Genomic DNA, 57,671 nt, shown 5'->3' with positions numbered 1-57,671 from the left:
GGCGAGAACGTCTACCCGGCGGAGATCGAGAACGTGCTGGAGGCGCACCCCGGCGTGGCCGAAGCGGTGGTCGTCGGCGCGCCGGACGACCGCTGGGGCGAGTACGTCCACGCCTTCGTCGTCCCCGCCGGCACCGACGCTCCGGCCCTCCGCCCCCGCGACCTGCACACCTTCCTCACCCCCCGGCTGGCCGCGTTCAAGCTGCCCGCCCGCTACGAGTTCATCGACCGCGCCCCCCGCAACCCCAGCGGGAAGATCCTGCGCCGCGAGCTGCGCGACCGGTTCTGGACCGGACCCGGCCGCAACGTCAACTGACCACCACCGTACGCAGCGTGACGAGAGAGGCCCCCATGCCCGCTGCCCTCACCTCCGACCGGTTCCGCGCGGACCTCGCGGAACTCCTCTACCAGCAGCCCGACGAGGTCGACCTCGACGAGCACCCCGCCGCCGCCGGGCTCGACTCCCTGCGTGTCATCACGCTCGTCGAACGCTGGCGGGCGCACGGCCTCGACGTCACCTTCATCGACCTGGCCGAACAGCCCTCCTTCCGGCACTGGTGGCGGCTTCTGGACGAACGACAGGAAGAAAGGAGACGTCATGACGACGCCTGACAGCCGCCGCCCGAACCATCCGCTGCTCGGCGCGCAGGAGGGCATCTGGACCGGCCACCGGCTCGACCCCGGCAGCCCCGCCTACAACACGGCCGAGTACGTGGTCATCGAGGGCCCGGTACACGAGGAGCTGTTCGAGGCCGCGCTGCGCCGGACGGTCGACGAGACCGAGGCCCTGCACTGCGTCTACGCGTCCGACGGCGAGGGACGCCCCTGGCAGGTGGACGTCCCCGTACCCGAATGGAGCCTCCACACCGCCGACGTCTCCGGGGACGGCGACCCGCGGGCGACCGCCCTCCGCTGGATCCACGCGGACATCGCCCGCCCCGTCGACCTCACCCGCGGCCCGCTGTTCGGGCACGCCCTGTTCCGGCTCGCCGCCGACCGCTTCCTCTGGTACCACCGCGTCCACCACATCGCGCTGGACGGCTTCGGCCTCGCCCTGTTCGCGCGGCGCGCGGCCGACGTCTACACCGCCCTCGCGGCGGGGACGGCCATCGGCCCGAGCGGCTTCGGAACCCTCGCGTCGGTACGCGAGGAGGAAGCCGCCTACCGGGCGTCGCACCACTTCTCCCGCGACCGGGAACACTGGAGCCGCCGGTACGCCGACCGGCCCGCGGTGGCCACACCGGCGGCCCGCACGGCCCTGCCCGCGGCCTCCTTCCACCGGGACGCCGAAGACCTGGACCCCGGCACGGCCGCGGCGGTCCGGGCCACCGCGCGGGCCCTGTCGGTGTCCTGGTCCGAAGTCCTGCTCGCGGCCACCGCCGCCCACCTCCACCGCGCCACCGGAGCACCCGAGATCGTGCTCAGCGTCCCGGCGATGGGCCGGTTCGGCTCCGTGTCCCTGCGCGTACCCGCCATGGTCCGCAACGTCCTGCCGCTGCGGCTGGCCGTCGGCCCGCGGGACAGCCTGCGCACCCTGGTCGGCGCGGTCTCCCGCGAGGTGCGCTCCGCACTGCCCCACCAGCGCTACCGCTACGAGCAGATCCGGCGCGACCTGCGGCTGGTGGGCGCGGGACGACGGCTCTCCGGCCCCGGGGTCAACATCATGCCGTTCGCCTACGACCTCCGGTTCGCCGGACACCGCAGCTCGGTGCGGAACATCTCGGCCGGACCCGTCGACGACCTCGCCTTCAACGTGTACGACCGCTCCGAAGGCTCCCCTCCGAGCTTCGCCGTGGACGGCAACCCCGAGCTCTACACCGCCGCCGAGGTCGCAGACCACCGACGGGCCCTCTTCGGCCTGCTGACGGAGACCGCCGCCGAGCCCGACCGCCCCATCGGCACGCCTCCCGCCACCCGCGCGGCGCGCTCCACCACCCCCGTCCGCGTGCTCGACGGAGACCCGCTCCCCTCGCCACCGCGCCCCGTACTCGCCCTGATCGCCGACCACGCGGCGCGGCGCGGCGGCACGGTGGCCGTGGAGGAGGGCGACCGGCGCGTCGGGTACGCCGCACTTCTCGGCGAGGCCCGCCGCATCGCCCGGCTGCTCGCCGCCCGCGGAGTGCGGCGCGGCGGCCTGGTCGCGGTGGCGCTTCCGCGCGGCATCGACGCGGTGTCCGTCCTGCTGGGCGTCCTGGCCGCGGGAGCCGTCCACTGCCCGCTCGACCCGACGGCCCCGGCGGGCCGGACCGCCGCCCTGCTGGCCTCCGCGCGACCCGACCTCGTCGTCACCACGTCGGCGTACGCCCCGCACTTCCCGGACCACGCCGTCCTGCTGCTCGACGGCGACGCACAGGAGACTCCGCCGGCGGGCCCCGCACCGGCCGCGCCCACGGCCGACGACGCGGCCTACGTCATCCACACCTCCGGTTCCACCGGACAGCCCAAGGGCGTCGAGGTGGGGCACGCGGCGCTGGCCCACTTCGTCGCGAGCGCCGGACCGCGCTACGGACCGGACCGGGCCGACCGCGTCCTGCAGTTCGCCCCCCTGCACGTCGACACCAGCATCGAGGAGATCTTCCTGACCCTGTGCTCCGGCGCCACCCTGGTCATCAGGCCGCCGGACCTGACGGACTCGATTCCGCACTTCCTGGCGGAGTGCGGTCGCCTGCGCATCAGCGTGCTCGACCTGCCGACCGCCTACTGGCACGAGCTCGCGCTCGCCGTGTCCACCGGAGCCGCCACCCTGCCGGACACCGTGCACACCGTCGTCATCGGCGGCGAGGCCGCACTGCCCGAACGAGCCGCCCGCTGGCGCGAGGCGGTCGGCGGCGGAGTCCGGCTCCTGAACACCTACGGCCCGACCGAGGCGACCGTCGTCGCCACCGTCGCCGACCTGCACGACGCGGCGCTGGCCCCGCACGACACACCGGTGGGCCGCCCCCTGCCGGGCTGCCGGGCGGCCGTCGTGGACGGGGAGCTCTACCTGCTGGGCCCCGCCCTCGCCAACGGCTACCGCGACCGGCCGGAGGAGACCGCCGAGCGCTTCGCCCCGCTGCACCGCCTGCCCGGCTCCCCACCCGCCTACCGCACCGGCGACCGCGTGGAGCTGGGCGGGGACGGGCTGCTGCGCTACCGGGGCCGGGTGGACGACGAGTTCAAGATCAGCGGTCACCGCGTCCAGCCGGCCGAAGTGGAGAGCGCGCTGCTCGCCCACCCCGGGATCAGGGACGCCGCCGTGGTCGGCCAGGTGCTGCCCGACGGTACGCGCCGGCTCACCGCCCACCTCGTACCCGCCGGACAGCGGCCCGGCGCGGCGGCGATCCGCGACCACCTCCGGGCCCGGCTGCCCGCGCCGATGGTCCCCGCCTCCATCACGTTCCTGCCGCGCCTGCCCCGTACCGGATCGGGCAAGACGGACCGGACCGCCCTCCTCGCCGCCCTGCCCCCGCACGCGCCCGGCCCCGGAGGCGTCGCCGGCGACCCCGCCCTGGAGGCCACCGTCACCGGCGTATGGCGCCAGGTGCTCGCGGCACCTGAACTTACCCCGCACGACGACGTGTTCGCCCGGGGAGCCCACTCCCTGCACGCCATCCAGGCCGCCAACCGCCTGGCCGCGGAGCTGAACAGAGAGGTGAAGGTCGCCTGGCTCTTCCAGTACGCGACCCCTGCCGGGCTCGCCGGCCTCCTCCGCGCCGGGACCCCCGCGCCGAGCCCCGTCCACCCCGTACTGCCGCCCGCCCTGGCTGCCGACACGGTCCTCGAACCGGAGATCCGTCCCGGTGACAAGAGCGCCCCCTGGCCTCCCCGGCGTATTCTCCTGACCGGTGCGACGGGATTCGTGGGCCCGCGCCTCCTCGCCGAACTCCTCCGCTCGACGGACGCGGAGATCGTCTGCGCCGTCAGGGGCAGGAGCGCCGAAGACGCCCTGGCACGCGTCCACACCGCCCTGACCACCGCGGGCGTGGCGTTGTCCCCGGCCGAGTGCCGACGGGTCACCGCGCTCGCGGCGGACCTGGCCCGGCCGGGGCTCGGACTGCGGCAGGAGGAGCTGGCCGGACTCGGGACCGCCGTCGACGCCATCGTCCACAACGGGGCGGCGGTCGGCGTCGTCCGCGACTACCCGGCCCTCCGCCCGGCCAACACCGAATCCACCCGCTGCCTGCTGCGCCTGGCCGCCGCGCGCCGCATCCCGGTGCACTACGTGTCCACGCTCTCGGTCGGCCCTCCGCGCGCTCTGCGGGCGGAGTTCCCCGAGGCGTTCCTCGAAGCCCACGAGGGTCTGCGCTACGGCTACCAGCAGTCGAAGTGGGCCTCCGAACGCCTCCTGGAGCAAGCCCGCGAACGCGGCCTGCCCGTCACGGTGCACCGGCTGGGCCGGGTGGTCGGCCCGCTCGCCACCGGAGCGGTGAACAGCCAGGACTTCCTCTGGACCGTCCTGCGGGCCGGCGTGCCGCAGGGGATCGTGCCCGACCTCTTCACGGAGGAGACCTGGATACCGGCCGACCGCGCCGCCGCCGAGATCGTGGCGCTCGGCCCCGGCGCACCCCGCGGCCCCGGCACACGCCGCCGCGACACCGTGGTCCACCACCACGCCGGGGCCCCCGTACGGCAGGAGGACCTGCACCGCTGGCTGCGCGAGTACGGCTACCCGGTCGAGGCCGTTCCGCTGGACACCTGGCGGGAGCGGATACCCCGGCACACGCCGGACGCCGCCGCGGTCCTCGCCTTCTTCGACGCGCTGCCCCCGGCCCCCGACCGGTCGGAGGCGGACCTGCGGCTCGCGACCGTACGCGCGGACAACGTCCGGGAGGGCCTGGCCTCGGCCCACGGCCTGCTGACCTCGGAGCAACCGGCCGTCGACCGGGCCGCCTTCTTCCGGCAGCTGGACCACTGCGTGGCCACCGGCGCACTGCCCGCCCCCAAAAGGCTGTCCGCGAAGCCACGGCAGAACCCGGGAACTGGCTCCGGCCACCGCCCGACTCTTGATACGAACCCCGGTCAACGGCCGGCTTTCCGCTAGGAGCACACATGTCCACCAACCGGCTCGTCGCCATCGGACTGACAGCCGCCGTCGCCCTCACGACCGCCGGATGCGCGGAATCACCGGTCGCGTCCAGGACGGAGGCCGAACCGCCGGCCGCCTCGGCCGCCGGCTACCCGGTGACGCTGGAGAACTGCGGGGTCAAGCAGACCTTCACGAAGGCCCCCAGCAGAGTGGTCGTCATGAACGGCGCTTCCGTCGCCGAGGTCTCCACCCTGCTCGCGCTGGGCCTCAAGGACCGGATCGTCGTCAACCAGCAGAGCTACGGCAGGTCCGAAGTGCCCGGCCGCGCCGACGCCATCAAGGCCCTGCCCAAGGGCGGCATAGAACTCAACGACGCCTTCGACATCCCCCGCGAGGCGATGCTCGGCCAGAGCCCCGACCTGGTCCTGTCCACCACCGCGTACGGATTCGACGCCAAGAACGGCTTCGCCACCCGCGACCAGCTGAAGGCCGTCGGAGCCAACACCTACATCTCCCCGCAGGGCTGCGACCAGGACACGTCCCGGATGACGATCGAGGACAGCCGTACCCTGTTGCGCGACCTCGGCAAGGTCTTCGGCGTCAGCGACCGCGCCGAGAAGCTGATCGCCGCGTCGGACAAGCGCATCGCGGAGATCTCGGCGAAGGTCGAGGGCGAGGAGAAGCCCGACGTCATGGTCCTCTTCTCCAACATGACCATGGGCGGCAACGACTTCAGCTCCGTCGTCGCCAAGGGGATCTACAACGACATCCTCGCCCGGGCCGGCGGCGCCAACGCCTTCGAGTCGGCCTCCACGACCTCCTTCGCGGACCTGAGCAAGGAGAAGGTGGCCGCCGGCGACGTCGACGCCCTCGTCGTCATCAGCTACAACGACCCCGACCCGACGGCGTACGCCGAGAAGCTGCTCAAGGAGTTCCCCCAGTGGTCGGCGGCGAAGAACGACGCGTACGTGGTGCTGTCCGACTCGATCTACCTCGGACCGAGCAACGACGTGGCCGTGGAGAAGATCGCCAGGACGCTCCACCCCGACGCGCTCTGACCGGACCGCGCCTCTCGCTCGGCGTCGCCGTCCTGCTCGCCGCGCTGCTCGCCGCCATGATCACGGCGATCAGCATCGGCGCGGTCACCGTACCGGTGGCGGACGTCTGGAGCATCGTGGCCCGTCACCTGACCGGCCGCGGTGCCGCCGCCGACCCCGCGCTGGACCAGATCGTATGGAGCTTCCGCACGCCCCGGGTACTCCTCGCGGCCCTCGCGGGAGCCGGCCTGGCAGTGGCCGGAGCCGTCCTCCAGACACTGGTCTCCAACCCCCTGGCCGACCCCACCGTGCTCGGCTTCTCCTACGGGTCCTCCCTCGGCGCGGTCCTGGTCATCACCCTCGGCGGGATCGGGATCGGCGGAGTGGGCGTCGCGGGGGCCGCGTTCCTCGGCGCTCTCGCCACCGGAGCGGTGGTCTTCGCCCTCGGACGCCGTCGCGGACGCCTGGCCCCGACGCGCCTGGTACTGGCCGGAGTCGCGGTCGGCTACGTCCTGCTCTCGGCGACGAGCTTCGTACAGCTCTGGGCGACACCCACCGAACTGCGGACGGTGATGTTCTGGATGCTGGGCAGCGTCGCCGGAGCCCAGTGGGACCAACTCCCCGTCGTCGCGACCGTGGTACTGACCTGCACCGCCCTGCTCGGCCTGTTCGGGCGGCAGTTGAACGCCGTCCTGGCCGGCGACGAGTCAGCGACCGCACTCGGCGTGGACGTCAACCGCCTGCGCGCCGTCCTGCTCGTCATCACCGCGCTGCTCACCGGCTCGGTCATCGCGGTGGCCGGCGGCATCGGCTTCGTCGGACTGATGATCCCCCACCTCGTACGCCTCACCACCGGCGCGGACCACCGACGCCTGCTGCCGCTCACCGCCCTGCTCGGAGCCCTCTACCTCGTGCTCGTCGACCTCCTCTCCCGCACCGTCATCCGCCCCAACGAACTGCCGCTGGGCATCCTCACCGCCCTGCTCGGCGCGCCGTTCTTCGTCTGGCTGCTGCGACGCGACAAGGGGTTGGACGCCGTATGAGGCTCACCGTCGACCAGGTGCACGTCGAGCTGGACGGTACGCCCGTCCTCCACGGGGTCGACCTCGATGTCTGGCCCGGAACGGTCGTCGGCCTCGTCGGCCCCAACGGCAGCGGCAAGTCCACCCTGCTCCGCGCCGTCTACCGGTCGCTCCGCCCCGCCCGGGGAGTCGTCCGGGTCGGCGGCGACGACGTCTGGAGCCTCGCGCCCCGCGCCGCCGCCCGCCGCACCGCGGCCGTCCTCCAGGACCCGGCGGGCCACACCGGGGGCCTGTCGGTGACCGAGATCGTGGCACTGGGCCGCACCCCCCACCACGGCCTGATCGGACGCGAGGGCCCGCGCGACCGCCACGCCGTCGCCGAGGCGATCGACCGCTGCGGGATACGCCGCCTCGCCGAGCGGGAGTACGCCTCACTGTCCGGAGGCGAGCGCCAACGCGTCCTGCTCGCCAGGGCGTTGGCCCAGGATCCGCACCTGCTGGTCCTGGACGAACTGACCAATCACCTCGACATCCGCGCCCGGTTCGAACTGCTTGACCTGATCCGCTCGACCGGTGTGAGCACCCTGGCGGTCCTGCACGACCTCGACCTGGCCGCCCGCCTCTGCGACCTGGTCGTCGTCCTCGACCACGGAACGGTGGTGGCGGCCGGACCGGTGCTCGACACCCTCACCACCGAGGTGATGCGCCAGGTCTTCGGCGTCGAAGCCCGCACGGAACGCCACGAGGACGGCGTCGTCCGCATCGCCTACGCGGCCCGGCCCCTCGCACACCGCGTTGAGCCATGCGGATGAACCGCCGCCCCTGCCCCGTCACGCACGCCGTCTCGGACCCGTACGCGTCTCTACGCTGCGTGCGCTGTCGCGCAACACACTCTCCGAGAAGGCAGGACACCCTGGTGGAAGCGTTTCGCATGCGCGGAATCCGGCTCGCGCTGCTCTGCCTCGCCGCCGCGGCGGCCACGGCCCCGAGCGCGGCCACGGCCCCGAGCGCGGCCACCGCCACTCCGGGACATGGGGTCAGCGCGGTCGAACTCGCGGCAGGCGTGTCCCGGCAGGGAATCCGGGCCTCGCTCGACGAGCGGGCCGAGGTCACCGTGCGAGAAGTCACCATCGCCCCCGGAGGCGCGACAGGATGGCACTACCACCGCGGGCCGCTCCTCGTCGTGGTGAAGTCCGGATTCCTGACCGAGTACGTCTACGACGCGAAGAGGAACCGCTGCCGCCTCGTGGCGAACTCCCGGGGACAGTCCTTCGTCGAACCGCACGGCCCCGAGAACGTGCACATCGGCCTCAACCGAGGGGCCCGGCCCGTCGTCCTGTACGCGTCCTACATCCTTCCCGTCGGCAGCGCGCTCGCCATCGACGCTCCCGCCCCACCCCGCACCGCCCGCGACTGCCCGCGGGTGTGAACCGGCGCGCGTCGCCCTCTGCGGCACATCCGGCTGACGGTTCAGCCCACCGCGCGACGAGGTCCCGAGCCGACTTCGGGGCCTCGTCGCTCGCCGACCGGACGACGCGTCGCGGATTCGGGGCGAGCACTCATCCCCTCGGCCCCGTCGCCACCGGCATCTCCGTGCGCAGGAGCTGGTCGACCAGGTGCGTGGCGGGCAGAGCGGAGTTGAGGTACACGTACTCGCGCTGGTGCTCGACGACCGCGAGCATGGTGCGCAGGGTGTCCATGGCGCCCTCCCGCTGTTCGGCATGGTGCTGCGCCTGGGCCAGCAGGCCCAGGTGGAGCGGGAGATGGATCTTCATTCGGGACAGCCGCATTTCGGACAGCGCTCTTCTCATCTCCGGTATCCCCTCCCGATGGCCGGCGTACGTCAGGGCCCAGCCCAACGGAACGTGGAGCAATGACGTCCAGTAGGACAGCCCGTATTTGACGGACAACTCGACGCCCTCCGCGCCGAAGGAGCGAGCTGCCTCCACATCGCCCTCCCAGGCGGCCACGATCGCGTTGACGTAGAGGGCCTGGAGCCGGTCCCAGGGCCGGTCATCGCATTGCGTCAGCCTCAGGAGGCGACGGCACTGCTCGGCCGCCGTGGCGCGTTCGTTCATCAGCCAGTGGGCGAAGACGTCGTAGCTGCGGAAGCAGACGCGCGGATCGGACCGGTACGTTCCCTCCGGCAGGCGGCCCTCGCGCGCGAGCCGGTCGGACAGGTCGACACCCTGCTCGAACGCTCCCAGCGCGTCCGGCAGGTCGTCGCGGAGGTACAGCGTCACGCCCTCGCCGTACGCCGCGCCGAGTCGAGCCGTGGGATTGCCGGTGCGCTCGGCGATGGTCCTCAGCCGGGCGGACAACTGCCTCGACTCGTCGTAGCAGCCGCGGACGAGGAGCGACACGCTCAGCATCGACAGTAACGCCGGGTCGTCGGAGCAACCGGGGGGCGTGTCCAGGACGTGTCCCCGGATGATCTCCGTCTCCGCCTCGGCGTGACCGAATCCGCGTACATGGCCCAGCAGATGGACCAGTTCCCAGTGGAGTCGGGGTTCGAGGTCGCGCGGGGTCGTGCCGTCGGGCATCGAGCCGACCAGGTCGATCGCGCGGCGCAGCCACGTCCGGCGTTCTTCGGAGGCCAGGCGCGAACCCGCGTTCTCGGCTGCCCTCAGGAACCAGGGCAGCGCCCGCTCCGCGGGCATGGCGCCCTTCGCCCGCCAGGCGTGGTGGGCGATGAGATCGGTCCTCGCCGGATCGCCCTCCTCGGGCAGGCGCGGAGAGAGGGCGTCCGCGTACTCGGCGTGCAGCCGTTGGCTCTCCTCGTCCGTCAGCTCGCCGGTGAGCACCTCCTGAGCATGGGGAGGGGTGAGGCGAAGCCGTCCGGTGCGCTCCTGATCGGGGGAGAGCAGGCCGTGCCGGACCGCGGACTCCACGATCGCCATGGCGGCACTGCCGCCGGTGGCACGGCACAGCGGCTCGACCTCGATGTCGGGCGCGGCGACCGCGCACAGCCGGAGAAGCCGCAGGACCGGTTTCGGCAGCTCGGCGAACTCCTGGCGCAGCACCGTGCGCGCGCACGGAGCGACGAGGCCGAGCAGCTCGCCCGTGGCGCCGGGGTCACGCAGGTCTCGGGACTCACCGAGAAGGGAGAGCATCTGGAGGACGAAGGACGGACTGCCCCCGGCCTGGCTGTGGAGCGCTTCCACGACCCGCTGGTCGACGCCCGGACCGGCGTGCGCGTGGACCAGCGCCGTGATGTCCGGGAGCGTCAGGGCTCCGAGTCGCAGGATCTTCGTGTTCGGATCCCTGAACATCTCCGTCATCACCGCATACCGTGACGTGTCGGGCCATGCTTCCAGGTCCCAGCCGGTCAGTACGATGCTGAGGGAGTGGCCCTGGCGGCGTGTGGTCAGCAGGCGGAGCAAGTCCAGCGACGCCGTATCCGCCCAGTGCACGTCCTCCAGCAGCAGCACCAGGGGTCGCTGCGCGGCCAGGGCGAGCAGGATCTCGCAGAGCGCGTCGTGCGTCCGGAAGGCGCTCTGCGAGCTGCTCGACTCGCGGTCCTCCTCGCCGCCCTGCCCTGCCTGCCACCCGGGCAGCAGCGGTGCGAGCAGCGCGCCGAACGGCGCGGCGGCGGCCTGGAAGGCATCCGGCCGCGTCACCGACAGCCGACGGAGTATCTGGGTCCACAACCAGTACGGCGGAACTCCGTCGCCGGAGAAGCAACTGCTCTGGACCGTTTCGATGGTCTCGTCCCGAGCCTGAAGGCGTTGGACGAGCTCCATCACGAGATGGGTTTTGCCGAGTCCGGAGTAACCGAGTACACAGGCGAGATGTCCACGACCGGCCACCGTACCCACCATGGCGGCGACCAGGATTCCTAACTCCCGTTCCCGGCCTATCGGCGGCGGCACCGCGGGCTCAACCGGAGCGGGACCGGAACCGACGGGCCGGACATGTGCCGTGCGGGCCGGACCGTTCGGCTTGTCCCCTCCGTGCACCGGCCGTTCGGCCGTGGCGGCGAACGATCCCCGCGACGCGTTTTCGCGGGACATCGTTGTCCGGACGGGCCGGGCCGATTCGTCGGGTGCGAGGCGCAGATGGTCACGCGGCGCGAAGTGCGCACGCTGGTTGTCCAGTTCCTGCCTGAGAAGGGCGGTGTGGAGCCGCTGGAGATCGGCGGTCGTGTCCACACCGAATTCCTCGACCAGATAACTCCGCGTCCACTCGTACATCTCCAGCGCCTCGGCCTGCCGGCCCGACCTGAACAACGCGGTCATCAGATGGCCCACCATGCGCTCGCGGGCCGGGTGTTGGCGGATCTCCCGTTCCAGTTCGGTGACCACCTCGGCGGTCCTCCCCAGGAGGAGCCCGGCCTCGGCGGACGTTTCGAGGGCGGTGAGCCGGACCTGCTCCAGCCGGGCGCTCTCGTCGGCGAGCGGCCGGTGGGTGACGAACTCCGCATACGGGGAACCGCGCCACAGGGTGAGCGCCCGGGTGAGGCGGTCCCGTGCGGCCAGGGGATCCTGGCAGGCGAGGAAACGACGCCCGGTGGAGATGAGCTGTTCGAACCGGTAGGCGTCCACCTGGTCCGGCGCGAGCTGGAGGACGTACCCCGGGGCCTGGTAGCGCAGTACCGCCGACCTGGCGGGGCCGGCCACGGGGGCCAGCGCCCGGCGCAGGTGGGAGATATGGCTCTGCAAGGTCGCGACGGCCTGCTGGGGCCGGGCGTCCTGCCAGAGCTCCTCGATGAGCACCGTGGTGGGGACGACGCGGCCCAGTCTGATGAGGAGGAGGGCCAGGAGAGCCCGTCGGCGTGGTGGTCCGAGCGGGACGTCGTGCGACCCGAGCCGAGCCGACATGGGCCCCAGCACCTGAAGCACCGGCCCGGAAGGGAGGAGCGGTGCGGGCAGCGGCGCACCCTCAGCCTGATGCACGGACATAACTTTTTGCCCCATTCCTTCTCACGCTTGAGACGTCACCAGGAAATGCATCTTAGATCAGCGTTCTCCATCCTCGGTGCTTCTCGATGACCGTGCACACCACTGGGCGTTATAGGACTCTGCTCGCGCAGGTGTCAACGGTGCGGCGGCGGCCGGAAGAGACAGAACCGGCCACACTGCGCGGTGAATTCCCGAGAGGCGGACGGAGAGCCTTCGGCATCGCGGGGAGACCGGCCGTCACTCGTGGAACATTCAACACTTCGCGCGTTGTCGAAAAACAACTCCTCAGTTCCTGGCGGGTTTTTGGCTCATAGGGTGTGGGTGCGGGGGGAGCGAATCCGGACAGGTGGAATGGCTGGAACGCCCCGGGCGTGGTGGCGTGCCCCGACTTCCGCACCCGAAGGCGCCGCGCCGCCCCGCGATCGCCCCTGTCCCGGGGACCGTGAAGGCACGTCGGAGCACCACGAGAGGACGCGAGGTCCGGGGCGCTGTGCCTGCGGGACAGCCTTGGGGAGAGCTGCAAGCGAACGGCAAGGAAACGGACAAGGGCTCGCGCCGGCGCGTCAGCAATCCGGCCAGCGTGCAGCAAGGAGGGTGGGCCAACATGATCGAAACCGGCATGTGCCGAGTGGACTGAGCCAGCCACCCGGCCCAGATCCTGGAGGCATCACGGTGTTTGCGATTCTCTTTCCTGGTCAGGGCTCGCAGTTTCGGGGCATGGGCGCGGACGTCTTCGGCCACTATCCGGGCATCACGCGATTCGCCTGCGATCTCCTGGGCTACGACCTCCCCGCGCGCTGCCGCGACAACCAGGACGACGTGCTCTCGCGGACGGAGTGCACGCAGCCGGCCCTCTTCACCGTCAACGCGCTGCACCTGTTCGAGCGCGAGCGCCGGGAGGGCCGGCCCGCCGACTGCTACCTCGGGCACAGCCTGGGGGAGTACAACGCGCTCCTGGCCGCCGGGGTCTTCGACTTCGAGACCGGCCTCCGGATCGTCAGGAAGCGCGGCGAACTCATGGCGGCGGCCTCGGGTGGCGGAATGACGGCTGTCCTGAACACCCCGGTCGCGCACCTGCTCAAGGTGTTGGGGGAGGACGGCGTCGAGGGGGTGGACGTGGCGGCCCACAACACCGACAGCCAGGTCGTGATCGCCGGCAGCGACGGCGCGCTGCGTGCCGCCCACGCCTCTCTTCAGGAGCGGAACATCCGCTTCGCCGCGCTGCGGGTGGGCGCGGCCTTCCACTCCCGTTACATGGCGTCCGCGCGCGCCGAATTCGAGCTGTTCCTCCGCGGATTCACGTTCGCGGAGCCCGCGGTGCCCGTGATCTCCAACGCGACGGGGCGCCCCTACGAAAGGGGCACGATTCCGGAGATGCTGAGCAGGCAGATCGTCGAACCGGTTCGATGGTCCGACAGCATTCGCTATCTGCTGGCTCTCGACGCCGATTTGGAGTGCGAGGAGATAGGCGGCGACGCCCTGCTCCGCATGGTGAAGAGTATCGCGAAATCCAGTCCCCAGGAAATGCTGATGAAAAGCGGAGTGTGATACATGGAGCGAACGCAGCGCATCCAGACCATGATCGAGGATCAATTCCTCGTGGAATTCGATGGCGAGCTGACGGCCGAGAGCGATCTCTTCAAGGCCGGGGTGATCGATTCCTTCGGATATGTTCAGCTCCTGAGTTCCATCGAGAAGGACTTCTCGATCCAGCTGAAGGACGAGGACTTCCTCAAGAACATCCTCACCTCGCTGGAATCCATCGACGCCTTCGTGGCGAAGAAGATCGCCGAGCGCGACGACCGCTGAAGCAAGGAGACCCCCGCATGTGCGGAATAGCAGGCTTCGTCTCGCCCTCGCTCGACGCCGGAGCCACGCCCGAGGTCATGGCTTCGATGCTGTCGCTCATTCGCCACCGCGGGCCGGACGAGGCGGGCTACTACCTGGACGACGGCATCGCCATGGGCACGGTGAGACTGTCGATCATCGACCTCTCCACGGGCGCTCAGCCGATGGCGGATCCGACGGAACGCCACTGGATCTGCTTCAACGGCGAGTTGTACAACCACGTCGAACTCCGTGAGGAGCTGCGAGGGCTCGGCCGGCGGTTCCGTACCCGCTCGGACACCGAGGTCTTCCTACAGGCGTGGGCCCAATGGGGGCCCGCATGCCTGACGCGTTGCAACGGCGCGTTCGCGGTCGCGATTCGGGACGTGGTGTCGGGAGAACTCTTCCTGGCGCGCGACAGGTACGGCAAGCGTCCGCTCTTCTACGTCGACCGCGAGCGCGGCGCCGGTCAGGACGGCCGGGGCGGGGACTTCCTCTTCGCTTCCGAGATGAAGGCGTTCCGCGCGTTCCCCGGGTTCCGTTTCGAGCTGGACCCCCGTGAACTGGCCTCCACCTTCGCCGTATGGACACCGCTGCCCGATCGGACCCCCTTCCGGCACATCCGCCAACTGCCCATGGGCAGTTACCTGACCGTCCGGGGCGGACGCGCGGTCCTGAAGGAGTACGCGGCGCTCGAACTCGACGCGGAACCGTTCGCCGGCACCGAACGGGAAGCGGCGGCATTCGTCCGCGACGCCCTGCGCGAGAGCGTCGAGATGAGGCTGAGGAGCGATGTCGAGGTCGGTGTCTACCTGAGCGGTGGCCTGGACTCCTCCATCGTGACCAGACTGGCGACGGAACTCTCCTCGCACGAGGTCCGCACCTTCTCCGTGGAGTTCGACGAAGCGGCCTTCGACGAGTCGAGCAGTCAGCAGGTCGTCGCCTCCCACCTCGGGACGCTCCACTCGTCCATCGCCGTGTCGAGCGCCGATATCGCCGCGAATTTCCCGTCCGCCGTCTACCACGCCGAAGTGCCCGCGTTCCGCACCGCGTTCGTGCCCATGTACCTCTTGTCCCGCCATGTGCGGGACGCCGGAATCAAGGTGATCCTCAGCGGCGAGGGCGCTGACGAGGCGTTCCTCGGGTACTCGCTCTTCCGCGAGACCCTGCTGCGCGCCGCGTGGAACGACCTGTCGGACGACGAGCGGATGACCAGGCTCGGCAGCCTCCACCCGGAGCTGAGCCACTTCGGTCCCGCGAACCGGGCGCGGCTGAAGGGCCTCTTCGAGCAGTTCGCCGTCGAACGGCTTCCCGGTCTCTTCTCGCACGAACTCCGTTACCAGAACGGCCGCTTCGCCGCACGTCTGCTGAAGGACCGGGGCGACCCGTTCGCGGACATCCTCGCTCTGACGGAGGCGACATCCGGATACGCCGCGCTGAGTCCGGTCCAGAAGGCCCAGTGGCTCGAATTCAAGACGCTGCTGCCCGGCTACCTCCTCTCGACCCAGGGGGAGCGTATGAGCCTCGCGCACGGTGTCGAGAACCGCTGCCCCTTCCTCGATCCCGCGGTCGTCCGCGCGGCGGCGTCGGTCAATCTGCGATTCGACGACGGTTCCGAGGAGAAGGCCATCCTCAAGAAGGCCTTCTGGGGCGAGCTGCCGGAGTCGAGCCTGACCCGGCGCAAGCAGCCTTACCGCGCCCCAGGCTCGGCCGTCTTCAAGGAGCAGCGGCCCGAGTACCTGGACCTGCTGCTCTCGGACACGGAACTGAAGAAGACCGACTGCGTCGACCCCGTGTTCGCGAGGAAACTCGTCACGAAGATCATGGCCACGCCCAGCGAAGGGATCAGCACGAAGGAGGACCAGGCCTTCGTCTACCTGCTCTCCACGGCTGTTCTCCACCAGCAGTTCGTACGAGGGCAGGAGACCGGCGAGGACGGCCACGTGGCTGCGGACCTCAAGGTGGCCACGATCGTCGATCACCGGAACGTCCGAGGACCGAAGCCGCCCGGTCACACCTTCCCCACGGCTGGAGGACTCCGATGAGCACGATCGAACCGGCGCGCGAGGCGGATGACGTCGCGATCATCGGAATCGCCTTGCGCTTCCCCGGCGCGGAAACACTGGAAGAACTCGGCGGGCACCTCATCGCGGGCCGGTCGCTCATCTCGGAGGTTCCGCCCGAACGCTGGTCCAAGGAACGGTACTTCGGAGATCCGAAACGCGGGGCGCAGAAGACGAACAGCATCTGGGGCGGATTCGTCGAGCACGCGGACCGCTTCGACGCCGAGTTCTTCAGGATCTCGCCGCGCGAGGCCGAGAGCATGGACCCGCAGCAGCGGATGGCCCTCGAACTCGCCTGGCGGGTCATCGAGAACGCGGGATACGCGGCGAGTGATCTGGCCGGCACGGAGACAGGCGTCTTCATGGGCGTCTGCCACGCGGACTACGCGGAAATGATGGAGCGTGAAGGGGCGAAGACCGACGCCTACTTCCCCACCGGCACGGCCTACTCGATCATCGCGAACCGCATCTCCTACCATTTCGACTTCCAGGGCCCGAGCATCACCAACGACACGGCGTGTTCGAGTTCGCTCGTGTCGGTGTACGAAGCGGTCCGCGCGCTGGACAACGGCGAATGCGGCCTCGCCCTGGCCGGCGGAGTCAACCTGATCTGGTCGCCGAAGCACTTCGTCGCCTTCAGCCAGGCGAGCATGTTGTCCCGCACCGGTCGTGCGAGCGCCTTCGACGAGAGCGCTGACGGCTACGTACGCGGTGAAGGCGGAGCGGTACTTCTCCTGAAGCCTCTCGCGCAGGCTGTCGCGGACGGCGATCCCATCCACGCGGTGATCAAGGGAGTCGCCACGAACCACGGTGGCCGGACGAATTCCCTGACCGTCACCAATCCGACAGCGCAGGCGAATCTGATCGAAAGGCTCTACACCCGCGCCGGAATCCGCCCGGAGACCGTCACCTACATCGAAGCGCACGGTCCGGGAACGCCCGTCGGCGACCCGATCGAGATCATGGCCCTCAAGAGTGCCTTTCGGAACCTGCACGCGGCTCAGGGCACCGTCGCTCAACCGTCGAGCTGCGGAATCGGTTCGATCAAGACCAACATCGGGCATCTGGAGGGGGCCGCCGGTGTCGCCGGAATCGTCAAGGTCATCGCCTCCCTGGCGCACCGGGTGCTGCCCGCGACCGTCAACTTCCGGAATCAGAACCGGCTCATCAGCTTCGAGGACAGCCCGTTCCACGTGGTCCGCCACACCCAGCCCTGGGCGGCCCCGCCCGCGGGGAAGGACGGAAGGATCCCGCCACGTCGAGCCGGGGTGAGCTCGTTCGGGTTCGGCGGGACGAACGCGCATGTCGTGCTGGAGGAACACCTCGCCGACGACGCGGTACGGGAGTCGCCCCACCGCGGCCCGCGACTCGTGCCCCTCTCCGCGAAGACGCCGGAACGGCTGCGCGCGGTCGCGGGCAACCTGCTCTCCCACCTGCGCGAGCACCCCTCGCAGGCGCTCGCCGACATCGCGTACACCTTGCAGACCGGCCGGGAACCGATGCCGGCCCGGGTCGCGTTCCTCGTCGCCGACCGTGCCGAACTCGACCACCTGATAGCCGAGTTCGCGGACGGGGCCGGTGCCGAGGGCGAGGTCCACCTGGGCGCGGCGGTACGCGGGAGCGATGAGGACGTCGCCGAGCTGAGGACGACGGGGACGGACTGGGTCCGGGGCGGAGCGGTGGACTGGTCGGAGCGGCTCGGGCACGGCGGCCCTCCGGCACGCCCGCGACGTGTACGCCTGCCCGGATATCCCTTCGCCCGTGAGCGGCACTGGTTCAAGGCTCCGCCGAAGGACGACGACGCGGGAGCGACGCCGCGGGCGGTGAGCGAGCAGGCCGTGAGCGGACAGGCCGTGAGCGAGCAGGCCGTGAGCGAGCAGGCGGTGAGCGAGCAGGCGGTGAGCGAGCAGGCCGCCGGCGCCGGGCCGGTGCCCCACCCGCTCCTGCACACCGACGTCTCCGGCCCCGCCGGGCAGCGCTACAGCTCGACCTTCACCGGGGAGGAGCCGTTCCTCGCCTCGCACAGGGTGCGGGGCACACGGGTGCTGCCGGCGGCGGCCCAGGTGGAGATGGTCCGTGCCGCGGCGGTGCTTGCGACGGGGCGTGCCGCCGGTACGCCCGGCGTCGTCCGGCTCCGCAACGTGGGATGGTCGCGCCCGGTCGTCGTGCGGGACGCGCCGGCCGACGTCGGTGTGGGGCTCACCCCGCAGGACGGCGGCGCGATCGCCTTCGAGATCACCACCGGCACGGCGTCCGACGTGGTGCACAGCTCCGGGCTCGTCGAGATCGGCGGTCCGGGGCAGCCGGACCGGCTCGACCTCACCACACTGCTGGCGGCCTGCCCCGGCGAGCGACGGCCCGCCGACGTGTACGCGGAGTTCCACGATCAGGGGCTGGAGTACGGACCGGCCATGCGAGGGCTGAAGGAGCTCCGGCTGGGGACGGGAGAACTGATCGCGCGCGTCGGCGAACCCGCCGACGCATCCGGGAACGCCGGATACGTCCTGCCTCCGAGTGTGCTGGACGCGGCCTTCCAGTCCTCGGTCGTCCTCCTGGCGGAGACCTCGCGCGGGACGGCCGGCGGCCGACGCGGCCCGGTGCTGCCGTTCGCGTTCGAGGAACTCGCGGTCCACGGCCCCTGCGCGCCCGAGACCTGGGCGTGGGTGCGGCGCCGTGAAGGACACGGCGCGCTCGACATGTTCGACATCGACCTCTGTGACAGCGAGGGCATCGTGAGCGTCAGCCTGCGCGGACTGGTCCAGCGGACGACCCCGGCCGAGCCCGGCCACCGGGTCGGCGCGGCCACCGTCACCGCCTCCCCCTCCTGGGTGCGGGCGCCCCTCGACGTACCCGATGACGGGGCGGCGGCCGTCCCGTCCGTACGCGGGTACCTCGGTGGACAGGCCGCCCAGCACGCCGCCGCCGTGGCGGACCTCACCGGGTTCACCGTGGCACGGCTCCCCGACGTCGGGCCCGGCCGGGTCGCCGACGGGGTCGGGGCCGTGTCGGACCTGGCCTTCACGGACGTCACGGACGTCGTGAGGTCCAAGCCGAAGGGAGCGCACCGGTTCGTCGTCCTGGTGGAGGACCGTCTGCCCCGGCACTACCACGCGCCCCTCACCGGCCTGTTCAGGTCCGTCGTCCGGGAGAACCCGCGCGTCTCGGGCCGTGTCGTGCGCGTCGCGGAACTCGACACCGCGCCGCCGGAGCGGATCGCCGAAATCCTCCGGGCGGAGGCGGCGGACCGAAGCTCCGACTGCGATATCCGCTACGGGGCGGACGGCACGCGTCACGCGTCACGGCCCGTGGAACTCCACCTGGGCGAGGGAGCCGAGATCCCGCCGCTGAAGGAGGGCGGGGTCTACTGGATCACGGGCGGCCTCGGCGGGCTCGGGCGGCATGTCGCACGGTACTTCGGCCGCTGCGCCGGCGTCACCGTCGTCCTGAGCGGCCGATCGGAGGCCGGAGCCGCGAGCGAGGCGGCCCTGCGAGAGCTGCGCGACGCGGGGGTCGACGCCCACTACGTCCCCGTCGACGTGGGTTCGCGGGACGACGTGGAGCGCGCGGTCCGCGCCGTCACCCGGGACCACGGAACGATCGACGGCATCGTGCACGCGGCGGGCGTCCTCCGTGACGCGTACCTCTTCACCAAGGACGCGTCCGACCTCCGGACGGTGCTGGAGCCGAAGGTCGACGGCGTCCTCCACCTGGACGCCGCCACGCGCGGCCTCGCGCTCGACTTCTTCGTCGCCTTCTCCTCGGTGGCCGGAGTGTTCGGCAACTCGGGCCAGTCGGACTACGCGGCGGCCAACGCCTTCCTGGACGCCTTCGCCCACCACCGCCAGGCGCTGGTCGACATCGGCGAGCGGACCGGCAGGACCTGCGCCGTGAGCTGGCCGTTGTGGGCCGACGGCGGGATGTCCATGGACGCCGTGACGCTGAAGTCGATCCGCCGGGAACGGGGTTGGGAGCCCCTGCCCACCGAGGACGGCCTGCGCGTCCTCGGCCGCGTCCTGCGCGACGCGCCCGCACACGTCGTGGTGGCGTACGGAGCCGCCGCGACGCTCACGGTCGCCGCACCGCCCCCGGAACCGGCGGTCACCAGCCCCGTTGTGACCGAAACCGCTCCCGCCGTCACCGACGAAGAGTTGACGGAGCGTACGACGGCACTCCTGCGCCGGGTCGTGGGCGAGGCGCTGCACCGTGATCCCGGGACACTGGACGAAACGGTCAACCTCATCGAGTACGGGATCGACTCGCTCGCCATCCTCGACACGACCGCGGCGCTCGAAGAGCTCTTCGGCCCGCTCCCCAAGACGATCTTCTTCGAGTACACCGACATCGAGGGCGTCGCCGGATACTTCGTCGCGGAGCACCCGGACAGGCTGCGTGCGATCGTCGGCGCGGAGGACCCGCCGTCGGCCACCGCCGAACCGGCGGCCGGCGAGAAGGCCCCGGACGACCCGCAGACTGCCACCGCCCCAGCGCCGCCCGCTCCCGCCACGGGTAAGGCCACGGCTCCCGCCACGGGTACGACCACCGCTCCGGCCACGGACAGGGCGACCCCGCGCGACCGGCGGGACGCGACCGGCGCGCGCGACGACTACCACGACATCGCGATCATCGGCGTCTCCGGCACCTATCCCGGAGCCGACACCCTCGACGAACTCTGGTCGGTGCTCGAAGAGGGCCGCCACGAGTTCCGCGAAGTGCCGCGCGAACGCTGGGACCACGACGCCGTCTACAGCCGCGACCGCAGCGTCCTCGGCAAGAGCTCCATCCGCACCGGAACCTTCCTCCAGGACATCGACAGGTTCGATCCCCGCTACTTCCGCATCTCCCAGCGCGAAGCCGAGACCATGTCGCCCGAGGTCCGCCTGTTCCTCCAGACGGGCGTCGAGGCACTGGAGGACGCCGGCTACTCGCGCGAGACGCTCCAGCGGGAGTACGACGGAGACGTCGGCGTACTCGTCGGTTCCATGAGCAACCACTACGGCCTCTACGGCTTTCAGAACGGCCTCACGCGCGGATCCCCGGCGAGCGGCAGCTACACGGGGACGCTGCCCAACATGCTGTCGTACTTCTACGGGTTCACCGGCCCCTCGATGTTCGTGGACACGATGTGCTCGGGGTCCTCGACCTGTGTCCACCAGGCCGTGCAGATGCTCCGGGCCCGCGAGTGCTCGATGGCGGTCGCGGGCGGAGTGAACCTGCTCCTGCACCCGTACAACCTCATCAGCTCGTCACAGGAGCACTTCACCACGGCGACCTCGGACGTGATCCGGAGCTTCGGCCTCGGCGCGGACGGGACGATTCTCGGGGAGGGCATCGGCGCCCTGGTCCTCAAGCCGCTCGTCGAGGCCGAGCGCGACGGCGACCACGTGTACGCGGTCATCAAGGGGACCGCCCTCGCCAACGCGGGGGTGCGCAACGGGTTCACCGTCCCCAGCCCCCGTATGCAGGCGCGTGCGATCGAGAAGGCGATCGACGACGCCGGAGTCGACCCGCGGACCATCAGCTACGTGGAGGCCCACGGATCGGGAACGTCCCTGGGCGACCCGATCGAGGTCAAGGCACTGACCACCGCCTTCCAGAAGTACACGCGGGAGACCGGGTTCTGCGCGATCGGCTCGGTGAAGTCCAACATGGGACATCTGCTGCACGCCGCCGGAATGATCGGCATCGCCAAGGTCGTCCTCCAGTTCCAGAAGGGGAAGCTCGCCCCCTCCCTGCACAGCTCGGTGACCAACCCGGACATCGACTTCTCCCGGACCCCCTTCCGCCTCCAGCAGCAGCTCGCCGCGTGGGAGCCGGCGGTGACGACCGTGGACGGACGCGAGGTCACCCATCCGCGACGGGCGGGGATCACGTCGATCGGCGCGGGCGGGATGAACTCGCACATCATCCTGGAGGAGTACCCGGACCCGGACCCGCACCCGTACACAGACGGCGGCGCGCGCGCCGGGGCGTCCGACGGGCGCGAGGAGCTCTTCGTCTTCTCCGGGATGAACGACACCGCCCTCACGGCCTGGCTCACCCGGTTCCGCGCCTACCTGGCCACCGGAACTGCGCCGGATCTCGCGTCGGTCGCCCACACCCTCCGCGTCGGCAAGAACGAACTCCCTCGGCGCTGGGCGTTCCTGGCCAGGACCACAGAGGAGGCCGTCGCCGCCGTCGACCGCTATCTGGCGGGCGACCGCGACCTCGCCGCCGCGCTCGCGAGCGGTGGCTCGCGGACCCGGGACCTGCGGGATCCGGCGACCACCTGGGTCGGCGGTAAGAGCGTCGTCTGGCCCGCCCCGAAGGGCCCGCGCACGCCCCGGCGGGTCTCCCTCCCCGCGTACCCCTTCGAGCGCGTGCGCTGCTGGGTCGCCCAGGAGGACGGCGCGCCGTCCGTGATCGCTCCGCTGTCCCAGCGCGAGAAGCTGCACCCGTTCCTCGGCCGGAACGAGTCGGACGTCGACGGACTGCGGTACGTGCTCGACGTGCACCTGGACGATCTCCTGGACTACGGCTTCACCTCGGGGGAGCGGCACGACAGGACGCGCGGCATCGTGCCCACGTTCGCCGTCGACCTGGCGGTCGCGGCTGCGAAGGTCTCCGGATTCTCCGACGGGTCGGTCGTGCGCGACCTCCGTCTCCTGGGTCCGGTCGCCTGGACGACCGCGGCGCGCCTGGTGACGGTCTTCGACGCCACCGGGGCCGCCACCGGGGGGAAGACGGCGTCAGGAGCCGTGTATGCCGAGGACGCGTCGGGGAAGCGGACGGCCGTAGCGTCGTTCGACGTGCGGGCGGACGAGGGCGGCCCGATACTGCCGTCCGGCCACCCCCGCGCGAAACCGTTCGTGGGCGTGCTTCCCGGGGCGCTCGTGCCGGAGCCGCCGGACCCGCTCTCCCCGGCCGGCTTCCTCGCGGAACTGGCCGAGGGCGGAGTGGGATACACCCCGGAACTCAGCGGTGTCGAGGGCGCGTACCGCCTGCGGGACGGGCGGCTGGCGCTCAGGATCAGCACCCCCGAACTCCAGCGTGACCATGTGAAGCCGCAAGTCACGCTCGCTCCGCACGTTCTCGCCGCCGTCGCACAGGGCCTCCAGTTCGAGGCGAGGAGGACGGGCGTGCCGCAGTGGGCACGGACCGCCCCGCACCGGATCGACGAGATCCGGCTCTTCACGGACGGGAGCGGCGCCTGCGCCCCCGTCGCGTACGCCGTCTTCGACGTGACCGCCGACGGAGAGGGGCTCGGGGGATCGGTCGGGCTGCTGGACCGGAACGGCGAGGTGGTCGGCGTACTCGCCGACCTGTGGTGCGGCGACGACGAAGGACCGCGAGAGGACCCGGATGTGAGCGCGCGAGCAGTGGACAAGACCGGCGAGAGGAACGGGGCGATGCCGGGCGAGGACGGCGGTGACCTCCTCTCCTTCGCGGTGGATGAGCTGCGCGGCCTGGCGGCCGGCATCCTCAAGTTCGAGCGCGACGAACTCGACCCCCACACCGGCTTCGACGCCTTCGGCTTCGACTCGATCTCGCTCATCGCCCTGTCGAAGCAGGCGAGTGAGCGGCTCGGCATCGAGGTGACCCCCGCCGTCTTCTTCGACAGCAACACGTTCGCGTCGCTGGGCGGACACCTGGTGACCGAGCACGAGATCGCCCTGCGCGCGGCGTACGAGCGGTCCCTCCCGCCGGACCGTCCCGGGATTCCCGAGGTCGCGGCGCCCGAGGTCGCGGCGCCCGAGGTCGTGGCACCCGAGGCCGTGGCACCCGGCTTCGCAGCGCTAGATGTCGTGGCGACCGGCGCCCGGCGTCCGGACCGGCGGAACTCCGCCACGCGGATCGCGGTCATCGGAGCCGCGGGCCGATTCCCCGGCGCACCCGATCTGGACGCCTACTGGGCGAATCTGGCCGCCGGGACCGACCACGTCACCGCGTTCCCCCTCGACCGGTACGACGCGGCCTACGCACGGATCGTGGAGGCATCCGACTTCCCGCGCCACGCGGCCGTCCTCGACGACGTCGACGCCTTCGACGCCGCCTTCTTCCGCATCCTGCCGCGCGAGGCCGAACTGATGGACCCGCAACACCGGTTGGCGCTCCAGACAGCCTGGAACGCGGTGGAGCACAGTGGCTACGCTCCCTCCGGCCTGCCGCGCGACACCGGGCTGTTCTTCGGTGTCTCGGGCACCGACTACGCGACTCTGCTCGCGGCCCACGGCACCCCGCCGGACGCCTTCACCTCCACCGGCAACGCCCATTCCATGCTCGCCAACCGCATCTCGTACGTACTCGACATCCACGGCCCGAGCGAGCCGGTCGACACGGCCTGCTCCAGCTCGCTCGTCGCGGTCCACCGGGCTGTCGAAGCCATCCGCTCCGGGGCGTGCGACGTCGCGATAGCGGGCGGGGTGAACCTCCTCCTCAGCGTCGACACGTTCGTCAGCGCCGGACAGGCCGGCATGCTGAGCCCGGACGGACGGTGCAAGACCTTCGCGAGCGACGCGAACGGATACGTACGCGGCGAGGGCGTCGGCGCGGTCGTGCTGAAGCCCCTCGGCGACGCCGAGCGCGACGGGGACGCGATCCTCGCCGTGATCGTCGGGAGCGCCGAGAACCACGGCGGGCGGGCGAACTCCCTCACCGCGCCGAACGGCGCCGCGCAGTCGGAGCTCGTGGTCCGGGCGATGGACGGCATCGACCCCCGCACGATTGGCTACGTGGAGGCCCACGGCACCGGTACGGCCCTGGGCGACCCCGTCGAGGTGCGCGCGCTCCAGACCGCTTTCCGGCAGCTGGGAAGCGACGGGTCGGGAACCTGCGGACTCGGCTCGGTGAAGGCCAACATCGGGCATCTGGAAGCCGCCGCCGGCATCGCGGGGCTGCTCAAGGTGGTCCTCGCCATGCAGCACGGCACCCTGCCGCCCGGCCGGAACTGCGACGAGATCAACCCCTACATACAGCTCGACGGCAGCCCGTTCCGCATCGTGCGCGCGAGTGAACCCTGGGAACGGTTCCGCGACCGCCGGGGCGCGCCCGTTCCTCGGCGGGCGGGAGTCAGCAGCTTCGGCTTCGGCGGCGCGAACTGCCACGTCGTCATCGAGGAGTACGCGGGAAGGACCGAGGAAGACGCGGGTGAGGGCGAGGGACACGCCGGTACGGACCTGGAGACGGGCCCGGCACGGGACCTGGGCCGAAGCGAGGGCCGGGTCGCCGTGCCCCTCTCGGCGCGGACACAGCGGGAGCTGCGCGAGCGGGCCCGCGGCCTGCTCGCCCACCTGGAGGACGCCCCGCGCCCCGGCTCGCTCCGTTCGATCGGATGGACGCTCCAGGTCGGACGGGAAGCCATGGCCGAACGCGTCGGCTGGGTCGTCACCTCGTGCCGTGAACTCGCTTCGAGGCTAAGGGAGTTCGTGGAGGGCGCGGCGGCCGGACCGCAGCACGGCGCCGGCCCGGATCCGGACGGCCTCACCGACGCGATCGCCCGTTGGAACGGCGGAGCCGAGGTCGAGTGGCGGCAGCTGTACGGGTCGGCCGGTTCCGGCGTGCCGAAGCGCACGCACCTGCCCGCCTATCCGTTCGCACGTGACAGGTACTGGATACCGGGGAGCGCCGGGAAGGCCGACCGGACCGCCGAACCCGCCCCCGCCCCCGCCGTCGAACCCGCCCCCGCCGTCGAACCCGCCCCCGCCGTCGGTACGACGCTGCTCGTGCCCCGCTGGACGGCGAAGCCGGCCGCCCCGGATCCCGGCGGCGCGACCCCGTACACGCGCCACGCGGTGGTCCTGTGCGGAACACCGGCGTCCCTGCGGGACGACATCGAGCGCCGGCTGCCGGGTGCGCGCTGCCACACCGTGACCACCGCCAAGCAGCGCCCGGAGACCCGCTTCACCGACCTGTCACGGCAGGTCTTCGCGATCGTCCAGGCTCTCGCCGGGGAGGCGCACGACGGCGCCACGCTGGTGCAGGTGGTGACGCCGGCCGGCCAGGACGAAGAAGCCGGACCGGCCCTCGCGGCACTCCTGAGCACGGTGACGCTGGAGAACCCGCGCATCGCCGGGCAGGTCCTCGCCTTCGACGGCGCGTGCGACGGGGACCGTGTCGCGACCGCGGTCACGGAGAACGCGCGGCACGCGGACGACGGACTCGTCCTGCACCGCGGGACCGAGCGCCGTGTGCGGACCTGGACGCCCAGGACGGCCGACGGCACGGGCACGCCGTGGCGTCCGGGAGGCGTGTACCTGATCACAGGAGGCGCCGGCGGCATCGGCGCCGTCGTCGCCCGTCGGATCGCCCAGGACACCGACCGCCCGAGGCTCGTCCTCGTCGGGCGGTCCGCACAGGATTCCCGGATCGGTCGGCTCCTCTCGGAACTGAGGGAATCGGGGGCGGTGGCCCGCTACGCCGTCGCGGACGTCTCCCGCTGGGAGGAGGTCAGCCGTCTCGTCGCGGGGGTACGGGAGGAGGAGGGCCCGATCCACGGAATCATCCACGCCGCAGGCGTCATCCACGACGCGTACGTCACCGACAAGAGCGCGCGGGATTGGGACCGGGTCCTCGCCCCGAAGGTCGACGGCGTGGTGCACCTGGACCGGGCCACGGCCGACATGCCACTCGAATCCTTCCTCCTCTTCTCGTCCGGCGCTGCCGTCACGGGAAACCCCGGCCAGTGCGACTACGCCACGGCCAACGCCTATCTCGGCGCGTACGCCGCACACCGCAACGCGCGCGTCGCGGCGGGCGAACGGTCGGGTCGTACGGTCGCGATCGCGTGGCCCCTCTGGAAGGACGGCGGAATGACGGTCGACGACGCGACCCGCGCGTACCTCCGTCGCCACCGCGGCCTCGTGCCCATGGAGGCGGACGAAGGGATCGACGCCCTCCTGAGCGCCTGGCGTCTCGGCGAGGCCGGCGAGGACCAGATATGGGTGCACCACGGCGAGACGGCGAAGGCGGCGCCCGCATCCGCACCCGCATCCGCCGCGCCCGTATCCGCCTCCGCTCCCGCATCCGCCTCCACGCCGACCACGGCCGGCGCGGGCCCCGACCGGGAGACGCTCCGGTCGGTCCTGGGGCTCTTCGCCCGCGTCACCAAGCTCCCCCTCCACGACGTCGACCCCGACCGGCCGCTCGATGATCTGGCCCTCGACTCGGTCATGGTCGTGCAGCTGAACAGGGAGCTGTCCGCCGTGTACGGGGAGGTCCCGACGACGCTCTTCTACGAATTCCCCACCCTGCGCGCCGTCGCCGCACACCTCGCGGGGAGGCAGACGCCGCCGACTCCCGGTGCGCGGACCGGCGAACCGACCGGTGAGGTCCGCGCGGCGGTGCGGGACACCGTCGCGGCACCCGACGCCTCCGGCGGCCCGCTCGCCCAGCACGAACCCATCGCGATCATCGGGATGAGCGGACGCTATCCGGGGGCCCGTGACACCGACGAGTTCTGGGCGAACCTGTCAGCCGGACGCGACGCCGTCACCGAGATCCCGCCGGGCCGATGGCCGCTCGACGGCTTCTACGAGCCCGACCGCGCCACCGCCGTCGCCACCGGACGCAGCTACAGCAAGTGGGGCGGATTCCTGGAGGACTTCGACGCGTTCGATCCGCACTTCTTCCGGATCGCACCACGCGACGCCTACGCCATGGACCCGCAGGAGCGCCTCTTCCTCCAGGCGTCCTGGGAAGTGATCGAGGACGCGGGCTACACCCGCGAGGAGCTGGCCCGCCGCCATCAGCGGCGCGTCGGCGTCTTCGCCGGTGTCACCAAGTCCGGCCACGCACGGCACGGCGCGGCTCTGCTGCCGTCCGGCGAGCAGGTCGTGCCCGCGCTCTCCTTCGCCTCGCTCAGCGCACGTACCTCGTACGTCCTCGACCTCCGCGGCCCCAGCCTGACGATCGACACCATGTGTTCGTCATCGCTCACGGCCATCCACGAAGCCTGCGAACACCTGCGTCAGGGCTCCTGCGACCTGGCCGTCGCCGGTGGGGTGAACCTGTATCTGCATCCGTCCGACTACGTCGAACTCTGCCGTTCCACCATGCTGTCCTCGCAGGCCCGCGTACGGAGCTTCGGCAGCGGCGCTGACGGCTTCGTCCCCGGTGAGGGCGTCGGCGCGGTGCTGCTGAAGCCCCTGGCACGCGCTCTCGCGGACGGCGACCGGGTCCTCGCCGTGGTCCGCGGGACGAGCATCAACCACGGCGGGCGGTCCAACGGTTATACGGTGCCCAGCCCGACCGCCCAGGCGGAACTGATCGGCGACGCGCTGACCCGGGCCGGCGTCTCGGCGCGGGAGGTGGGCTACGTCGAGGCGCACGGCACCGGTACGGAGCTGGGTGATCCGATCGAAGTGAAGGGGCTCTCGCTCGCCTTCGAGGAGTTCACGCGGGACAAGCAGTTCTGCGCGATCGGCTCCGTGAAGTCGGTGATCGGGCATCTGGAGGCCGCCGCGGGCATCGCCGGAGTCACCAAGGCGGTCCTCCAGCTCCAGCACCGCACGCTCGTTCCGAGCCTGCACGCCGAGGAGCCGAACCCCGGCATCAGGTTCGAGGAGACGCCGTTCCGCCTCCAGCGGACCCTCGCACCGTGGGAGTCCGAACGACCGCGGATCACGGCGGTCTCGTCGTTCGGGGCAGGCGGGTCGAACGCGCACGTGATCCTGGAGGAGTACGTCGCGGACGCCGTCCCGGAGCGGGCGGCGGCCGACGAGGGCGAACAGATCGTCGTGCTCTCGGCGCGGACGCCGGAGCAACTGCGGCACTCCGCCGCGCGTCTGGCCGCGCATCTCGACCAGGACGAGGCGGAGGGGCGAACGGTCCGCCTGACGGACCTCGCCTTCACTCTGCGGTCCGGACGCGAGGCGATGAGGGAACGCCTGGCGCTGACCACGGCCTCACTGCCCGAACTCCGGCGCATGCTGCGCGCGTACGCGGAGACGGGCGACGGGACGGCGATACCGGGCCTGCACCGGGGCAGCGCCGGGCAGACCCCGGGCGCCGCCGCCGAGATCTCGGCCGACGACGACCTCCGGGAACTCCTGGTCGAACGGTGGGGCCGCTCGGGCAGGCGCGACAAACTGGCCGCGCTCTGGGCCGACGGGATGGACCTGGACTGGCGGCGGCTCCCCGCGGAGGGGTCGCCCCGCCGGATATCCCTGCCCACCTACCCGTTCGCGACGGACCGGTTCTGGATCGGCGACCTGGAGCCGGTGAGGGGCGCGGACACCACCGCTGCGCCGACCGCTGCGCCCGCCGCTGCGCCCGCCGTCGTCGAGCCGCGGTCCGGCCGGCCCACGCCGCACGCCGTGCCCGAGGCCGTGCCCGGCGGCCCGTCCGACTCCACGCGCGGCGAACGCGTCGCGGACATCGTGCGCGCGAAGATCGCGGACGTACTGGTCATGTCGCCGGACGAGGTCGAGGGCGGGCTCGCGTTCGCCGACTACGGGCTCGACTCCATCCTCGCCGTCCGCCTCGTCCACGTGCTCAACGAGACGCTGGGACTCGACCTCACGACCGGCATCGTCTTCGACCACAGCTCCGCCGACCGCCTCGCCGCGCATCTGCTCGCGGAGTACGGTCACATCGACGCCCCGGCCCTCGCCCCGGCCTCCTCCCCGGCTCCCGTCCCGCCCTCCGTCCCCGCCCGCACTCCGGCCGCCACCGCGCGGACCCGTCCGCGGATCGAGCCCGGACCTCCTCCCGGCGGACCGTCCCTCGCCCTCGCCCCCGCCCCCGCCCCCGTGCCGATCGCCGTCGTCGGGATGAGCGGACGGTTCGCCGGCTCCGACACCCTTGAGGACCTGTGGACCCATCTCCTGAACGGTGACGACCTGGTCACCGAGGCGACCCGCTGGGACCTCCCGGACACCGGGCCCGACGGATCGGCCCGCTGCACCCGGGGCGGATTCCTCGACGGCATCGATCGATTCGACCCGCTGTTCTTCGGCATCTCGGGCGTCGAGGCGGCCGTCATGGACCCCCAGCAGCGCCTACTGCTCGAAGAGGCGTGGAAGGCGCTGGAGGACGCGGGATACGCGGGACGGCAGCTCGGCGAAACCCGCTGCGGTGTGTACGTGGGCTGCTGGAACGGCGATTACCACGAGCTGGTCGAGAAGAACAGCCCGGCCCAGGCGCTCTGGGGGAACATGGCGTCCCTGATCCCGGCCCGCGTCTCCTACCTCCTCGATCTGAAGGGCCCCGCGCTGGCGGTCGACACCGCGTGCTCCAGTTCGCTCATCGCGATCGACCTGGCCTGCCGCGGGCTCAGGTCGGGCGAGACGGACACGGCACTGGCGGGCGGCGTCTTCGTCCAGTCGACGCCGCGCCTCTACGAGCTGGCAGGGCGGGCCGGAATGCTCTCGGCGACGGGCCGCTGCCACACGTTCGACCACCGGGCCGACGGCTTCGTCCCGGGCGAGGGCGTCGGCGTCCTCGTGCTCAAGCGGCTGGACGACGCCATCGCCGACGGCGACCACATCCACGGCGTGATCCGCGCCACGGGCAGCAACCACGACGGTGCGACCAACGGCATCACGGCGCCCAGCTCCGTCTCGCAGGAGTCCCTGCTCCGCGACGTCCACGCGTCCTCCGGCATCGACGCCGAGTCCATCCAACTCGTGGAGGCGCACGGTACCGGCACCCCGCTCGGCGATCCCATCGAATTCTCCGCACTCAGCCGGGTGTTCCGGGCCGGCACGGAGAAAACCGGTTTCTGCGCGCTGGGTTCCATCAAGTCGAACCTCGGGCACACCCAGTTCGCCGCGGGCGTCGCAGGTGTGTTCAAGATCCTCCTCGCGATGCGGCACGAACAGATCCCGGCCTCACTGCACTTCGAGAAGCCCAACGAGGCCATCGGGCTCGACGGCAGTCCCTTCTACCTGAGCACGCGCAACCACCGCTGGGAGGCCCCGTCCGACGGCGGGCCGCGCCGCGGCGCCGTCAGTTCCTTCGGCGCGAGCGGCACCAACGCGCATCTCGTCATCGAGGAAGCACCGCCCACCCCGCGCGCCCGCGCCCGTACGCAGCGGCCCGCGTATCTCGTCGTCCTCTCGGCGCACTCACGTGGGCAACTGGCCCAGCAGCTGACCCGGCTGGCCGAGCGAATCCGTCGCGAGGACTCCACGGACCTGGGCGACCTCGCCTACACGCTCACCGTCGGAAGGGACCGGTTCGCCCACCGCTTCGCCTGTGTGGCGGCGGACCGCACCGAGTTGCTGAGGATCCTCGACGAAGGGCTCGACGGAGCGGACGCGTTCACCGGCCGGGCAGCGCCTGAGCGCAAGGGCCGGCCGGGTGCGGAGAAGAGCGGCGGGGAGGCGTGCCTCGGACGCTGCTCGGAGTTCACCGGCTCCGGCGCGGACGCCGGGGCGTACCGCGCGGACCTCACCGCCCTCGCCGGCCACTTCGCCCGGGGCGCCGACCTCGACTACGGCGCGGTCTTCCCCGCGGGAGCCCATCGGCGAGTCCCCCTGCCCACCTACCCGTTCGTCCGGGAGAGCCACTGGGCCGGTCCGCCGCCCGTCCCGCCGCTGCCCATCTCCCCTTCTCCCGTGGCGGCCCTTGCCGAGGGCCCCGCGGCGATGCGTCGGCCGACGGCCGGCCACCCGCTGATCCACCGCTACCCGGCGGTGGCGGAGGCTCCGGGCACACTGCGCGCCTCGACGGTGTTCACCGGAGACGAATCCGTTCTCCGCGATCACACGGTGCGCGGACAGCGTGTCCTGCCCGGCGTCGCCCACCTCGAAATGGCACGAGAGGCCGCGGCGCGGGTGTGGGGCGCGGACGCGACGGCCCCCCTGGTGATGCGCGACATCACCTGGGTACGGCCGGCCGCCGCCGAAGGCGGGCCGCTGAGCGTCGACGTCCTGGTGAAGCCGGGCGAGGGCGACCAGCTCGTCTTCGAGATCGCCTCGGGGAGCGAGGGGAGCGGCGGGGGCGGCGACCCGGTCGTCTTCTCCGCCGGGCGCGTCTCCCGCTCCGACGCGCCCCGTCCCGAACGGATCGACCTGGCGTCGCTCCGCGCGACGTGCGCGACGCCCGTATCCGCCGAACGCATCCGCGAAGCGCTCGCGGAGATGGGCATCGTCCACGGGCCGTCGCTCCGCGCCATCCGCGAGGCATACGTCGACACCGGCACCGGCACGGTCCTGGCCGAGCTGGACCTGCCGGCCGAGGCGGACCCGGCCGACGGCGGATACGTCCTGCACCCGGCACTGCTGGACTCGGCCATCCAGTCCTCGATCGCGCTGCACCTCACGGACGGCCCGGCCACCCCGGAGACCGTGGTGCCGTTCGCGCTCGACCGGTTCGAACTCCTCGCCCCGTGCCCGGCCTCGATGCGGGCCGTCGTCCGCGTCGCGGACGAGCCGGGGACCGCGAACGCGCTGAGCCGGCTCGACGTGGACGTCACCGACGCCGACGGCCAGGTCTGCGTCCGGATGACCGGCTACACCTCGCGCCGTCTCAAGGAACCGGCCCCCTCCCTGTTCGCACCCGTCTGGGAGCCCGTATCCGCGCACGCGGCGGACGAGTACGCGCCGCGGGACACGGACCGGGTACTCGTGGTGGGAGGCACGGCCGAACAGCGGGCCGCGCTCACCCGCCGGTACCCGCGGCTCACGACGTGGGACCTCGCCCCCAGCGCCTCGATCGACGAGGTCACGTCACGGCTCCGGGCCTCGGGGCCGGTCGGCCAACTCCTCTGGATCGCGCCCGACATGGCGCAGCAGGACCTGCCGCCGCTCCTGCCGACCGACACCGCCGGCTTCACCGCGGCCCAGGAGGGCGGCGTCATCGCGGCCTTCCGCATGATCAAGGCCCTCGTCCGCACCGGACACGACGCCCGTCCGCTCGGCGTCACCCTGGTCACGCGAAGCGCCCTGGCCACGCACGACACCGAGCCGACGGCACCCGCCCACGCCGGGCTGCACGGCCTCTTCGGGTCGCTCGGACAGGAGTACGCGAACTGGTCGGTCCGCCGGACGGACCTCGACACCGCCGAACTGCCCGAGGACCTTCTGACACTCCCCGACAGCCCCGGGAGCGGCCCCCTGGTGCGCCGCGCGGGCCAGTGGCTGGTACGGCGCTGGGCGCCGAACGACCCCGGCGACGGGCAGCGGACCGCGTACCGGCGAGGCGGCGTCTACGTCGTGATCGGAGGCGCGGGCGGGCTCGGCGAACAATGGACCCGGCACGTCGTGCGCCGCTACGGCGCCCACGTGGTCTGGATCGGCAGGCGCCCGCAGGACGCCTCGATCCAGGCGAAACTGGACGCCGCCGGCGGCAGCGTGCGCTACCTGTCCGCCGACGCCGCCGACCCCGCGTCACTGCGCATCGCGTACAAGGAGGTCAAGCGGCATCACCCGCGGATCCACGGCGTCATCCAGGCGGCGCTCGTCCTGCGGGACCAGAGCCTGGCCCGCATGGACGAGGCGACGCTGCGCGCCAGCCTCGCCGCGAAGGTCGACGTCGGCGTGGCCATGGCAGAGGTCTTCGCGGACGAGGAACTGGACTTCGCCCTGTTCTTCTCGTCCGTCCAGTCGTTCACGACGGCCGCGGGCCAGAGCAACTACGCGGCCGGATGCACCTTCAGCGACGCCTACGCCCACTTCCTCGCCCGGCACTGGGAGTGCCCGGTGAAGGTGATGAACTGGGGCTGGTGGGGGAGCGTCGGCAGCGTCGCGACCGAACGGCACAGGGAGCACATGGCACGCTGGGGCCTGCTGTCGATCGAACCGCCGGAGGCGATGGAGGCGCTCGACACGCTTCTCGGCGGCCCGCAGCGCCAGTTGAGCTTCGTCAAGGTGAAGGACCTCGACGCCATCGAGGCGCTCGACCCGGCGACGCTGCTCACGGTCCACGACAGGGCCCGGTCCCACGTCGCGCCCGCCCTCGTCGGGTCCGCCGCCACCGCGCCCGCCGAGTGGGAGGCGATGCGCGCGATCGCCGCGTGGCGCAGGGACGAACGCGATCCGCTCCTCGCGCGGCTGGTCCGCGGACACCTGGAGGCGCTCGGCGCCCTGCACGGCCCCGGCACACCCTCGTCCCCGGGCGACGTCGCACGGCTCCGCCGGCGCGCCGGAATCCTGGACCGGTACGACACGTGGCTCGACCACGCGCTCCGCGTCGTCCCGGCGTCGGCCCCCTCGCTGGACGAACTGAGGCGCGAGTGGGACGACCGCCGCGCCCAGTGGTCCACCGACCCCGACAAGGCGGCCGAACTCGCCCTGCTCGACGCCACGCTCCGGGCACTGCCCGACATCCTCACCGGCGCGACCAGGCCGACCGACATCCTGTTCCCGCGCGGCTCCGTCGAACTCGTCGAAGGCACGTACCGCGACAACCGCGTGGCCGACATGTACAACCGCGCCATGGCCGACGCCGCGGTCTCCATCGTCGCGGAACGGCTGCGCCAGGACCCGGCGGCCCGCCTGCGCATCCTGGAGATCGGCGCCGGCACGGGCGGTACGAGCGTCGGCATGTTCGCCGCACTGCGCCCCTTCCAGGAACACATCGAGACCTATACGTACACCGATCTCTCGAAGGCGTTCCTGAACCATGCCCGCGCCGCGTACGGACCGCGCACGCCGTACCTCTCGTACGCCCGCTTCGACGCCGAGCAGCCGCTGGCCGGGCAGCAGGGCGTGCGGAGCGGGAGCTACGACCTGGTCGTCGCCGCCAACGTGCTGCACGCGACGCGCGACACCCGGAACACGATCCGCAACGCGAAGGCGGCCCTGCGCGACGGCGGGTGGCTCCTGCTGAACGAACTCGCGACCTTCGACGTCTCCAGCCACCTCACGTTCGGACTGCTGGAGGGATGGTGGCTCTTCGAGGACCACTCGCTGCGCGTACCGGGCTCGCCCGCACTGTCGCCCGGCAACTGGCGGACGGTGCTGGAGAGCGAAGGCTTCCGGACGGTCGTCCCCGTACTGCCCCAGGCACGTGAACTGGGGCAGCAGATCATCGCCGCCGAGAGCGACGGCATCGCACGGCAGACGGTGGCCCCGTCGGCGCACCGGAAACCGGCGGCCCGGCGAGCACCCGCGACGCCCCGGCCACCACAGGCCCCCGCACCCGCTCCCACCCCCGTACGGGTCCCGGCGCAGCCCCTGGACGACAGGGGAGCGACGGCCACCCCGTCGGGCGTCGGGGCGGGCAGCCGGTCCGAGATCCTGACCGGGTACCTCCGTGACCGGGCCGCGCGGACTCTCGGTATTCCGGCGGACCGGATCGCTCTCTCCGCGCCGCTCACCGACTACGGCATGGACTCCATCCTGGTGCTCCAGCTGACGAACGCGCTGCGTGAGGACCTCGGCGAGGTCTCGTCCACCCTGCTCTTCGACGCCGAGTCCGTCGAGGAACTCGCCGATCACTTCCTGGAGACCGGCGGCACCGCTGTGGACGCCCTCGTGGCGCGCCTGAACCCGTCGGCAGGGGAGCAGCCCGTCTCCGACAGCGCGCCACGGCAGTCGGCACACCCTCTGCGCTCCATCGCCGCCCTGTTCCGCACGGTGGTGGAGAGCGGTACCCCGCAGGAGGCCGGCGACCTGCTGTCGATCGCCGCTCGGCTCCGGCCGACCTTCGCGACGGGAACGGGGCCCGAGCCGGAGATCTTCCGGCTGTCGGACGGCGGGCCGGAACCGGCCCTGGTCTGCCTGCCCTCGCTCATCGCCCCCACCGGGGCGTACCAGTACATGCGGTTCGCCGGAGCACTCCGCGGCCGACGTCGGATCTGGGCGGTCTCCGTACCCGGATACGGCACCGGGGAGCCGCTGCCCGAGAACCTGGAGGCGGCAGCCGACCGCCTGGCCGAGACACTGCTCCGACGGTTCGAGGGCGGGGCGTTCGCGCTCGCGGGCTACTCCTCCGGCGGGTGGCTGGCTCACGAGGTGGTACGCCGGCTGGAGGCGGCCGGCGCTCCGCCGGCCGGGCTGGTGCTGCTCGATACGCCGCGGTCGACCGGGGCGGCGATGACCCGGGGGATGACGGTGATCACCCGGCGGCTGCTCGACCGGTTCCCGCAACTGCCCCTCGGAGACGAGCAAGTCACGGCGATGGCCTGGTACGCGGAGCTGCTCGACGGCTGGCGCCCGCTGCCGGTTACCACGCCGACGCTGCTGGCTGGGGCCGCGGAGGACGGGCCCCTGCTCGACCTGCTCGGTGAGGACGCGCGGGCCGGCTGGCCGCTGGGGCACCTCCGGACGGAGGTGACGGGGGACCACTTCTCCCTGCTCGAAGAGCATGCCGCGTCGACCGCGCTCGCGGTCGAGCGGTGGCTCTCCGGAATCGGCCCCTCGCCCGACGGGTCCTGACCGCGTCGATCCGCTGACCGGCGACGGCGACGATGTCGCCGTCGCCGGCCGGAGAAGGAGGAGAACACCATCGTGGTCATCGCGCACGTGCTCACTTTTCACGCGCCCGGGGCGTTTCACGGATCGAGGGATCAGCGGCGGATGACCGTGCACCCGGCACCACCAGCCGAAAGGCGAATCCGTAGGGCCGCAACCCGAGAGACTCCTGGATGTGCCCGATGAGCGACGGCCTCGGCTTCAGCCTCGCACAACTGCGGTACTTCGTCGTATCCGCCGAGCTGGGCAACATATCGGAGGCGGCGGAGAAGCTGTGCGCGTCGCAGTCGACGGTCTCGTCCGCGGTGATGAGGCTGGAACGCCAACTCGGCGTTCAGTTGCTTCTCCGGCATCACGCCCGGGGGGTCACCCTCACTCCGAACGGCCGGCACCTGCTGCGGGATGCGCGAGCCCTGCTGGGGCAGGCCAGGAACCTCAAAGCGCAGGGCGATGCCCTGGCGGGTGACGCCGCTGGCCAACTCGACGTCGGATTCCTCTCCTCCATCGCCCCGTTCCTGCTGCCCTCGGCCTACCGGATGGCCCAAGAGCGTTTCCCGGAACTGCGGTTGAACGTCCGTGAGGAATCGGCTGATCGACTCTCGGCGTCTCTGCGGGACGGGCGATGCGAACTGGTGGTCACCTATGACTTCCTGGCGGGGGACGCCCGGTTCCTCCCCTTGGCCGACCTGCCCGTCCACGCCCTGTTGGCCGACGGAGATCCGCTGGGCGGCACCGGCTCGATCGGTCTGGACGAGCTGGCCACCCGACCGCTGGTCACCTTGGACTCTCCCGACATCATCCGCCAGGGTGAGAAGCTGTTCGCCGACGCGGGTGTTCCTCTGCCGCGAGTGATCAGAGCGGCGAGTCTGGAGACGATGCGCGGCCTGGTGGCCGCCGGCTCCGGGTTCGCCCTGATGTACCAACGTGCTGCGTCGATGGCGACGCTCGACGGAGGGAAGGTCCGAGCGGTCGAGATCGCCGGAGACCCGCCTCGTTCGTCCCTCGGCGCAGCCATGATGCCCGACCTGGCCATGAGCAGCCGCGGCACGGCCTTTCTCGACGTGCTCAGGTCGGCGGTCTCGATCCGGAGCCGGCATGCCCAGCGGCTCGACCGAACCCTGACGCGAACGGGCCCGTGATGGTGGAGGAGTGTTCCGTGCAGCCCACTCACCGTGCGACGAAGGACGGCGAACAGGTCGTCGTCCTCTCGGCGAGGACTTCCCGGCTCCTCACCGAGTCCGCCGAGAGGCTGGCCGGGTTCCTCGACGCCACCCCGGACGCCGACCTGGCCGACCTCGCCTTCACGCTCCAGATCGAACGGGAGGCGATGGCCGTGCGGTACGCGGTGGTGGTGTCGTCGGTCGCGGAGCTGAGGAGCAGACTGCGGGCCGACCGGGGACGTCAGGAAGCCGGAGTGGCGTCCGGAGGTCTGCTCGCGGAGATCAACGGCGACCGGGACCTGAAGGAACTGCTGGTACGGCGGTGGATCGACGCCGGCAAGCTGTCTCGGCTAGCGACGCTGTGGGCGTCCGGCGTCGAGGTGCACTGGGAGGCCCTGCACCGAGGGGCGCCGCGCCGGGTGGTGCCGCTCCCGGCGGACCCGGGCACGGCGGGCCGACGTTGGAACCTCTCGCGCGGTCAGCTCGCGATGTACCGGGACGAGCTGCGCTGGTCGGAGTCGGGGGCCTACAACCTTCCGCTCCTCTTCGAGATCCACGGCGACCTGGACGAAGCGGCCCTGGAACGGGCGGTCCGCGCGCAGGCGGATATCCACCCGGTGCTGGGCGCGGTCGTACGGGAGCGGGACGCCGTGGCGTACCTGGACATCGATCCGGCCAGGCCCCCGTCGTTCGACCGGGTCGACATCGCGGCCACCTCGCGCGAGGCGCGACTGGCCGCGCTGCGGGAACTGGTCGACGCCCCGTTCGACCTGGCGGCGGGCCCTCTGGTCCGGACCCACCTGGTCTCCCTCGCCGGACGACGGCGTCTGCTGCTGATCACCGCGCACCACATCCTGCTGGACGGCACGTCGACCGCGGTCCTGATCCGTACGCTCAAGGACGCCTACCGCGGTGTCGTCGACGGAGGCGCGTCCCAGGCCGCCTACGGTGACTTCGTCGCCTGGGAGGAGGCACTTCTCACCGGTCCCCGGGCGCTGGGCCACCGGGATCACTGGGTCCGCGAGCTGGCCGGACCGCGCGCGTCGCTCGCTCTTCCCTACGACCGTCCGCCCGACCGCGAGCGCATGCCCCGTGTCGACGTGGTGACGTCGAAGCTGCCTCCGGCGCAGGCCGCCGCACTGGCCGACCTGGCACGAGAGCACCGGGTCAGTGTCGCCACGGTGCTCTTCGCGACGTACGCGCTGCTCATGCACCGGCTGACCGGGCAGGACGATCTGATCCTGGGCCTGACCACGGCCGCCCGCTACGAGCAGCGGTTCCACGACGTGGTCGGCCAGTTCGCCAACTGCCTGCCTCTGCGTATCCGGGTCGCCGGCGGCTTCGCCGAGCTGCTCCGGTCCGTACGGCGCGCGATGGTCGCCGGCATCGAGCACGGCGCGTATCCCCTGCCGGAGATCGGCCGGGCGCTGGGAACGGACGGAGAACCGCTGGTCCTGACGAACTTCCTGTTCCAGAACTTCGAAGGCGCGGAACTGCTCACCCACGACACACGGGCCGCTCGTGGCGAATTGGACCTGCGACCGTTCGATGACCTGCCGTACGCCGGGGAATTCACCCTCTCCGGGGAGATCTATCGTGAGGGCGACGGGTACAAGGTGTTTCTCAAATATGACGCGAACGTATTCGACGGGACCACGGCGCGGCGCATGATCGAGGCATGGCATTCGATCATCCAGAACGCGGCCCGGCGAAACGGCGCGACACCTGTGAGGTAACGGCCGTCCTGCCGCACGGGCCGCGCCCGCGGTGACGGCGGTCCCGGTGGCCCCGCTCCACCGGGACGTCGCCGAGGCGGCGCGGCCGTCAGGCCAGGGTCCGCAGGACCGACGGGTCGTAGGGGACGGCCCGGTCCAGCTCGCCGCGGAGTGCCAGTGCCGCCCAGTCCGGGTTGGCCAGCAGCGATCGGCCCACGGCGACCAGGTCGAACTCGTCGCGCTCCAGGCGGGCCACCAGCTCGTCGATGCCGGTCACATCGGACGGACCGGTGAAGCCCTGGGTGAAGTCGCCCTCGCCGTACTGCCGGTCCATGCCGACCGAGCCGACCGTCACGGTGGACCGGCCGGTGAGCTTGCGTATCCAGCCGGCCAGGTTGAGGGCGCTGTCGTCGAACTCCGGCAGCCAGTAGCGCCGGGTCGAGGCGTGGAACACGTCGACCCCGGCCTCGGCCAGGGGCGTCAGCAGCCGGCCCAGCTCGTCCGGACTCTCCGCGGTGCGGGCCCCGTAGTCGCCGAGCTTCCACTGGGAGAACCGGAAGAAGACCGGGAACCCCGGGCTGACCGCGCCGCGGACCGCGCGCACGACCTCGACGGCGAAGCGGGCGCGGGAGTCCGGGTCGCCGCCGTAGCCGTCGGTACGCCGGTTGGTCCGGGTCCACAGGAAGTCGTCGATCAGATAGCCGTGCGCCCCGTGCAACTCGACTCCGTCGAAACCGAGCCGCTCGGCGGTCGCGGCGCCCTCCGCGAAGGCGGCCACCGCGTCGTCGATGTCCTGGTGGGTCATGGCCCTTCCGGCCCGCGCGCCGTCCAGCCCGATCCCGGACGGGCTCTCGGCGGGCGGATCGGTCGCGGTGCGCGCGGCTCCGGTGTGCCACAACTGCGGGATGATCCGGCCGCCCGCCGCGTGCACCCGGCGCACCACATGGGACCAGCCGGCGAGCGCCCGCTCGCCGTGGAAGTCGGGCACGTCGTCGTAGGCGGCGGCGGTGGGGTGGCCGATGTAGGTGCCCTCGGTGATGATCAGTCCGACGTGGTGGGCCGCCCGACGGGCGTAGTACTCCGCCACATCCGGTCCGGGCACGCCACCGGGGGACGCCGTTCTGGTCATCGGGGCCATCACGATCCGGTTGGGAACCGTGAGCTCGCCCACGGTGAACGGTTCATCCAGACTGGCCATGGTGCCTCCCGAGTTGTGGGGCGCCGCCCGGACGGCGTTCCCCTGCTTTTCTGGCCGAACATTCGGCGGAGGGTTTTCAGGCGATGCGGAGAATGCCGCGGCCGCCTTCCGATTGTGCACGATCATCGACGTCGTTGACCACACTGCCGATGCATTGCACAAGGCGATCCAATGCATCGACAGAATGAGTTTGACCGTGTCGACCCGAGCGCGGATATTTGAGCCGGCGGTTCCGCGTCGCATGAGCGGACGGAGTGCGATGCTCCCTTCTCATCGCGGTCGGATGACGGACCGGAAGGGAAGGAGAGGAAGCCCATGGCGATGCAGAGCAGCCTCACCGCGGCAGGCTCCGGCGAGTTGGCGGGCCGGCGGGCCGTGGTCACCGGCGGCACCCGCGGCATCGGCGCCGCGATCGCGCGGAACCTGCTCGACGCCGGAGCGACCGTGGTCACCTCCGCCCGCAACGACAGCGGACACACACCGTCCGGCGCGGCGTTCGTCAAGGCGGACCTCAGCACGCCCGAGGGCGTGCGCGGGTTCGCGGACACCGCGCTGGAGACGCTGGGCGGTGTGGACATCATCGTCAACAACGCCGGCGGATGCCGCTCGTTCCAGAGCGTGCTGGACCTGGAGAACGACTGGCAGTACACGATGGACATCAACTTCCTCGCCGCCGTCCGGCTCAACGCGGCCCTCGTGCCCGCCATGCGTGAGAGCGGCGGCGCCATCGTCCATGTGTCGTCCATCGCGACCATCGCGGCCTATCCGACCCTCCTGCACTACGCCGCCGCCAAGTCCGCCCTGGAGACCTACAGCAAAGGTCTCTCCGCCGAGTTGGCGCCGGACGGCATCCGGGTCGTCTCCGTCTGCCTGGGCAACGTGGAGACGCCGGCCTCCGGCGTCGCCCGCGCCCAGATCGTCGAACACCTCGGCGGCGACCAGGACGAGCTCACCGAGCAGTGGGCCGCCGAGATTCCACTCGGACGCCTCGGCGAGGCGCAGGACATCGCCGACGCCGTGAGCTTCCTGGTCTCCCCCCGCGCGTCGTGGATCACCGGCAGCAACATCGTCATCGACGGCGGGAAGACCGCGAGCCTGTGCTGAGACGCACGGCACCGGCTCCCGGCCGCCCAAGGACCCCGACACCGGTCGACGCGTCACCGAACATCCGCAGCCAACCGCTCGGCAGCACGGGAAGGACTGACACGATGACCGCGGCAGGAGAAGAGGTACGGGCCTACCCGTTCGGTCCGGTCGACCGGCTCGACCTGGACCCCACGCTGGTCGAGATCTGCGGTGAACGGCCGGTGCTCCGCGTGCGGTTGCCCTTCGGAGGCGAGGGCTGGCTGGTCACACGGCACGCCGACGTCAAGACCGTGCTGTCGGACCCCCGGTTCAGCCGCGCCGCCGCCGCGGGCGACCACGTACCCCGCACCGTCGCGGTCGCCCCGCCGTCGACGTCCATCATGGGCATGGACCCGCCGGACCACAGCCGGCTGCGGCGCCGGGTGATGCGCTCGTTCACCGTACGCAGCATCGAGGCACTGCGCCCGCGCATCCAGGAGATCGTGAACGGCCTGGTCGACACCATGACGGAGGCGGGCGGCCCCGCCGACCTGACAGCGGTCCTGACGTGGCCGCTGCCGATCACGGTGATCTGCGAAATGCTCGGCGTGCCCCCGGCCGACCAGGACCGGTTCACCGAGTGGGTGGACGGCCTGCTGATCCTCGACGACCCGCAGCAGTCCGCATGGGCCCGCGGACAGCTCGGCGACTACCTCGCGGACCTCATCGCGCAGCGCCGCACCGACCCCACCGACGACCTCCTGGGAGAGCTGGCCGCCGACAACGAGAAGGACCCGCTCAGCGAGGAGGAACTGGTCAGCCTGGGCGTCAGCCTGCTGTCCGCCGGCCAGGAGGCCACCGCCAACCAGATCGGCAACTTCGTCTACACGCTGCTCACCCAGCCCGGCCTCTGGCGGCAACTCGTCGCCGACCGCTCCCTCATCCCCAACGCGGTCGAGGAACTCTCCCGGTTCATCCCGATCAGCGCCACCGCCGGCTTCACCCGTATCGCCACCGAGGACCTGGAACTGAGCGGGCAGCTCATCCGCGCCGGTGACGCGGTGGTGGCCGAACTGGGCATGGCCAACCGGGACTCCGAGGTGTTCGACCGGCCCGAGGAGATCGACTTCCACCGCGGGCAGATCCCGCACGTCACCTACGGGCACGGCATCCACCACTGCCTCGGCGCACAACTGGCCCGGGTCGAACTGTGCGTCGTCCTCGAAACCCTCATCGACCGCCTGCCCGGCCTGCGACTCTCCGTCCCGGCCGACCAGCTGTCCTGGCGGACCGAGCGCCTCATCCGCGGAGTGGCCGCGCTGCCGGTCGACTGGTGACGTCCGCATCGGCCCGCACCGCCGCCGGGCCGCCGAACGCGCACCACCCCGACCGCACACGACCCGCCCCACCACGCAACGCCACGGGAGGACCCGTCATGGCCGAACCGCCGCATGCGACCACTCCGTCGGCGCAGGACCCGGGCAAGGGGCTCGCCGAGGTTCTGGCGTCCGTCGATCCGGGCGAGGCGCTGGCCGAGGTCATGGCGGCCGTCATGGAGAGCCACGGGGACCGGCCGGCCCTCGGCGAACGCGCCAAGGATCCGGCGACGGCACGCCTCCTGCCGCGATTCGACACCATCAGCTACCGCGAACTCTGGGCACGCGTCCGCGCGGTGGCCGGCCGGTGGCACCACGACACGGAGTACCCGCTGCGACCGGGCGACCGGCTCTGCACCCTGGGCTTCACCAGCATCGACTACGCGACGCTCGACCTGGCCTGCATCCACCGGGGAATCGTGCCCGTGCCCCTCCAGTCCGGCGCGCCGCTGTCCCGACTGAGGCCCATCGTCGCCGAGACCGAGCCGCGCGTCCTCGCCGCGAGCGTCGAACGCCTGGACACCGCCGTCGACGTGATCACCGGGTCGAGCTCGATCCAGCGCCTGATCGTGTTCGACTACGATCCCGGGATCGCCGGACGCCGCGACGCCCTGGCGTCCGCCCGGCGGCGCCTGGCCGGGTCCGGACGGACGGTGGCCGTCGACACACTGGCCACGCTGATCGACGAGGGAGGCGAACTGCCGCCTCCGCCCCTGTTCACCGCGGCCCCGGGCGAGGATCCGCTGTCCCTGCTCATCTACACCTCCGGCAGCACCGGCGCCCCCAAGGGCGCCATGTACACCCAACGACTCGTCGGCACCGCGTGGTACGGGTTCAGCTACGGGGCGGCCGACGTACCCGCGATCAGCGTCCTCTACATGCCGCAGAGCCACCTCGCCGGCCGCTACGCGGTGATGGGCTCGCTCGTGAAGGGAGGCGTCGGCTACTTCACGGCCGAGAGCGACCTGTCCACCCTCTTCGAGGACGTCGCACTGGTCCGCCCCACGGAGCTGACCATGGTGCCGCGCCTGTGCGACATGCTCCTCCAGCAGTACCGAAGCGAACTCGACCGCCGGGCCGACGAGTCGGGCGACATCCCGGCGGCGGTGAGGAAGGACCTGCGGGAGAACTTCCTGGGCGGACGCGTCACCAAGGCGTTCGTCGGGACCGCCCCGCTCTCCGCCGGACTCGCGGCCTTCGTCGAATCCGTCCTGGGCTTCCACCTGTACACCGGTTACGGCTCCACCGAAGCGGGCGGGGTGCTGCTGGACACGGTGGTCCAGCGTCCGCCGGTCCTCGACTACAAGCTGGTGGACGTCCCGGAACTGGGCTACTACGCGACCGACGTTCCGTATCCCCGCGGGGAGCTGCTGCTGAAGTCGCAGACGCTCATCCCCGGTTACTACCGGCGCCCCGAGCTCACCGCCACGATCTTCGACGCGGACGGCTACTACCGGACCGGCGACGTCTTCGCCGAGACCGGACCCGACCGGCTGGTCTACGTCGACCGCACCAAGGACACACTGAAGCTGTCCCAGGGCGAGTTCGTGGCCGTGTCCCGCCTGGAGACCGTGTTTCTCGCCAGCCCCCTCATCCAGCACCTCTACGTGTACGGCAACAGCGAGCGCGCCTATCTGCTCGCGGTGGTGGTGCCGACCCCGGCCGCGCTGGCCGGGTGCGGCGGCGACGCCGAATCGCTCAGGCCGCTGCTCACGGAATCGCTCCAGCGGATCGCGAAGGAAGCCGAGCTCAACTCGTACGAGATCCCACGCGACTTCCTGATCGAGACCGAGCCCTTCAGCCCCGAGAACGGCCTCTACACCGAGAGCCACAAACTGCTGCGCCCCCGGCTCAAGGAGCGCTACGGCGACGCTCTCGAACGACTGTATGTCCAACTCGCCGACGGGCAGGAGCGGCAGTTGCGCGAGCTGCGGCAGTCGGGAGCGGACCGGCCGGTTATGGAGACGGTCAGCCGGGCCGCCCAGGCGCTCCTGGGCTGCCCGAACTCCCAGCTGAGCACCGACGCGCACTTCACCGACCTCGGCGGGGACTCCCTCTCCGCGCTGTCCTTCTCCCAGCTGATGAAGGAGGTCTTCCACGTCGACGTCCCGGTCGGCGTGGTCATCAGCCCGGCCAACGACCTGGCGAGGGTGTCGCAGTACATCGAGACGGAACGCCGGCGGCCCGGGGCGCCCCGGCCGACGTTCGCCTCCGTGCACGGAGAACACAGCACCGAGGTCCGCGCCGATGACCTCACCCTGGAGAAGTTCCTCGACACACCCACGCTTACCGCCGCCTCGACGCTCCCGCGCCCCGACGAAGACGTACGGACCGTCCTGCTGACCGGGGCCACCGGCTACCTCGGCCGGTTCCTCTGCCTGGAATGGCTGGAGCGGCTGGCGTCGTCGGGCGGCCGGCTGATCTGCGTCGTCCGCGCAAGCGACGCGGCCGAGGCGGCGAAGCGGCTGGACGGAGCCTTCGACAGCGGTGACGCCGCGCTGCTCCGGCGATACCGGACGGCGGCCGACGGCGTCCTGGAAGTGCTCGCGGGGGACATCGGCGAGCCGCGGCTGGGCCTGGCGGAGGACACCTGGCTGAGGCTGACCGACACCGTGGACCTGATCGTCCATCCGGCCGCCCTGGTCAACCACGTGCTGCCCTACAGCCAGTTGTTCGGCCCCAACGTCGTCGGCACCGCCGAACTCATCAGGTTGGCGCTCACCACGCGGATGAAGCCCGTCACCTACGTCTCGACCGTCGCCGTATGCCTCGGACCCGCCACCGGGGCAGCGGACGAGGAAGCCGACATCCGCGCCACCAGCCCGGTGCGGCCCCTCGGCCAGGGCTACGCCGACGGATACGCGACCAGCAAGTGGGCCGGGGAAGTCCTGCTCCGGGAGGCACACGACCGGTACGGTCTGCCGGTCGCCACCTTCCGGTCCAACATCATCCTGGCGCACAGCAGGTATCGCGGCCAGATCAACGTGCCCGACCTGTTCACCCGCCTGCTGATGAGCCTGGTCGCCACCGGCATCGCGCCCGGCTCGTTCTACCGGTCAGGCACTCGCGCCCACTACGACGGCCTGCCGGTCGACTTCACCGCGGAGGCCATCGCCTCGCTGGGCGCACGGGCCGCTGCCGACCACCGGACCTTCAACGTGCTGAACCCGCACGACGACGGCATCTCGCTGGACACCTTCGTCGACTGGCTCATCGAGGCCGGCCACCCGATCCAACGGATCGACGACTACGCCGCATGGCTCACCCGCTTCACCGCGGCGCTCCGCACCCTGCCGGAGAAGCAACGTCAGCGCTCACTGCTTCCTCTGCTGCACGCCTTCACGCAACCGGCCGAAGGCGTCCCGGGTTCAGCGCTCCCGGCGGAGCGCTTCCACGCTGCGGTGCGAGCGGCGAAAATCGGCCCGGAAGGGGACATTCCCCATGTGTCGGCGGCTCTCCTGCGCAAGTACGTCACGGACCTGCGCGGACTCGACCTGCTCTCCTGAGCACGTGAGACCAGTGACCCGGAGCGCTTTCGAACAGGGCGGAACGAGAAGTCAGCAGCGCCGATTCCATCAGCACTGCACTCAACGAGAAGCGGCGAAAAGGGACCCGACATGGAGCAGGGCGTCAGTGATCAGGTGAACCAGTTTCTGCGGAGCCTGGAGGCATTCGACTTCTCCGGAGCCCAGGCGATGTGCACCGGTGCCGCCACAGTGCGGCAGAACGACGGCAAGGGCGAACAGCCGATCGACGAGAGCCTGGACCAGTTCAAGTCCTTTGTCGGGAACGTCGATTCGTTGCGCTACGACGTGATCCGCCAGTTCCAGAGCCAGGACGAGGTGTTCCAGCAGCACGTACTCCACCTGGTGATGAGCGACGGGTCCCGCAGCACGGTGCACGCTGCGGTGTACTTCCGGTTCGAGGGCGGTCTCATCGATGGGATCGAGGAGTACGTCTACGCCGAACCGGCGGGCACGACGCCCTGACGTTGTTTGGGCGGTGTCGACTCACGGCCGGGGATGCCGAAGGCCGCCGACGGGGAGAGACGGCGACCTCCGCAGGCTCGCTACGGGCTCACCTCCGCTCGCGCGGAGACCACCGGGGGAGAAGGAGAAGGCGATCCGGCGAGGCCGGCTCACCTCCGCTCGCGCGGAGACCACGTGGCGGTCGCTCGGTGTCGGCTGCTGATCGTCGGCTCACCTCCGCTCGCGCGGAGACCACGGGCTTGGCTGCCCCGCCGGTTTCCGTGCCGCCGGCTCACCTCCGCTCGCGCGGAGACCACCGGGTCGGCTTCGGCGAAGTACCCGTAGGAGGCGGCTCACCTCCGCTCGCGCGGAGACCACTGAAAGTCGGCCCACCTGCTGGCGGGGGCGGGCGGCTCACCTCCGCTCGCGCGGAGACCACAAGGGCGAGTTCTACCCCTGCCGAGACGACATCGGCTCACCTCCGCTCGCGCGGAGACCACGGGTGCTGCACCCCGTGGGGCATGGCCGACTACGGCTCACCTCCGCTCGCGCGGAGACCACCCTTCGTGACCTGGGGCGTTAGAGGGGGTTTGCCATTTCTTGACCTTCTCGTTGGAAGGCGATCAGGGTGAGGCCGTCGAAGTCGATGGGTTCGCGGCGGCGGGTGCCTGCTGTGCGTAGCTGGAAGCCCTGTTCGTTGTCGGCGGGGTGGGCGAGAACTGCCACACCGTCCTTGGTGCAGGCGGCGACCGCCGACCAGAGTTCGTCGCGGACTTTGGCCGAGACGGTGCCGACGTACAGCTCGGGCGTGACTTCCAGGAGCCAGCGGGTGAGCGCGCCGCGGAGGTGATCGGGTACGGCGGTGGCTGAGATGACGATCATCGAGGACATGGCCGGTGTCCTTCCGCCGGGAGCGTCATGGTTGTTTCCCGTGGTTGACGCCTGCCGGTACGGAGCCGGCTACCGGGTCCCAGAGGTCGACCATTTGTTCTTCAGCGTCGGGCTGTTCGTAGGTGTGGTCCGGGTCGAGGAGTTGTTGGATGTCGGTGACGATGCGGGGGAGCAGTTGGAAGAGGCGTAGTTCGTGGCGGAAGGAGCGGCGTGCTTCGCCTTCGGGATTGGGTGAGGCGTGAAGGGAGAAGGCCAGGGGAATGGTTAGTTCTGCCTTGTAGAGGTCGGCGATGTCGTAGACGAATGCTTGCTGGTTGCCGCTGTGGACGAATCCGAGGGCGGGTGAGCAGCCGAGCGCGGTGATGGCTGCGTGCACGATTCCGTAGAGGCAGGTGTTGGCCGAGGACAGGGCGAGGTTGACGGGGTCCTGGCTGTCCCAGGAGGCGGGGTCGTAGGCGCGGCGGAAGCGGCCGATTTTGTACTGCCGGGCCAGGAGTTGGTAGTGGGCTTTGACGCGTTGGCCCTCCATGCCTCGGAGCTTGTCGAGGTTGGTGCCGTTGGTTGCGGTGCCGTCTCCGAAGCGGAGTTCGTACATGGCCCGGGCGATGGCGAGGCGGTGGGCGTCGTCGGCCCAGGCGCGGGTCTGGCGTTCGAGCCAGAGCGTGGTGAGGGATTCTGGGACGGCGGCGGAGTAGCAGCGGACGCCTCCTGATCCGGCGGTGATGACGGTGGTGCCGTTTCTGGCGAAGGTGGTGAGGGCCCGGGCGGTGATGGAGGTGCCGGGGCCGAGAAGGACGCAGCTGAGGGCTGCGGTGGGGAGGTAGACGGTTTCTGTTCCTCGTTGTTCGCTGGTGACTTCTGCGCAGACCCCGGTGTCGTCCTGGTGGATGCGGACGATGTCGAGGTAGAGGAAGGACAGGGAGTCGGCGATGCGGGGGAGCATGGCGACGGTGGGTGCGGCGAGCCTGCGCCGGGCGTTGGTGGTGGTGAGGGGCCTGGTCGCAGGTGGTGGTGGGGTCATGGGGTCTGCCTTGCGGGGGCGATGCTGAGGAGGCCGCAGCCGTACGCCTTGCCCCGACCGATGCCGTTCAGGACGGCTGACCGCAGGAGGTCGGTGTCGATGATGGCGGCGGTGCCGTCGAACTGGGTGCGGGCGTGGCGGATGCGCTGGGGTGGGGCGCCGTCGGGGCGGCGTTGTCCGCGGATGGCGTCCAGGGGGTGCGAGTGGTGGGTGAGGGGTTTGATTCCGCTGTGGTCGGCTTGGCGGAGCCACCAGTCGTCGGCCGCTGCTCCGGTGAGTGCGACGACGGGTGGGAGGTCGTAGAGGGCGCGGGTGGTGGCGCCGGGTTTGCGGACGGGGCTGGCGACACAGCGGTAGCGGACGGTGAGGCCGGGGCGGATGGCGGCGATGAGTGCGTCTAGGGAGCGGGCGAGGGCGGTGCCGTAGCCGTCGGGGAGGCGGGCGGTGTCGGGTTCGTGGGTGGACTGGACGAGCAGGTGCGGTCCGGCGGGAGTGTCTTCGGTGCGGAAGAGGACGCCGAAGCGGGCGCGCGGGTCGGGGCCGGCGTCGGACGGGAAGAGGCTCATGATGCGGCGGTGGGTGCCGATCGGGTCTCTCAGGTCGCGGCGGGCCTCGCGGGAGCGGGTGTCGGGGACGATCCGGGTGAGCCAGAGCGTCATCGTCGGCTCCCTTCGGTGGTGTGCAGCCGGGTGTCGAGGTATCGGCCCAGGGCGATGAGCTGGTGGGTTCCGAGTCCGGCGAACTGGGCGTGGGGCAGGAGCAGGGTGCGCCGGTGCAGGGGCCGGGCACGGTATGCGCGTTGGCTCGGGTGGTAGCTGACGGGCTGGTCGTTGACTTGGCCCGATGCGTGGGTGCCGTCCTCGTGGGTCTCGCTGAGAGCGTGCGGCGGAGCGGGCAGGAAGGTCATGGGTCGATCGGCCAGGAATTCCACGGGTCCGGGCCTGGGCTCCGCTCCCCGGTTTTCGGCCGGTCGTGCGGCGAGGGGCAGGTGGATGAGGTGGTGCAGGGCGTCGTCGCTCTGCCCGAGGAGTACGGGGCCTTCGGGCGGGCACGAGCGGCGGCCGAGGTGCAGGGGCCACCGGGGGGTGCGCAGGGCGTTCGCGCAATGGTCGAGGAGCGAGCGGTCCTCGGCGGTGGCCTGCGGAAGGGTGAGGGCGACGGTGAAGGCGGCGTCGGCGAGGTAATAGCGGTGGGTGAGGAGGGTGCCGGTGTCGCCGGGGCGCTTCTTGCCCTCGGCGGTCGTCACGGTGGCTTTGCCGGGAAGGCCGCCGCCGACGGTGTGCAGGTCGCGTAACAGGACACCGGGACGGTCGATGCGTACGGTCAGCCGCAGGGCGGTGAGGTCGTCGATGGGCTGGTCGCGTCGGCGCCCGAGCGCGGAGGCGAGCATGCCGATGACGCCGGAACGGGTCGGGAAGGAGGCGGTGTCCCGTTCGTTGAAATGGCTGTGCAGTCCCCAGGACTGCAAGGCTCCGGTCAAGCGAAGCAGGAATCCCGGCTCGGGTTCGGGGAGCGGGGAGGTCATGCCGTGCCGCCGGAGGACAGGGCACTGGTGAGGGCGGTGTCGATGAGGGTGTCGAAGCTGGTGTGGCGGGTGCCGAGGCCGTCGAGGCCCTTGTCGTCGACACCGGCCCAGCCCGCGCTGAGGATGCCGCCGGTGCCCAGGAGACGGTTGGCGGCCTCGGCGTACTGGGACAAGGTGGCGCGGGAGGGGGCCGCGTGGCCGCCCTGGCCCGCTGCGGTGACGGGGTTCTCGAAAGCCGCGGCGTAGGAGAGGGGGCGGTCGGTGCGTACGGAGACGTGGGCGAGGTCGGGGATGGTGTGGGGGGCGGTGGAGTTCTTCTTGGCCTGGGGCAGGGACAGGATGAACGCGCTGAGGAACGCGGTGGTCAGTTCGCGGAGCTCGTCGGGGTGGTCGCCGACGTTGCGGGCGAGGTCGCGGAGGTCGACGGTGGCGTACCGGTAGAAGGTGCCGGCGCTGAACTCGGCGTGGCCCATGTGGCCGCTGCCGCTCTGGTCACCCCAGAGGGCGGAGATGTCGTCGACGGCGGAGAAGTAGTCGAGTTCGACGTCGGTCTCGTGGGTGGTGAGGGCGTGGGCGACCTGGACGGCACCGTCGACACCGGCGTTGTCGACCTCGGCGAGCATGCGGCCGAAGAGGTTGATGACGCCGTTGCGGGAGCGCAGGACCGCCTCGACACGGTCGGCGGGCAGGACGCTCTTGTCGGCCGGCTTCTTGATGTCCTTCGCGCCCTGCAGGACTTCGCGGAACTCCTCGGCCAGGTCGGCCAGCTCGGTCACGGCCGTTTCGGGGACATAGACCATCGCGTTGGTGAGGACCTTGTTGGCAACGATCTGCTTCTGGTCCTTGGGGTCCTTCGCGAGTTCGAACTTGATGCTGCTGGCCGCGGCCGTGTGCGCCCCGGCCCTCTCGGCGAGGTCCTGCGGCCATCCGCGGGTCTCGGTGAGAAGACGGGTGACGCGCTCACCGATACGGCGGGTGCGCAACGCCGCATGGCCGACGCGCTCCTCGAACACGCCGCGGATGGCCCGCTTCCAGGACTGGCTGCTGACCCGGGTACGCAGCACGTTGCCGTACTGGACCGTCTTGACGGAGTTCGTGTCATCGCGATTCAGGTTGGCGAACGGGACGCTCTGGATGACGTGGATGTCGATGAAACGGGCGGCCATGGGCATGCTGGGAGAACTCCTTCGTGCGGGTTAGGCGTGATGTGACCGGCGGTCTGCGGGTATTCGGTGGTCAGGTCAGGTCAGGTCGGGTGAGGTCAGGTCAGGTCAGGTTGAGGCGAGGGATCCCGCCGGATCGGCCGTGAGTTCCTCTTCGTCGGCCTCGTTCGCCTGTCGTGCGACGTCCTTGTTCCGCAAGCGGTAGAAGTCCTGGAGCCAGGTGCGGGCGGTTCGCCCGGAGCGGGTGCGCCAGGTGCCGAGGTCGTCGAGGAGCTGAGCCCAGTCGACTTCCACGCCCAGCGAGCGCAGGTAGCCGACGGAAGCGGGAAGATGCCGGTGCAGGCCGTTGACACTCTGGCGGGTGAGGAGGTTGAGCCGGCTCTCCGCAGTCCCTGCCCGCATCTCCCTCTCCCGGCCCGGCCCCTCCGCGACGGCGTTGGCGAACGCTGTGCCGAGACTGGAGCGCTGCCGCCGCCGTGTGCTGCCGGAGGGTTCCTGCTCACCGGGCTCGGCCGCGCCGTCATCCGCGCGCTCGGCCGCCGTCAGTGCGCCGCGCGACTGGGCCGCGATCATCGCCGCGACCGCGTAGTAGGCCCGTTCCATGTCCTGCGATCGCTTCTCGGGGAGCCACGGGGCGACCAGGCGGTGCATGCGCCGGACCGAGTCCAGGTCCTTGCGCAGGCCGCTGCGCAAGGCACTGCGGGCGCCCGGGTCTTCGCGGCAGACCTGCTCGACCCAGTTGGCGAACGCCCGCGAGCGGCTGACCTGCGGTGGGCCGCTCTGCTGCGGGACGGTGCCTGTTGCCTCGGAGGGCGGGCCGGAAGGTGTGTCCCGGACGGCGGGCGGGGGAGGGGTGGTCATCCGGTGGGCTCCTTGGTCTTCGCGCGAGGGCTGAGGGAGGCTGCCGCCTTGGTTGTGGGCCGGGTGCCGTAGAGGTCGAGGCGGGCCTGCGAGACGGCTTTCGCGCCGCGTACGGTGCGGGTCACGGGCTCGGTCACCGCGTCGTACGCCACCTCGGCCAGGCGGAGGAACGCCCGGCGGGTGGCTGCCGGGTCGAAGCCGCCGTCCGCCACATCTCCGGTGCGGTCCAGGAGACGGAACCGTGCCCAGAACTCCGCCTCCGCACGCGGCCAGTAGCGGGCTGCGGCCTCTGCCGCCCAGGCGGCACCGTCCGCTTTGGCATCCCTGACATAGGCGGCCCAGGCGCGTTTGACGGCACGGTCCAGACGCCGGCCGTACAGTTCTCCGAACTGCCGCAGACGGCCCACGGCGGGGACGGTGCGGGGGTCGTTGTCCTCGGCGTAGCCCAGGACGACCGGGGTGCTCGCGTCGATGAACTGCGTGTCCTTGGCCTGCCCCTCCTGGTCGAAGCCGAGCGCCCGCACCCGCAGGTTCTCGGAGACCTGGACCGCCGTGTGGAAGACGCGGGGCTGCTGCGGGTGCGCACTGCCTGCCGGCGGGTGCCGCAGCAGTAGAGCGTCCAGGTCCCGCCACAGCGCACGCCCGGCGTCTGCGGGGCGCGGGTAGCGATTTCCCTGCTGACTGGTCTGCCAGATCAGATAGTCGTCCTCCCTCGGCATCCGCTCACCCCGGTAGGCCCAGGTGATGAACGCGTCGCGCACATGCGTGCTGTCCTCGTCGGGAAGCAGCAGCAGTGCGTGCTGGGAGCGGGCGGTGTGCCGCGAGCGGGGCCCCCGGGACTGCCTCGGAGGATGGTCCGGGTCAGGGAGGTCTTCCTGCTCCCACGGGCACAGGTCCTCCCGCCCGACCACGTCGTCCTCCGGTGGTACGAGGCCGGCGAGCAGTGTCTCGAAGAGGGAGGTGCCCTCGGGGTGGTAGGACAGGGCAGTCCGGAGCGGACCGGCGGTGGCGCTCGCGCTCTTCACCCCGTTCACCTCACGGGACGAACACCGACCTGACGGGCCGTGGTAGTGCCACACCAGCAGGCTGAGGAAGGCTTCGGAGGCGGTCGGCAGAACGGGGGCGGTGTCCAAGTCGTGCCGGAACCAGGAATGATTGTTCCCCGACGGGCGGGTCACGATGAGCTTGTTGACGCCGGCAGTGTTCGCCCGGTCGCACTGCTCCGGAAGCCGGGGGTCCTGCATCCAGGGACGGCCGCCGGGGGCGAACAGGAAGAACCGGTTCTCAAATTCCCGGAAATACGCCTCGACCTCAATGGGCGGAAGCCGGCCGGCGTACAGCACATCCAGCCGACGTTGGTCCCAGTCGCCTTCGGGGCCCTGCTCGGTCAGTCCGGCGACCCCGGCCGTGAGCGCGTACAGGATGCGGAGCAGGGCCGCGTGGGCGGGAGCGTCGGCAACCGCAAGGGACTCGATGTCATGGCTGCGCAGCAGCAGCTCACGTAACCCCACCAGATCCGGCAGGCCGCCGGCGTCAGGTGTCGCGAGGCCGGGTTTCCACCGGACGGGGACACATGGTTGGTGGATCAGGTTGTAGGCGCCGGTCGGCATGGAGATGTCCTGTCGTCAATCAGGCAGGGCTGGAGGTCGAGAAGGGCCGGTGGCGGCGCGGGCCGCGCAGGGAGGACGGTGATCGTGTGCCAACTCGACTACGGAAGACCGCCTGTGAATGCAGCGGCAGAATAGGAGGTGAGTGATCAAAGCGTGAAGCTCACTGAGCTTCGAGGCCGACGTCAGATATCGAAATGATGTAGCGCCCGTGGCGGCACGCCCAACTCCCGTCAGCTGTGGGGCTCATAAGCAGCAACACGAGGTCGCGGAGCGAGGGATGCGTACCCCACTTCTCCGGCACCGCGACACCAGGTTCTCCACCGCGCAGCCACCGCCCCGGCACCGGTGCCACCCGCCGGGCGACATCGGCCAGCTCGGACGCTCGGAGGCCGTGCCGGCCTCCTGCCGGGACCTGAGCCCTGCCCTGCGGGTCGAGCGTCGCAGTTCCGTCGGCCTGCTCGTACAGGCACAGCACACGACCGGTGTCGGCACCGAGACGTGTCGTCAGCAATTCCTCGGTCACTCCTGCCTCCCGCGCGGACAGCCTGCTGAGGTCACCCTTCACGTCCGCGGGGGCGCAGATGCTGGTCCACACGGCCAGATGCCGCTCGGCCGCCTCGCCGGCGAGCCGTTCCTCGTCCAGCCGCATCAGCTCCTCACGTGCGGCGCCCTCCAGCCGGTCGACGAACTCCTCCTCGTAGACCTCGTCGACCAACCGCTGTACGTCCTCGGGTACCGCGATGCCGCCCGGTGCGCACTCCTGCAGAATCCGCGACGTGCGCAGGAGCAGCCCGGCATCGTAGACCGTCCCCCATGAGCGGGGCGGCGCGGATCCGTCGGAGGTTGTCAGCGGGTCGAGTACCACCAACTGCGGTTCGTCCTCCGCAACCGCCCATCCCGGCCTGCCGAGGGAGCCGCGCCGGTGCCGCCGGCCCCGCCCGGCACGCTGCAACAACTGGGCAAGCGGGGCCAGATCACTCACCACCAGATCGAAGTCCAGGTCCAGGGACTGCTCCACCACCTGCGTCGCCACCAGAACCGAGCCGGGCCGGACCGAAACCGGCTCCTCGCCCGGCTTTCCGTACGCGGCCTCGCACTCGGCCGTGATCTTCGCGCGCTCGTCCGCCGGGTAGCGGGAGTGCAGCAACCGCACCCCGCCGGGGGATGCCGCTAGGTCAGGGAAGGCCGCACACACATCCCGATAGGTCTGTTGGGCTTCGGCCACCGTGGTGCAGCACACCAGCGCGGTGCCCCCCTCAGCGGCCACGGGCGCCAGCATTTCGCGCAGCGCCGCGCGTCGACCGCCCTCCCGCACCGGCGCACCGGCCGGCTCGGAGGCGTCCCACACCACTGGCCGATGGGACACCTTCAGCGTCCGGGCGCGATTGCTCTCGGTGCCTCGCGCGGCCGACACCACACCCGAGACCCCGCTCGCGAAGAGCCATCCGGGATAGCGCGGCACCACCTGCGACGGCTCGCGGAACCCGGCACCACGCCGGTACGCGTCCACCAGCGAGCCCGCCGTTCGGCCCGTGAGCGTGGCCGACAGCAACACCACCGGGGCCCGCAGCTCTCCCAGCCACTCCAGCAGCCGCACCAGGAGCTGATGCATCCACGGCCCGTACGCGTGCGCCTCATCGACGACGAAGACCTTGTCCGACAGTCCCAACAGGCGTAACGCGTTGTACCGCAAGGGGAGCACCGCGCTCAACGCCTGATCGATGGTGCCCACACCCAACGGAGCGAGCAGCCCACGCTTCGACCCCCGCAACCATCCGTCAGCCTCAACGGCAGTTTCCTTCCCCGCACTCAGGGCCCCCTCACCCGCCGGAGCGTCGGACATGACCGCCCCGTCCCTTCCGCCCGGCGAACTCAGCCACGCCATCGAGTGCAGCAGCATCAGCGCCCGCTCCCCGGACAGGGCTCTGGCGGCGAACGCCTCCACCCGAGGCAGCATCGCGTCGGCGGTCCCCATCGTCGGCAGCGCGAAATACAGGCCCCGAGCCCCCGCCGCTCGCCCCAGCAGGGAGGCCGCGAACAGCGCCGCCTCCGTCTTCCCGTCACCCGTCGGAGCGGTCACCAGCACCAGTCCAGGACCGTGCTCTTCGAGCAGCGCGGGAAGCTGCTCCACGAGATCCCGCTGCAAGCTGTTGGGAGTAAACGGGAACATCACACCGAACTCCCTGGCGGAGAACCTGGCTCGGCCCAGCCGCGCCGCCCGCACCACCTCCGGGGCCGTCCCCACCGCACCTCGCCAATGGGCGTCGACCTCGCTCGCCGTCCCCGACCACCCCGGGCCAGGGATTCGCGGCTCGATCACAGAGGTCTGGCTCGCCAGCCAGTCCGCCACCACAACCAACCCGGACACCACTACAGCCAGCCCCGCCGGCAATCCACCCTGAGGAACCGCGAACGCCCCCATCGCCCGCCGCAGCTCATCGAAGTGCACCCGCCGCTGATCATCCCAACCACTCCGACCGAGGCCGGGGTTGTAGTCGCAGGCCCGTGCGGCCTCCTTCGCTTTCAGCACCGCGCCGAAGACGCCGTGATGACCGCCCAGCAACTGCGCGACCTGATGGCTCACCGACCTGTGCAGCAGGCGGTCACTGTCCGGATACCCGGCCTGTGCGACAAGCTCGTAGAGAGCCCAGTGGGACGCGATCTCGTGGCGGAAGCTCTTCTCGCCCTCGGCGCCTGGTGCGCTGATGTACGACGGATCGTCGCGAACCGGCTTGTAGAGGGAGGGGACCTGGGCCTGGAACGGAGGAGTGATCTTGCCCATGTCATGCAACCCGGCCCAGAACGAGACCACGGCGCGCGCTTCCAGCACGCTCAGGCCGAGCGCACCCGCGATAGCCGCCTTGGTCGCGTCGCTCAGGACGACATCCCAAAGCGCCTGGAACACCGCACCGGTGTCGAGGAGATGGCACATCACGGGATACGGCCGCGACAGCCCGCTCTCCTTCCCCCACAGCCTGACATCCAGAGCACAGTCTCCTGAGGCCCCCGCCTCGTCGCACTTCAGCATGTGACCAGAGATAGCACTCCGCACTGACAACGGCCCCAAATAGCCCAAGCTGGCACCTATATGAGGCCAAGGCCTTACACTCGCTGCGCGACGACAAGGAATCGAGACGCATGCACGCCGACGCTCAGCAAAGAAAAGGCAAAGCGGTCGAGTGAGGCCAGGTCGCGAAGGGTGCTCTCCGCGCGAGCGGAGGTGAGCCCGGCTGGAGAGAGGCGGCGAGGTGCACGCGACCGTGCTCTCCGCGCGAGCGGAGGTGAGCCGGCGTCGGTCATGAGACCACCGCCTGCCGGTCCGTGCTCTCCGCGCGAGCGGAGGTGAGCCGCGCGGTGCCTGATGGCGGCGCAGACGAAGGCCGTGCTCTCCGCGCGAGCGGAGGTGAGCCGCAGTGCGCCCAGGCCGCGACCGCCGCCGCGATGTGCTCTCCGCGCGAGCGGAGGTGAGCCGGTCGTTCTCCGACCAGCGGGTCTGGATGACGAGTGCTCTCCGCGCGAGCGGAGGTGAGCCGTCGGCGACGTCACGGTGACCGGCGGCCCCCACGTGCTCTCCGCGCGAGCGGAGGTGAGCCATCGCCGATGGGGCTGTGACCACCCCGAAGGTCGTGCTCTCCGCGCGAGCGGAGGTGAGCCGTGTTCCACCACCGCAACGGATGAGAACCGCCCGTACTCTCCGCGCGAGCGGAGGTGAGCCGTTGGAGATGTCGGCACGGAGCCGGACGGTGACGTGCTCTCCGCGCGAGCGGAGGTGAGCCGCCGTTGTCCGGCAGGCGTGTACGCCGGGTCGAGTGCTCTCCGCGCGAGCGGAGGTGAGCCGGAGTCCGAGTCTGCCCCGGAGAAGAAGGAGCAGTGCTCTCCGCGCGAGCGGAGGTGAGCCGCCGAAGGGCGTCGACCTCGCACGGGCCATCGA

The 57,671-nt window shown here is 71.2% G+C and carries 27 protein-coding genes and 2 CRISPR repeat arrays (1 of these 29 cut by a window edge); of the genes, 17 read left to right on the top strand and 10 right to left on the bottom strand.

The window, feature by feature from the left end; translation table 11 throughout:
• The 7 genes from EES43_RS02825 to EES43_RS02795 form a co-directional block, all read left to right on the top strand.
• Positions 1-315 carry the 3' portion of a long-chain-fatty-acid--CoA ligase gene (locus EES43_RS02825; RefSeq protein WP_124267189.1) on the top strand. Its footprint begins 1,323 nt before the window's first position, so the window shows 315 of its 1,638 coding nt (coding positions 1,324-1,638); its start codon lies off the left edge, out of view; the stop codon is at positions 313-315.
• Between the two features lie 35 nt (positions 316-350).
• Entirely contained in the window at positions 351-611 is a 261-nt protein-coding gene (locus EES43_RS02820) for a phosphopantetheine-binding protein (protein ID WP_124267188.1), read from the top strand.
• Entirely contained in the window at positions 598-5,019 is a 4,422-nt protein-coding gene (locus EES43_RS02815; RefSeq protein ID WP_124267187.1) for a non-ribosomal peptide synthetase, read from the top strand. Before EES43_RS02820 ends, EES43_RS02815 begins: the two co-directional genes overlap by 14 nt.
• 8 nt (positions 5,020-5,027) lie before the next feature.
• Entirely contained in the window at positions 5,028-6,062 is a 1,035-nt protein-coding gene (locus tag EES43_RS02810) for an ABC transporter substrate-binding protein (RefSeq protein ID WP_124267186.1), read from the top strand.
• 56 nt (positions 6,063-6,118) lie between these two features.
• Entirely contained in the window at positions 6,119-7,084 is a 966-nt protein-coding gene (locus tag EES43_RS02805; protein ID WP_124267185.1) for a FecCD family ABC transporter permease, read from the top strand.
• Positions 7,081-7,875, top strand: a complete 795-nt coding sequence (locus EES43_RS02800) for an ABC transporter ATP-binding protein (RefSeq protein ID WP_124267184.1) — start codon at positions 7,081-7,083, stop codon at positions 7,873-7,875. The genes EES43_RS02805 and EES43_RS02800 overlap by 4 nt, the downstream gene beginning before the upstream one ends.
• A gap of 119 nt (positions 7,876-7,994) precedes the next feature.
• Positions 7,995-8,492, top strand: a complete 498-nt coding sequence (locus tag EES43_RS02795) for a cupin domain-containing protein (RefSeq protein WP_241192318.1) — start codon at positions 7,995-7,997, stop codon at positions 8,490-8,492.
• Between the two features lie 130 nt (positions 8,493-8,622).
• On the opposite strand, the gene EES43_RS02790 is transcribed toward EES43_RS02795, so the two are convergent.
• Positions 8,623-11,883 carry a BTAD domain-containing putative transcriptional regulator gene (locus EES43_RS02790; protein ID WP_241192317.1) on the bottom strand — a complete coding sequence of 1,087 codons (3,261 nt, stop codon included), beginning with the start codon at positions 11,881-11,883 and terminating at the stop codon, positions 8,623-8,625.
• 675 nt (positions 11,884-12,558) lie between these two features.
• On the opposite strand from EES43_RS02790, the gene EES43_RS02785 reads away from it, so the two are divergent.
• From EES43_RS02785 to EES43_RS02760, 6 genes are all read left to right on the top strand, one after another.
• Positions 12,559-13,512: an ACP S-malonyltransferase gene (locus EES43_RS02785; RefSeq protein WP_241192316.1), complete on the top strand. Its 954-nt coding sequence runs from the start codon at positions 12,559-12,561 to the stop codon at positions 13,510-13,512.
• A 3-nt stretch (positions 13,513-13,515) separates the two neighbouring features.
• Positions 13,516-13,773 carry an acyl carrier protein gene (locus EES43_RS02780; RefSeq protein ID WP_124267182.1) on the top strand — a complete coding sequence of 86 codons (258 nt, stop codon included), beginning with the start codon at positions 13,516-13,518 and terminating at the stop codon, positions 13,771-13,773.
• Positions 13,774-13,790: 17 nt separating this feature from the next.
• The gene (gene asnB / locus EES43_RS02775) at positions 13,791-15,836 is read left to right on the top strand and encodes an asparagine synthase (glutamine-hydrolyzing) (protein WP_124267181.1); all 2,046 of its coding nucleotides are present in this window, start codon (positions 13,791-13,793) and stop codon (positions 15,834-15,836) included.
• Positions 15,833-36,151: an SDR family NAD(P)-dependent oxidoreductase gene (locus EES43_RS02770; protein ID WP_124267180.1), complete on the top strand. Its 20,319-nt coding sequence runs from the start codon at positions 15,833-15,835 to the stop codon at positions 36,149-36,151. Before asnB ends, EES43_RS02770 begins: the two co-directional genes overlap by 4 nt.
• A gap of 218 nt (positions 36,152-36,369) precedes the next feature.
• Positions 36,370-37,326, top strand: coding sequence for a LysR family transcriptional regulator (locus EES43_RS02765; RefSeq protein ID WP_124267179.1), 957 nt, complete (start codon positions 36,370-36,372; stop codon positions 37,324-37,326).
• 17 nt (positions 37,327-37,343) lie between these two features.
• Complete coding sequence (locus EES43_RS02760) at positions 37,344-39,083, top strand: condensation domain-containing protein (RefSeq protein WP_164493106.1); 1,740 nt, start codon at positions 37,344-37,346, stop codon at positions 39,081-39,083.
• Positions 39,084-39,171: 88 nt separating this feature from the next.
• Here EES43_RS02760 and EES43_RS02755 read toward each other — a convergent pair whose 3' ends face one another.
• The gene (locus EES43_RS02755) at positions 39,172-40,260 is read right to left on the bottom strand and encodes an NADH:flavin oxidoreductase (protein WP_124267177.1); all 1,089 of its coding nucleotides are present in this window, start codon (positions 40,258-40,260) and stop codon (positions 39,172-39,174) included.
• 315 nt (positions 40,261-40,575) lie between these two features.
• Here EES43_RS02755 and EES43_RS02750 point away from each other — a divergent pair, with 315 nt between their 5' ends.
• The 4 genes from EES43_RS02750 to EES43_RS02735 all read left to right on the top strand — a co-directional run bounded on the left by EES43_RS02750 (position 40,576) and on the right by EES43_RS02735 (position 46,690).
• Positions 40,576-41,364 (top strand): oxidoreductase, encoded by a 789-nt coding sequence (locus EES43_RS02750; RefSeq protein WP_124267176.1) that lies wholly within the window; start codon positions 40,576-40,578, stop codon positions 41,362-41,364.
• A 104-nt stretch (positions 41,365-41,468) separates the two neighbouring features.
• Positions 41,469-42,662 carry a cytochrome P450 gene (locus tag EES43_RS02745; RefSeq protein ID WP_124267175.1) on the top strand — a complete coding sequence of 398 codons (1,194 nt, stop codon included), beginning with the start codon at positions 41,469-41,471 and terminating at the stop codon, positions 42,660-42,662.
• Positions 42,663-42,760: 98 nt separating this feature from the next.
• Positions 42,761-46,207 carry a carboxylic acid reductase gene (car, locus tag EES43_RS02740; protein ID WP_124267174.1) on the top strand — a complete coding sequence of 1,149 codons (3,447 nt, stop codon included), beginning with the start codon at positions 42,761-42,763 and terminating at the stop codon, positions 46,205-46,207.
• A 111-nt stretch (positions 46,208-46,318) separates the two neighbouring features.
• Positions 46,319-46,690 carry a nuclear transport factor 2 family protein gene (locus tag EES43_RS02735; RefSeq protein WP_124267173.1) on the top strand — a complete coding sequence of 124 codons (372 nt, stop codon included), beginning with the start codon at positions 46,319-46,321 and terminating at the stop codon, positions 46,688-46,690.
• Positions 46,691-46,774: 84 nt separating this feature from the next.
• Positions 46,775-47,230: direct repeats of the CRISPR family, unit length 29 nt; unit sequence CGGCTCACCTCCGCTCGCGCGGAGACCAC.
• A gap of 18 nt (positions 47,231-47,248) precedes the next feature.
• Here EES43_RS02735 and cas2e read toward each other — a convergent pair.
• From cas2e to cas3, 8 genes are all read right to left on the bottom strand, one after another.
• Positions 47,249-47,560 carry a type I-E CRISPR-associated endoribonuclease Cas2e gene (cas2e, locus tag EES43_RS02730; protein ID WP_124267172.1) on the bottom strand — a complete coding sequence of 104 codons (312 nt, stop codon included), beginning with the start codon at positions 47,558-47,560 and terminating at the stop codon, positions 47,249-47,251.
• A gap of 25 nt (positions 47,561-47,585) precedes the next feature.
• Positions 47,586-48,581 carry a type I-E CRISPR-associated endonuclease Cas1e gene (gene cas1e / locus EES43_RS02725; RefSeq protein WP_124267171.1) on the bottom strand — a complete coding sequence of 332 codons (996 nt, stop codon included), beginning with the start codon at positions 48,579-48,581 and terminating at the stop codon, positions 47,586-47,588.
• Entirely contained in the window at positions 48,578-49,240 is a 663-nt protein-coding gene (gene cas6e / locus EES43_RS02720; RefSeq protein ID WP_124267170.1) for a type I-E CRISPR-associated protein Cas6/Cse3/CasE, read from the bottom strand. Before cas6e ends, cas1e begins: the two co-directional genes overlap by 4 nt.
• A complete protein-coding gene (gene cas5e, locus EES43_RS02715; protein ID WP_124267169.1) occupies positions 49,237-50,106 on the bottom strand; it encodes a type I-E CRISPR-associated protein Cas5/CasD in 870 nt (289 codons plus the stop codon). The genes cas6e and cas5e overlap by 4 nt, the downstream gene beginning before the upstream one ends.
• A complete protein-coding gene (gene cas7e, locus EES43_RS02710; protein WP_124267168.1) occupies positions 50,103-51,278 on the bottom strand; it encodes a type I-E CRISPR-associated protein Cas7/Cse4/CasC in 1,176 nt (391 codons plus the stop codon). The genes cas5e and cas7e overlap by 4 nt, the downstream gene beginning before the upstream one ends.
• A gap of 99 nt (positions 51,279-51,377) precedes the next feature.
• Positions 51,378-52,130, bottom strand: a complete 753-nt coding sequence (gene casB / locus EES43_RS02705; RefSeq protein ID WP_124267167.1) for a type I-E CRISPR-associated protein Cse2/CasB — start codon at positions 52,128-52,130, stop codon at positions 51,378-51,380.
• Positions 52,127-53,740, bottom strand: a complete 1,614-nt coding sequence (gene casA / locus EES43_RS02700) for a type I-E CRISPR-associated protein Cse1/CasA (protein WP_124267166.1) — start codon at positions 53,738-53,740, stop codon at positions 52,127-52,129. The genes casB and casA overlap by 4 nt, the downstream gene beginning before the upstream one ends.
• 160 nt (positions 53,741-53,900) lie before the next feature.
• The gene (gene cas3 / locus EES43_RS02695) at positions 53,901-56,768 is read right to left on the bottom strand and encodes a CRISPR-associated helicase Cas3' (protein WP_164493105.1); all 2,868 of its coding nucleotides are present in this window, start codon (positions 56,766-56,768) and stop codon (positions 53,901-53,903) included.
• A 171-nt stretch (positions 56,769-56,939) separates the two neighbouring features.
• Positions 56,940-57,639: direct repeats of the CRISPR family, unit length 29 nt; unit sequence GTGCTCTCCGCGCGAGCGGAGGTGAGCCG.
• Between the last annotated feature and the right edge of the window lie 32 nt (positions 57,640-57,671).

This window comes from Streptomyces sp. ADI96-02 (genome assembly GCF_003846185.1).
Taxonomy (GTDB): domain Bacteria; phylum Actinomycetota; class Actinomycetes; order Streptomycetales; family Streptomycetaceae; genus Streptomyces.
This window is presented reverse-complemented; position numbering and strand designations above follow the sequence as displayed.

Coding starts and splice junctions, on each gene's coding strand:
- EES43_RS02820 (WP_124267188.1), top strand. CDS start 351: ATGCCCGCTGCCCTCACCTCCGACCGGTTCCGCGCGGACCTCGCGGAA.
- EES43_RS02815 (WP_124267187.1), top strand. CDS start 598: ATGACGACGCCTGACAGCCGCCGCCCGAACCATCCGCTGCTCGGCGCG.
- EES43_RS02810 (WP_124267186.1), top strand. CDS start 5,028: ATGTCCACCAACCGGCTCGTCGCCATCGGACTGACAGCCGCCGTCGCC.
- EES43_RS02805 (WP_124267185.1), top strand. CDS start 6,119: ATGATCACGGCGATCAGCATCGGCGCGGTCACCGTACCGGTGGCGGAC.
- EES43_RS02800 (WP_124267184.1), top strand. CDS start 7,081: ATGAGGCTCACCGTCGACCAGGTGCACGTCGAGCTGGACGGTACGCCC.
- EES43_RS02795 (WP_241192318.1), top strand. CDS start 7,995: ATGCGCGGAATCCGGCTCGCGCTGCTCTGCCTCGCCGCCGCGGCGGCC.
- EES43_RS02790 (WP_241192317.1), bottom strand. CDS start 11,883: ATGTCGGCTCGGCTCGGGTCGCACGACGTCCCGCTCGGACCACCACGC.
- EES43_RS02780 (WP_124267182.1), top strand. CDS start 13,516: ATGGAGCGAACGCAGCGCATCCAGACCATGATCGAGGATCAATTCCTC.
- asnB (WP_124267181.1), top strand. CDS start 13,791: ATGTGCGGAATAGCAGGCTTCGTCTCGCCCTCGCTCGACGCCGGAGCC.
- EES43_RS02770 (WP_124267180.1), top strand. CDS start 15,833: ATGAGCACGATCGAACCGGCGCGCGAGGCGGATGACGTCGCGATCATC.
- EES43_RS02765 (WP_124267179.1), top strand. CDS start 36,370: ATGAGCGACGGCCTCGGCTTCAGCCTCGCACAACTGCGGTACTTCGTC.
- EES43_RS02755 (WP_124267177.1), bottom strand. CDS start 40,260: ATGGCCAGTCTGGATGAACCGTTCACCGTGGGCGAGCTCACGGTTCCC.
- EES43_RS02750 (WP_124267176.1), top strand. CDS start 40,576: ATGGCGATGCAGAGCAGCCTCACCGCGGCAGGCTCCGGCGAGTTGGCG.
- EES43_RS02745 (WP_124267175.1), top strand. CDS start 41,469: ATGACCGCGGCAGGAGAAGAGGTACGGGCCTACCCGTTCGGTCCGGTC.
- car (WP_124267174.1), top strand. CDS start 42,761: ATGGCCGAACCGCCGCATGCGACCACTCCGTCGGCGCAGGACCCGGGC.
- EES43_RS02735 (WP_124267173.1), top strand. CDS start 46,319: ATGGAGCAGGGCGTCAGTGATCAGGTGAACCAGTTTCTGCGGAGCCTG.
- cas2e (WP_124267172.1), bottom strand. CDS start 47,560: ATGTCCTCGATGATCGTCATCTCAGCCACCGCCGTACCCGATCACCTC.
- cas1e (WP_124267171.1), bottom strand. CDS start 48,581: ATGACCCCACCACCACCTGCGACCAGGCCCCTCACCACCACCAACGCC.
- cas6e (WP_124267170.1), bottom strand. CDS start 49,240: ATGACGCTCTGGCTCACCCGGATCGTCCCCGACACCCGCTCCCGCGAG.
- cas5e (WP_124267169.1), bottom strand. CDS start 50,106: ATGACCTCCCCGCTCCCCGAACCCGAGCCGGGATTCCTGCTTCGCTTG.
- cas7e (WP_124267168.1), bottom strand. CDS start 51,278: ATGCCCATGGCCGCCCGTTTCATCGACATCCACGTCATCCAGAGCGTC.
- casB (WP_124267167.1), bottom strand. CDS start 52,130: ATGACCACCCCTCCCCCGCCCGCCGTCCGGGACACACCTTCCGGCCCG.
- casA (WP_124267166.1), bottom strand. CDS start 53,740: ATGCCGACCGGCGCCTACAACCTGATCCACCAACCATGTGTCCCCGTC.
- cas3 (WP_164493105.1), bottom strand. CDS start 56,768: ATGCTGAAGTGCGACGAGGCGGGGGCCTCAGGAGACTGTGCTCTGGAT.